The sequence below is a fragment of the Streptococcus cameli genome (genome assembly GCF_053207365.1).
This window is the reverse complement of record NZ_JBRUIM010000001.1, coordinates 1-57,671: the sequence shown is the minus strand read 5'-3', so window position 1 is coordinate 57,671 and position 57,671 is coordinate 1. Positions and strand designations below refer to the sequence as shown.

The 57,671-nt window shown below is 41.6% G+C and carries 52 protein-coding genes, 1 tRNA gene and 2 other RNA genes (1 of these 55 running past the window's edge); 6 read left to right on the top strand and 49 right to left on the bottom strand.

From position 1 onward, the window contains the following. The 18 genes from ACVR1I_RS00275 to troA all read right to left on the bottom strand — a co-directional run. Nucleotides 1-369, bottom strand: the beginning of a protein-coding gene (locus tag ACVR1I_RS00275; RefSeq protein ID WP_447442056.1) for a glucose-6-phosphate isomerase. The gene continues 981 nt to the left of window position 1, outside the view; only the first 369 of its 1,350 coding nucleotides appear in the window; its start codon is at nucleotides 367-369; the stop codon falls past the left edge of the window. Between the two features lie 145 nt (nucleotides 370-514). Next, nucleotides 515-1,381, bottom strand: a complete 867-nt coding sequence (locus tag ACVR1I_RS00270; RefSeq protein WP_447442984.1) for a glycosyltransferase family 2 protein — start codon at nucleotides 1,379-1,381, stop codon at nucleotides 515-517. Nucleotides 1,382-1,437: 56 nt separating this feature from the next. Next, nucleotides 1,438-1,535, bottom strand: an RNA gene (gene ffs, locus ACVR1I_RS00265) — signal recognition particle sRNA small type. Nucleotides 1,536-1,573: 38 nt separating this feature from the next. Beyond that, nucleotides 1,574-2,047 carry a tRNA adenosine(34) deaminase TadA gene (gene tadA, locus ACVR1I_RS00260; protein WP_447442055.1) on the bottom strand — a complete coding sequence of 158 codons (474 nt, stop codon included), beginning with the start codon at nucleotides 2,045-2,047 and terminating at the stop codon, nucleotides 1,574-1,576. A 70-nt stretch (nucleotides 2,048-2,117) separates the two neighbouring features. Then, nucleotides 2,118-3,251 (bottom strand): ABC transporter ATP-binding protein, encoded by a 1,134-nt coding sequence (locus tag ACVR1I_RS00255; protein WP_447442054.1) that lies wholly within the window; start codon nucleotides 3,249-3,251, stop codon nucleotides 2,118-2,120. Between the two features lie 130 nt (nucleotides 3,252-3,381). Further along, complete coding sequence (locus tag ACVR1I_RS00250; RefSeq protein ID WP_447442053.1) at nucleotides 3,382-4,224, bottom strand: helix-turn-helix domain-containing protein; 843 nt, start codon at nucleotides 4,222-4,224, stop codon at nucleotides 3,382-3,384. Between the two features lie 264 nt (nucleotides 4,225-4,488). Then, nucleotides 4,489-5,970 (bottom strand): glycoside hydrolase family 32 protein, encoded by a 1,482-nt coding sequence (locus ACVR1I_RS00245; RefSeq protein ID WP_447442052.1) that lies wholly within the window; start codon nucleotides 5,968-5,970, stop codon nucleotides 4,489-4,491. 5 nt (nucleotides 5,971-5,975) lie between these two features. Then, the gene (locus ACVR1I_RS00240; protein WP_447442051.1) at nucleotides 5,976-7,595 is read right to left on the bottom strand and encodes an ABC transporter substrate-binding protein; all 1,620 of its coding nucleotides are present in this window, start codon (nucleotides 7,593-7,595) and stop codon (nucleotides 5,976-5,978) included. A gap of 46 nt (nucleotides 7,596-7,641) precedes the next feature. Further along, nucleotides 7,642-8,529, bottom strand: a complete 888-nt coding sequence (locus ACVR1I_RS00235; RefSeq protein ID WP_447442050.1) for a carbohydrate ABC transporter permease — start codon at nucleotides 8,527-8,529, stop codon at nucleotides 7,642-7,644. 3 nt (nucleotides 8,530-8,532) lie between these two features. Next, nucleotides 8,533-9,447 (bottom strand): ABC transporter permease, encoded by a 915-nt coding sequence (locus tag ACVR1I_RS00230; protein ID WP_447442049.1) that lies wholly within the window; start codon nucleotides 9,445-9,447, stop codon nucleotides 8,533-8,535. 147 nt (nucleotides 9,448-9,594) lie between these two features. Further along, nucleotides 9,595-10,578 (bottom strand): LacI family DNA-binding transcriptional regulator, encoded by a 984-nt coding sequence (locus ACVR1I_RS00225; RefSeq protein ID WP_447442983.1) that lies wholly within the window; start codon nucleotides 10,576-10,578, stop codon nucleotides 9,595-9,597. A gap of 347 nt (nucleotides 10,579-10,925) precedes the next feature. Beyond that, nucleotides 10,926-13,427, bottom strand: a complete 2,502-nt coding sequence (gene leuS, locus ACVR1I_RS00220) for a leucine--tRNA ligase (protein WP_447442048.1) — start codon at nucleotides 13,425-13,427, stop codon at nucleotides 10,926-10,928. A 115-nt stretch (nucleotides 13,428-13,542) separates the two neighbouring features. Beyond that, complete coding sequence (locus ACVR1I_RS00215) at nucleotides 13,543-14,433, bottom strand: diacylglycerol/lipid kinase family protein (protein WP_447442047.1); 891 nt, start codon at nucleotides 14,431-14,433, stop codon at nucleotides 13,543-13,545. 26 nt (nucleotides 14,434-14,459) lie between these two features. Continuing rightward, nucleotides 14,460-16,355: a M13 family metallopeptidase gene (locus ACVR1I_RS00210; protein ID WP_447442046.1), complete on the bottom strand. Its 1,896-nt coding sequence runs from the start codon at nucleotides 16,353-16,355 to the stop codon at nucleotides 14,460-14,462. Nucleotides 16,356-16,448: 93 nt separating this feature from the next. Beyond that, entirely contained in the window at nucleotides 16,449-17,288 is an 840-nt protein-coding gene (troD, locus tag ACVR1I_RS00205) for an Mn uptake ABC transporter permease TroD (RefSeq protein WP_447442045.1), read from the bottom strand. After that, nucleotides 17,281-18,141, bottom strand: a complete 861-nt coding sequence (troC, locus tag ACVR1I_RS00200; protein ID WP_447442044.1) for an Mn uptake ABC transporter permease TroC — start codon at nucleotides 18,139-18,141, stop codon at nucleotides 17,281-17,283. The genes troD and troC overlap by 8 nt, the downstream gene beginning before the upstream one ends. Nucleotides 18,142-18,150: 9 nt before the next feature. After that, nucleotides 18,151-18,897 (bottom strand): Mn uptake ABC transporter ATP-binding protein TroB, encoded by a 747-nt coding sequence (gene troB, locus ACVR1I_RS00195; protein WP_447442043.1) that lies wholly within the window; start codon nucleotides 18,895-18,897, stop codon nucleotides 18,151-18,153. Between the two features lie 18 nt (nucleotides 18,898-18,915). Then, nucleotides 18,916-19,848, bottom strand: a complete 933-nt coding sequence (gene troA / locus ACVR1I_RS00190; protein ID WP_447442042.1) for an Mn uptake ABC transporter substrate-binding protein TroA — start codon at nucleotides 19,846-19,848, stop codon at nucleotides 18,916-18,918. Between the two features lie 135 nt (nucleotides 19,849-19,983). Here troA and ACVR1I_RS00185 point away from each other — a divergent pair, with 135 nt between their 5' ends. After that, nucleotides 19,984-20,637 (top strand): metal-dependent transcriptional regulator, encoded by a 654-nt coding sequence (locus tag ACVR1I_RS00185; protein ID WP_447442041.1) that lies wholly within the window; start codon nucleotides 19,984-19,986, stop codon nucleotides 20,635-20,637. 30 nt (nucleotides 20,638-20,667) lie between these two features. Here the strand turns inward: ACVR1I_RS00185 and dtd are convergent, their stop codons facing one another. From dtd to ACVR1I_RS00145, 8 genes are all read right to left on the bottom strand, one after another. Then, nucleotides 20,668-21,111: a D-aminoacyl-tRNA deacylase gene (gene dtd, locus ACVR1I_RS00180; RefSeq protein WP_447442040.1), complete on the bottom strand. Its 444-nt coding sequence runs from the start codon at nucleotides 21,109-21,111 to the stop codon at nucleotides 20,668-20,670. Between the two features lie 151 nt (nucleotides 21,112-21,262). Then, nucleotides 21,263-23,464, bottom strand: a complete 2,202-nt coding sequence (locus tag ACVR1I_RS00175; RefSeq protein ID WP_447442039.1) for a RelA/SpoT family protein — start codon at nucleotides 23,462-23,464, stop codon at nucleotides 21,263-21,265. A gap of 397 nt (nucleotides 23,465-23,861) precedes the next feature. Further along, nucleotides 23,862-24,602 carry a 16S rRNA (uracil(1498)-N(3))-methyltransferase gene (locus tag ACVR1I_RS00170; RefSeq protein ID WP_447442038.1) on the bottom strand — a complete coding sequence of 247 codons (741 nt, stop codon included), beginning with the start codon at nucleotides 24,600-24,602 and terminating at the stop codon, nucleotides 23,862-23,864. 81 nt (nucleotides 24,603-24,683) lie between these two features. Beyond that, nucleotides 24,684-25,892 (bottom strand): glycosyltransferase family 8 protein, encoded by a 1,209-nt coding sequence (locus tag ACVR1I_RS00165; RefSeq protein WP_447442037.1) that lies wholly within the window; start codon nucleotides 25,890-25,892, stop codon nucleotides 24,684-24,686. A gap of 83 nt (nucleotides 25,893-25,975) precedes the next feature. Further along, a complete protein-coding gene (gene prmA, locus ACVR1I_RS00160) occupies nucleotides 25,976-26,929 on the bottom strand; it encodes a 50S ribosomal protein L11 methyltransferase (RefSeq protein WP_447442036.1) in 954 nt (317 codons plus the stop codon). A gap of 24 nt (nucleotides 26,930-26,953) precedes the next feature. Continuing rightward, nucleotides 26,954-28,714 carry an ATP-binding protein gene (locus ACVR1I_RS00155; protein ID WP_447442035.1) on the bottom strand — a complete coding sequence of 587 codons (1,761 nt, stop codon included), beginning with the start codon at nucleotides 28,712-28,714 and terminating at the stop codon, nucleotides 26,954-26,956. Between the two features lie 11 nt (nucleotides 28,715-28,725). After that, nucleotides 28,726-29,940, bottom strand: coding sequence for a hypothetical protein (locus tag ACVR1I_RS00150; protein ID WP_447442034.1), 1,215 nt, complete (start codon nucleotides 29,938-29,940; stop codon nucleotides 28,726-28,728). Between the two features lie 23 nt (nucleotides 29,941-29,963). Next, nucleotides 29,964-30,434 (bottom strand): DUF3013 family protein, encoded by a 471-nt coding sequence (locus tag ACVR1I_RS00145; protein WP_447442033.1) that lies wholly within the window; start codon nucleotides 30,432-30,434, stop codon nucleotides 29,964-29,966. 144 nt (nucleotides 30,435-30,578) lie between these two features. Here ACVR1I_RS00145 and ACVR1I_RS00140 point away from each other — a divergent pair, with 144 nt between their 5' ends. The 4 genes from ACVR1I_RS00140 (at nucleotide 30,579) to ACVR1I_RS00125 (ending at nucleotide 33,076) form a co-directional block, all read left to right on the top strand. Continuing rightward, complete coding sequence (locus tag ACVR1I_RS00140; RefSeq protein WP_447442032.1) at nucleotides 30,579-31,361, top strand: polysaccharide deacetylase family protein; 783 nt, start codon at nucleotides 30,579-30,581, stop codon at nucleotides 31,359-31,361. Between the two features lie 69 nt (nucleotides 31,362-31,430). Continuing rightward, entirely contained in the window at nucleotides 31,431-32,708 is a 1,278-nt protein-coding gene (locus ACVR1I_RS00135; RefSeq protein WP_447442031.1) for a replication-associated recombination protein A, read from the top strand. Between the two features lie 94 nt (nucleotides 32,709-32,802). Then, a non-coding RNA gene (ssrS, locus tag ACVR1I_RS00130) (6S RNA) lies at nucleotides 32,803-32,996 on the top strand. A gap of 7 nt (nucleotides 32,997-33,003) precedes the next feature. Next, nucleotides 33,004-33,076: transfer RNA gene (locus tag ACVR1I_RS00125), tRNA-Lys, on the top strand. A 123-nt stretch (nucleotides 33,077-33,199) separates the two neighbouring features. Here ACVR1I_RS00125 and ACVR1I_RS00120 read toward each other — a convergent pair. Genes ACVR1I_RS00120 through ACVR1I_RS00095 form a run of 6 tightly spaced genes read right to left on the bottom strand, consistent with a single transcriptional unit; the run spans nucleotide 33,200 to nucleotide 39,196 of the window. Continuing rightward, nucleotides 33,200-34,369, bottom strand: a complete 1,170-nt coding sequence (locus tag ACVR1I_RS00120) for a sialidase family protein (RefSeq protein WP_447442030.1) — start codon at nucleotides 34,367-34,369, stop codon at nucleotides 33,200-33,202. Between the two features lie 16 nt (nucleotides 34,370-34,385). After that, complete coding sequence (locus ACVR1I_RS00115) at nucleotides 34,386-34,832, bottom strand: NanQ anomerase/TabA/YiaL family protein (RefSeq protein ID WP_447442029.1); 447 nt, start codon at nucleotides 34,830-34,832, stop codon at nucleotides 34,386-34,388. 14 nt (nucleotides 34,833-34,846) lie between these two features. Further along, nucleotides 34,847-35,875: a 4-hydroxythreonine-4-phosphate dehydrogenase PdxA gene (pdxA, locus tag ACVR1I_RS00110; protein WP_447442028.1), complete on the bottom strand. Its 1,029-nt coding sequence runs from the start codon at nucleotides 35,873-35,875 to the stop codon at nucleotides 34,847-34,849. A 10-nt stretch (nucleotides 35,876-35,885) separates the two neighbouring features. Next, nucleotides 35,886-36,782: a 4-hydroxy-tetrahydrodipicolinate synthase gene (gene dapA / locus ACVR1I_RS00105; protein WP_447442027.1), complete on the bottom strand. Its 897-nt coding sequence runs from the start codon at nucleotides 36,780-36,782 to the stop codon at nucleotides 35,886-35,888. A 12-nt stretch (nucleotides 36,783-36,794) separates the two neighbouring features. Beyond that, nucleotides 36,795-37,952, bottom strand: coding sequence for an iron-containing alcohol dehydrogenase (locus tag ACVR1I_RS00100; protein WP_447442026.1), 1,158 nt, complete (start codon nucleotides 37,950-37,952; stop codon nucleotides 36,795-36,797). Continuing rightward, a complete protein-coding gene (locus tag ACVR1I_RS00095) occupies nucleotides 37,946-39,196 on the bottom strand; it encodes a four-carbon acid sugar kinase family protein (RefSeq protein ID WP_447442025.1) in 1,251 nt (416 codons plus the stop codon). The genes ACVR1I_RS00100 and ACVR1I_RS00095 overlap by 7 nt, the downstream gene beginning before the upstream one ends. A 167-nt stretch (nucleotides 39,197-39,363) precedes the next feature. On the opposite strand from ACVR1I_RS00095, the gene ACVR1I_RS00090 reads away from it, so the two are divergent. Next, on the top strand, nucleotides 39,364-41,154 hold the full coding sequence (locus ACVR1I_RS00090; RefSeq protein ID WP_447442024.1) for a PrpR N-terminal domain-containing protein: 1,791 nt from the start codon (nucleotides 39,364-39,366) through the stop codon (nucleotides 41,152-41,154). A 25-nt stretch (nucleotides 41,155-41,179) separates the two neighbouring features. Here the strand turns inward: ACVR1I_RS00090 and ACVR1I_RS00085 are convergent, their stop codons facing one another. The 17 genes from ACVR1I_RS00085 to ACVR1I_RS00005 all read right to left on the bottom strand — a co-directional run bounded on the left by ACVR1I_RS00085 (nucleotide 41,180) and on the right by ACVR1I_RS00005 (nucleotide 57,039). Further along, nucleotides 41,180-42,151 (bottom strand): alpha/beta hydrolase fold domain-containing protein, encoded by a 972-nt coding sequence (locus tag ACVR1I_RS00085; protein ID WP_447442023.1) that lies wholly within the window; start codon nucleotides 42,149-42,151, stop codon nucleotides 41,180-41,182. Nucleotides 42,152-42,212: 61 nt separating this feature from the next. Further along, nucleotides 42,213-43,499: an SLC13 family permease gene (locus ACVR1I_RS00080; RefSeq protein WP_447442022.1), complete on the bottom strand. Its 1,287-nt coding sequence runs from the start codon at nucleotides 43,497-43,499 to the stop codon at nucleotides 42,213-42,215. A 229-nt stretch (nucleotides 43,500-43,728) separates the two neighbouring features. Continuing rightward, nucleotides 43,729-44,829 carry a UDP-galactopyranose mutase gene (gene glf / locus ACVR1I_RS00075; protein WP_447442021.1) on the bottom strand — a complete coding sequence of 367 codons (1,101 nt, stop codon included), beginning with the start codon at nucleotides 44,827-44,829 and terminating at the stop codon, nucleotides 43,729-43,731. A gap of 268 nt (nucleotides 44,830-45,097) precedes the next feature. Beyond that, a complete protein-coding gene (gene nrdG, locus ACVR1I_RS00070) occupies nucleotides 45,098-45,691 on the bottom strand; it encodes an anaerobic ribonucleoside-triphosphate reductase activating protein (RefSeq protein ID WP_447442020.1) in 594 nt (197 codons plus the stop codon). Between the two features lie 18 nt (nucleotides 45,692-45,709). Continuing rightward, nucleotides 45,710-46,213, bottom strand: coding sequence for a GNAT family N-acetyltransferase (locus ACVR1I_RS00065; protein ID WP_447442019.1), 504 nt, complete (start codon nucleotides 46,211-46,213; stop codon nucleotides 45,710-45,712). 1 nt (nucleotide 46,214) lies between these two features. Beyond that, complete coding sequence (locus ACVR1I_RS00060; RefSeq protein ID WP_447442018.1) at nucleotides 46,215-46,718, bottom strand: GNAT family N-acetyltransferase; 504 nt, start codon at nucleotides 46,716-46,718, stop codon at nucleotides 46,215-46,217. 10 nt (nucleotides 46,719-46,728) lie between these two features. Further along, entirely contained in the window at nucleotides 46,729-47,661 is a 933-nt protein-coding gene (locus ACVR1I_RS00055) for a Gfo/Idh/MocA family protein (RefSeq protein WP_447442017.1), read from the bottom strand. Between the two features lie 19 nt (nucleotides 47,662-47,680). Beyond that, a complete protein-coding gene (locus ACVR1I_RS00050; RefSeq protein ID WP_447442016.1) occupies nucleotides 47,681-47,818 on the bottom strand; it encodes a hypothetical protein in 138 nt (45 codons plus the stop codon). Between the two features lie 61 nt (nucleotides 47,819-47,879). Continuing rightward, nucleotides 47,880-50,042 (bottom strand): anaerobic ribonucleoside-triphosphate reductase, encoded by a 2,163-nt coding sequence (gene nrdD, locus ACVR1I_RS00045; RefSeq protein ID WP_447442015.1) that lies wholly within the window; start codon nucleotides 50,040-50,042, stop codon nucleotides 47,880-47,882. Nucleotides 50,043-50,221: 179 nt separating this feature from the next. Further along, nucleotides 50,222-51,790: an SRPBCC family protein gene (locus ACVR1I_RS00040; RefSeq protein ID WP_447442014.1), complete on the bottom strand. Its 1,569-nt coding sequence runs from the start codon at nucleotides 51,788-51,790 to the stop codon at nucleotides 50,222-50,224. Nucleotides 51,791-52,101: 311 nt separating this feature from the next. Further along, the gene (locus ACVR1I_RS00035; protein ID WP_447442013.1) at nucleotides 52,102-52,410 is read right to left on the bottom strand and encodes a DUF1292 domain-containing protein; all 309 of its coding nucleotides are present in this window, start codon (nucleotides 52,408-52,410) and stop codon (nucleotides 52,102-52,104) included. Between the two features lie 45 nt (nucleotides 52,411-52,455). Beyond that, complete coding sequence (ruvX, locus tag ACVR1I_RS00030; protein WP_447442012.1) at nucleotides 52,456-52,875, bottom strand: Holliday junction resolvase RuvX; 420 nt, start codon at nucleotides 52,873-52,875, stop codon at nucleotides 52,456-52,458. Continuing rightward, on the bottom strand, nucleotides 52,875-53,141 hold the full coding sequence (locus tag ACVR1I_RS00025) for an IreB family regulatory phosphoprotein (protein ID WP_447442011.1): 267 nt from the start codon (nucleotides 53,139-53,141) through the stop codon (nucleotides 52,875-52,877). Before ACVR1I_RS00025 ends, ruvX begins: the two co-directional genes overlap by 1 nt. A gap of 84 nt (nucleotides 53,142-53,225) precedes the next feature. Next, nucleotides 53,226-53,822 carry an SP0191 family lipoprotein gene (locus ACVR1I_RS00020; protein ID WP_447442010.1) on the bottom strand — a complete coding sequence of 199 codons (597 nt, stop codon included), beginning with the start codon at nucleotides 53,820-53,822 and terminating at the stop codon, nucleotides 53,226-53,228. A gap of 109 nt (nucleotides 53,823-53,931) precedes the next feature. Next, nucleotides 53,932-54,330 carry a transcriptional regulator Spx gene (spx, locus tag ACVR1I_RS00015; RefSeq protein ID WP_447442009.1) on the bottom strand — a complete coding sequence of 133 codons (399 nt, stop codon included), beginning with the start codon at nucleotides 54,328-54,330 and terminating at the stop codon, nucleotides 53,932-53,934. Between the two features lie 344 nt (nucleotides 54,331-54,674). Beyond that, nucleotides 54,675-55,817, bottom strand: a complete 1,143-nt coding sequence (recA, locus tag ACVR1I_RS00010) for a recombinase RecA (RefSeq protein ID WP_447442008.1) — start codon at nucleotides 55,815-55,817, stop codon at nucleotides 54,675-54,677. Between the two features lie 55 nt (nucleotides 55,818-55,872). Continuing rightward, the gene (locus ACVR1I_RS00005; RefSeq protein ID WP_447442007.1) at nucleotides 55,873-57,039 is read right to left on the bottom strand and encodes a competence/damage-inducible protein A; all 1,167 of its coding nucleotides are present in this window, start codon (nucleotides 57,037-57,039) and stop codon (nucleotides 55,873-55,875) included. Nucleotides 57,040-57,671: the final 632 nt, after the last annotated feature.

The window sequence follows — 57,671 nt, the reverse complement described above, 5'->3', positions numbered from 1 at the left end:
TGAAGAAATAGAATTTCCTGCATACAAGATTTGTGGGGCCTTGCGTTCTTCTTTAGTTTGCAAGTTTACAAATGAAGAATTTAAAAAGTCAATGGCTGCTTTAGCACCCAGGTAAGAGCCACCGATACCAATCACCACCAAGACATCACTGTCTGATTGGATTTTTGCTGCAGCTTCTTTGATACGAGCAAATTCTTCCTTGTCGTAGTCTTGTGGCAAATCAAGCCAGCCCAGCATTTCCGCACCTGCACCTGTACGGTTGCGAAGGTCTGCATCAACGGCAGTGATTTGGCTTTGCATGTAGTCCAACTCATGTGGTTGGATATAAGTTTCTAGTAATTTTGAATAATCAAATTGAATATGTGCCATAAGGTTCTATCCCTTCTTAATTTCGTTTCCTTATTATGATACCCTTTTCTTGGAATTTTTTCAAATCATTTTAGATATTTTATGAATATTTTCACAAACCTGTTTTAGTAAAGTAAAATTTTTCCTCAACAAAGTAAAACAAAGCTTATCTAACAAATTGATCCATGAGTTCCATTTTAACAAGTAATCCCTTATAAATTGAGGTATGAGTTAGGTCTGATTCTTCCAGCTGGCGTTTGCAAATAGTACAAACAGCTTTATAAGATGTTAACATAATCTCTCTGCTTACTTGATCTGCAATCAACATATCAAGGATAAATTGCTCTGTCAAATATAGGTTATCCTCAATCTGCTTCAACGAGCGTTTCCGATTGGTAATACTTCCAGATCGTTTCCGGTAACAATACAGAGCTTCCTCTATATACATCACCTTTTTGCTCTTCATAAATAAACGTGGGACAGCCACAGCATCTTCATGGATGCGTTGATAGGGAAAATGGATTCCTGTATGTCCTTGAAACAAACTGGAATGATAAAGTTTCCCCCAAGCAGAAAAAAGCATCGCCCGTTGTCCGGTACAACGCTGAAAGAGATAGTCCTTCAACGAAACAACACCGTTTGCAAATAGAGGTGAATAATAAAGAAAGGCACTCCTTTCCTCAACAAAATCATATTGATCACAAAAAACAAGGTCTGCATCGTGCTTCTGTGCTTCCGCTAACAAGCGTTCTACAAAGGTAGGGCTAATTTTATCATCACTGTCGACAAAGGTCAAATACTCTCCCGAAGCATTTGCAATTCCAATATTTCGTGCGTCTGACAAGCCAGTATTTTGGCTTTTTTGGACAAATTGAATCCGATTGTCTTTTTCAGCATATTCCATACAAATAGCAGCTGATCTATCTGTTGATCGATCATCAACAACAAGAATCTCTATCTCTGTATATGTCTGCTGCAAGACACTGTCCAAACATTCTCTAATATAGGGTGCAACATTATAAACAGGAACAATAATACTAACAAGTACCTGACTTTGATTGACATACTTTGATTCCTAATTTTCTAATAAATACCAAAACAAAAAGAGCACACATCTGACTTCGCTTAGGGCTGCTGGATTCCTCCCCTGACCCGCTTCACGCACAAATGTTGCTCCAAAGACTATTATAGCATATTTTATGAAATCTGCAAGCCTCGGTTAACCCTACTTCTTCTCTAGCCTTCTCTTTCGGAAAAATTCTTGCATCACAGAAGCACATTCCTCTTGTAAAATTCCTGTCTCTACTGCGACACGGTGATTAAGGCGGACATCCGTCAAGATGTCATAAAGACTGCCTGCCCCTCCAAACTTCTGATTACTGGCCCCATAAACAACGCTCGGAATGCGGGCAAGGCCAATGGCTCCACTGCACATGACACAGGGTTCAATGGTCACAAAGAGGGTCGTATCCAAGAGACGCCAATTGCCCTCTGCCTGGTTAGCTTCTTGAATAGCCATGATTTCCGCATGTAGAATGGCTTGCTGGCGCTCTTCTCTAGCATTGTGTCCGCGACCGATAATGGTCCCGTTTTTGACAATGACACAACCAATTGGAATCTCGTCTTTTTCAAGGGACTTTCTAGCTTCTGCCAAAGCCTCCCGCATAAAGTATTCTTTTTCTTCTTGTGTATAGTCCATGCTCTTATTATAGCACAGCTTTTCCAAAAGAAAAAACCACCGAATCCGTTGATCCAGTGGTTGAGTCTTCTTAGCGAATCGCTTTTTCTGTTTCTTTGTCGAAGAAGTGTCCTTTGCCAACATTGAAAGTTAATTTCACTTGTGAACCTGGTTCATGGTAGTCACGCGCATCAACACGTGATACGAATTCTGTTGAACCGGTCTTCACATAGAGCATGGTTTCAGAACCGAGAAGCTCAGATACCAAGACTTCCGCACTCACACTTGCGTTTGGATAAGTATCATGAACGATTTGGGCACTTGAAATGTCTTCTGGACGGATACCAAATGTCACTTCTTTGCCAACATATCCATTTGCTTCAAGGATTTTAGCTTGACCTTCTGGAAGGGCAATTTCAAAACCATCCAAGCTCACCAAACGATCTTTTTCAACTGTTACAGTGAAGAAGTTCATAGCTGGGCTTCCGATAAAGCCAGCAACAAATTTGTTAGCTGGTGTGTTGTACAATTCTTGCGGTGTACCAATTTGCTCAATACGTCCGATTGTCCCAGATCCATCTGGGTTTTTCGTTGAACTCATGATAACAATACGGTCAGCAAGAGTCATCGCCTCTGTTTGGTCATGGGTTACGTAAATGGTTGTTGATCCGATACGGCGGTGGATTTTGGCGATCTCAGTACGCATGGATACACGCAATTTGGCATCCAAGTTTGACAATGGCTCATCCATCAAGAATACTTTTGCATCACGGACAATCGCACGTCCCATGGCAACACGCTGGCGTTGTCCACCAGAAAGGTCTGCTGGTTTGCGTTTCAAGAATTCTGTCAATCCAAGGATTTGTGCCGCTTCGTTAACGCGTTTGTCAATCTCATCTTTTGAGTATTTCCGCAATTTCAAACCAAAGGCCATGTTGTCATAAACTGTCATATGTGGGTACAAGGCATAGTTTTGGAAAACCATGGCAATGTCACGGTCTTTTGGTGCCTTGTCATTGACAACTTCACCATCGATTTTCAATTCACCTTCAGTGATGTCTTCAAGTCCAGCCACCATCCGAAGCGTTGTGGATTTACCACATCCTGAAGGACCAACGAAGACGATAAATTCTTTGTCCTTGATGTCCAAGTTGAAATCTTCAACAGCATAGTGAGTGGCATTTGGGTATTTTTTAAAAATATGGTTTAGGTTTAATTCGACCATTTGTCTTCTCCATTTTCTTTTGGTATTTGTTACATTTAGTATACCAAAGAAAGCGATTTCATATAATGGTCACCTGCTCCAATTTTTTTGGGCAATTTGCACAAAAGAAAAAACCAGCCTGAAGCTGGTCTCATTCTTTCAATAATAATAGATAACAAAGGGCTAAATCGTCTAGGTTTTTCAGGTTCAAACCACTGAGATTGGTGAATTTTTCCAATTTGTATTGGAGAGAATTCCGGTGCATAAAGAGCAATTGGGCTGTTTGCACCAAATTCCCATGGGTTTCCCACATGGCACTAACAATCTCCCGCATCTCCTTGCTGTCATCCATCCATTGTAAGACTTTTTGAGAGAGCCCAGATAGGTCTATCTGATGTGCCAACCCCCATAAAACCAAACGGGAAAAGGTCATGATGCTAGTGCTCCGCTTTTCCTTTAAATAAGATGAAAAGAGTTGGTTTTCTTGTTGGAAATAGGTCGCTAAGTCTCCCTCTTGTAGCCTCGACCAACTGTTGCCAAAGAACACTGTCATCCGAATACCAAAATCGCTTTCAATGGCTGGAAGAGTGTCTTTCATTACTTCAATAGCGTCGATATTTTTCTCTTGGTTCAATACTAAAACAGTCCGATGTTGTGCTACCCGAGCGATCGCTAGACAGTTGGGCAATAAATTACGGTACAATTCCAGCAAATCATCAGATAAGGTCATTGTGTGGTCAATGTAGACTAACTGGGCCGATTCAATTTTTTGAGGTATCGGAGCCAGCCCCGTGAAATAACGAGACCAATCATCCTCTGGGAGACCATCTTCGATTTGGAATTGCAACAGTTGCAAGAGCACTTCTTCTCTCTCAGTTAATCCCGCAACTGGAATATGGATAAAATCATTTTCTTGCTCTATACTAATCCAATCCGATCCCATATTTGACTGGTGATTTCTTATGGCATTTGGGAAAAAATCCTGTACATTCATCTCTTTCGTTTCCTTTTCTTTCTCCATTATAGCACAAGTCCAGGCTCTCGCAAAATAGCTCCCCAAACGAAAAGACCGGCCCATCTTGAACCAGTCTTTTCTAGGAGATTTATATGAAAAAGAAATTTTTTGTAGTAGCTTCAACTACTATGCTAGTAGTATAATCCTCTAGCCTTAAAGAAAGCTAAAGAATTTCTTAAGAGTTTCTAAAAGAAAAAGGAGAAAATCTTCTCCTTTTGTACTTCACTATACAAATTCTGTTCTTTAATCTTTCCAGTCAGAAATACTAAATTCGTGAACAAGTAGGTCTCCTTTGCTATCCAAACGTAGGTGGGCAGACTCTTCTCGACTATAGAAGGTCATGCTCATCGTATAGGCTTGATTCACCAACACTTCAAGCGAAGAGGTATCGCGAACCAGTTCCAATTGAAGCGGACTCTCCTTGGAAACGGTGAGGCTACGGCTTTCGACTTGTGGTGTTTCTTTTCCAGCAATGGTGTAGCCATAGCCTTTTCGGCTCAAAGTCAGTAAGGACTCCGTCGCATCATAGGATAGGGTGATGGCTGTTTTTTGGTCTTGGGCCATTGGATAAGACAGGGTCCAAGATGTGTCTGTTTCAAGGGACAATTGCAACAATTGTTGGTTTTTAACGACATTTTCTAAGACCAACGGTTCGTCACTAGAAATGCTTCCTTGGAAGTTTTCTGTTTCTTCAAAGGCATCATAAAGACCACTTGGGTTAGATTGCAACAGTTGCAGATTTTCAACCCGCACCTTGCGGGCCAAGGTCATAAGACCTGCCCAGTTGTGATTGAGGTCATCTGTCGGGATATTGCGTTGCCACATCTGCATCCAAGCAATCATATAACGATCGCCTTTATCATCGATACAGGTTTGCGGAGCGTAATAGTCATGCCCTCCGTCGATTTCATGCTCGTTTTCCACCTTGAATTTTCCTGTTTCCCAATCCATGTCACCGATAAAGGCAAGGGTTGAGTTGATATTATGGTAGGCATGGCCTTGGCGCTTCATCTCAATCGGTGAAAGGATCAAGACCCATTTGCCATCTAGGTAAAAGAGGTCTGGGCATTCCCACATGATTCCTTGATCCGGTGTCCCTTCTAACAGAACGGATTTGAATTGCCAAGTTTGCGTTTCATCATGGGACTCAAACAAGAGAACTTGTCCTCTGCTATCCGCCGTTTTGGCTACTACAACTGAGTAGTAGACACCATCATGGTAGAGCATTTTGGGATCCCGGAAATCCACCGTAGTCCCAATTCCCTCGATGTCTTTTTCGGCCAAAACAGGGTTATGCACGGACTTTTCAAAATGAATCCCGTCTGTCGAGTAGGCCATACACTGAATTTGATGGTCGGCACCATCTTTTCGCACACAACCGGTGTACATGAGGGCCAACTTCCCATCGACCACCAAGGCGCTTCCTGAGAAGCAACCATCCTTGTCGTATTCCTCGCTAGGAGCAAGGGCCACCGGAAGTTCTTCCCAGTGGATCAAATCTTTGGATTTGACATGTCCCCAGTGCATCGGTCCCCACTGACTTGAATAGGGATGGAATTGGTAAAACAAGTGGTATTCCCCTTGGAAAAAGACAAAGCCATTTGGGTCATTTAACCAACCAACGGGCGTTGCCACATGAAAGCCAGGGCGAAAGGTGGAATCCACCTTTTGCCGGTTCGCTTTGATGTAACTTTCTGCTTTTTGTAATACACTGTTTTGAATCATAAAGACTACTCCTGGTTTTTAAGATAGTCATCAAAGTAGTTTTGTTTGATTTTCACTAACTCAGAAACGCCATATTTTTCAAGATCAGCTTTGTAAGCATCCCACTCTGAATCAATGTTTCCTTTTGTAATCCACTCTGAACGCTTGCGGTATACAAAGTCATTCAAATCCGCCTCAATTTGTGCAATTCTGTCTAAGTCTTCTTCTTGCATAAAGACGCGTGGATAAATGTACTCGTTGTTCATGTGTGGAACATAATGTTCTTTCAATAGATCCAAACGCCATTTTGCATCGTCTGGCATCGTTGTAACTGTGCCATAGTACTCATCCAAGATAGCCAATGGACCACCTACTTCTGTCTTTTGGCGTAGCTCAGCTGGAGCAGTACCATCCAATGGTAAATGTTTCAACATTTGATTCGCTTCGTCAAATTCGAAAATATTTTGCTGCTCTTTATCACCATAGGTTCCCCAGTTGTTTTGAACAGATTGGAGCGGTGCATATTGCGCATCAATCCACTTAGCTGTTAACTCTAAATTTTGGTTGGCACTTGTGATAACCATTCGGTCACGAGAAAAGCCAATTCCATTTGTACGTGCGATATGTTTTTGGCCACTTGGTCCAGACAATGCTGGGAGGACAACATAGTTCTCCGCTCCAGTTACGTTGTTTGCATCCCAGGTGAAATAAACACCATAGATTTCATCGGCACCTTTGGAGATATACGTATTCCAGTCTTGCTCAAAGGCTTCTGAATCAAGCAACCCTTTTTCGTAAAGAGAGTGCATGTATTTGACACCTTCTTTATAGCCATCGTTGTCGGCTGTAAAGTCAACTTTTTTATCATTTCCTACGACAATATGGTCATCATTGTCACCTTCGCCAAAGGCACCGAACAAGATTTTGAAATCTTCGTTTCCAGCTCCATTGATAAAGGACATTGGGATTTCATCTGCTTTGCCGTTTCCATTTGGATCTTTGGTCTTAAAGGCTTCTAAGACGGTTACCAATTCATCTGTAGTCTGTGGAACTTCCAAGCCAAGCTTATCTAACCAAGCCTTATTGATCCAAGCCATGTCGTTCACACTATGAATGGACTCTTTCCCATCTCCCAACTCCTCAATCCATGGGAAAGAATAGATATGGCCATCTGGTGCTGTAATCATTGCCTTATATTCTGGATTTTCATCCAAAATTTTCTTGAGGTTTGGCATATGTTCTTCGATCAGTTCTTCAACCGGAACAATCACGCCTTGTTTTGCCCAAGACATCAATTCAACATCTGATGCATTATCATTATGAATAGCATCCGGTAAATCACCACTTGAAATATCCAAGTTCCGCTTTTCTCCAAAATCAGACTGGTAGTTTGTCCAAGCAATTTTAACATTGGTTTCTTCTTCTAAGCGACTGAAAATCAATTTTTCATTTGGATCTTTAGGTGCTAGTGGTGAGCTGGCTGTCATAAATTTTAAAGTAACGGTTTCTTCCAAAGGAAATTGGACATTTTTTAATTCATAATCAGGACTAGCTGTTCCTTCTTTCGATCCACAAGCAGCTAAGAGCACTGATGTCGCTAGTAACGCAACCATACCAGCTGATTTCCATTTGTTCATTTTTTTCATTTTGAAACTCCTTTTATATTTTAATTGTAATGAATGAAAAACAAAATTATCCTTTAAGTGATCCTGCCATAATTCCTTTGTCAAAGTATTTTTGGAAGAATGGATACATCACAATAAGAGGGAGACTTGAAATGATAATCGTAGCATATTTTATCATTTCCGCAAGACGTTTCATCTCGTTCATCGCTGCTTGGGCCCCAATCATATCTTGACCAGGCTCGTTTTGAATTAGGATTTTTCGAAGAACGAGCTGCAATGGTTCCAAATCTGGATCCTTGATATAAATCATCGCATCAAAGTACGAATTCCACTGTCCAACAAAGGCGTAAAGGAACAATACAAACATGATTGGCTTTGCTAATGGCAACATGATTTTGATAAAGATTTGAAAATCGTTGGCACCATCAATAACTGCTGCTTCTGTCAATTCTTCTGGAATCCCTTGAAAATAAGTTCGAGCCAAAATAATATTCCACACATTGACAGCACCAGGAATGATAATAGCCCACACTGTATTCAACATTCCCAAGTCTTTAATTAAAAGATAGGTTGGAACCAATCCTCCACCAAAAAACATGGTGAAGATGAGAAATACATTGATCCATTTTCGCCCAACTAAATTTTTGCGTGATAAGGGGTAAGCTGTTAAGACTGAGATAGCTACTGTTAAGACTGCAAAACTAGTAGAATAAAATAAAGAATTTATGAAACCTCTTAAAATTGAGCTGTCTCCTAGAACCTTTTCATACCCCTGAAAAGTCCAATCGTCTGGATTAAAACTAATTCCACGTGTCGCTAAGACTTGGGGATCAACTATTGAAGCCAATAGAATATAAAGCATGGGTACCAGGGTAATTAGCACAAGAAATCCTACTAAAATCCGATTGACAATTAAGATTCGTCTGTCAAAATCTGTATATAATTTCGTATTCATAAACTAAATCCCTTCTCCATCGTTTAATTTTTCAACGATTTTATTGACAGAGAACAATAAAATCATATTGATCACTGAGTTAAAGAGGCCAACTGCTGTTGAGTATGAATAATCGCCAGATACCAAACCAACTTTATATACATAGGTTGAAATAATCTCAGATGCAGTTAAATTCAATGAGGTTTGCATCAAGAAAGCTTTTTCGTATCCGACGTTCATGATATTCCCTGCAGCCAAAATAAATTGAATGACCATAATTGGTTTTAAGGCTGGTAAATCAATATGGCGAATTCGTTGGAAAATATTTGCTCCATCCAATTGAGCTGCTTCAATCAACGATGTATCAACATTGACCAAGGTAGCCGTATACAAGGTTGAAGCCCAACCCATTCCTTGCCAGATTCCACTGAAAATATACAGAGGTCTAAAAAAATCGGGATTGGTCATGAAATTTACCTTCATTCCAAATATGGATAAAATGGAATTGACAGGCCCTTCCATTGAAAAGAATAAAAATATCATCCCGACAATTACAATAACTGAAATAAAGTTAGGAGCGTATAAAATCAATTGAATTCTTTTCTTAGCTTTCTCACTCAATAACTGATTCAGCATAATGGATAAGATTATGGGTGGGAAAAATCCTAGCACTAATCCATATACACTCAATTTCAAGGTATTTCCTAATAGGTTTAAAAAATTAGGAGAACTCAAAAACTTTTGAAATTCTTCAAATCCAATCCACTCACTGCCCATTACTCCTCGCAAAGGGTTAAAATCTTTAAAGGCAATCAAGACACCATACATTGGAATGTACTTAAAAACAAATGTTAAGAGCAATCCCGGAACCAACATCGCTAACAAAAACCGCTGTTCCCTCAACTTTTCAAAAAAACTAAATCGACTAGTTTTTTGCATAAGATTCTCCTTTTTGGAAACGTTTCAAATTTTGGTCAAAACACAATCCCTTGGGAGGGATCAGTCTTTTTTGGAAACGTTTCAAGTTTATTTGATTATATTGTAAGCGATTTCTATTCTTTTGTCAAGTATTTTTATAAAAAATTTTTATTTTGTAGTTCCGGCCGCTACGAAAGTGACCGGCAAGACCGTACGGGGACTTGGCTCTTCTCCACTTAAGAGGGTCAATAACGTCTCTACAGATGTTTTGGCCAACAGTTCCAAAGGCTGGCGGATTGTCGATAGGAAATAGTCTTGGTCAATCGCAGGCTTCAAACCATCAAAACCAACCACTTGGATATCTTCCGGTACTTTTTTCCCCATCTCTTTCAAGACACGGATAATCCGCATAGCCATAAAATCATTGACCGCAAAAATGCCATCAATCTGAGCATGTTCCAAAAGAAAATCCTGAATTTTGTCCTCTAAATTCTCAATCGGCTCCAAGAGGTCCAACTTATACAGTGGTTTTTTTGCTTCTTCTACCACTTGGTAAAATCCCTTTTTACGCAAATCTGTTTCATTTTCGTAGATATTTTTTCCGCCGATGTAAGCAAAATGGCTGACGCCACGGGCCAGTAATTCTTTAGCAGCCAACTGGCCACCACCGAAATTGTCTGATGATACATAGGGAACATCCTCTGAAAAGTGACGGTCAATACTCACGAAGGGCAGGTTTGAAGACACATACTGATCGATATCGGAATAGGTAATCCCGATAATCCCGTCGACCTTGTTGTTTTTCACCATTTCTAGGTATTCAATTTCGGTTGACACATCAGACTCAATATTGCAGATAAACATCTTGTAGTTTCGATCACTCAAATTCTTTTCCACATAATAGGCAAATTCAGAGAAAAAAGGGTGCCAGATACTTGGAATAATCAGGGCAATAGTATGGCTCCGATTGGTTTTTAATCCTCTAGCATACTCATCTGGCTGGTAGTTGAGCTCCTCAATGGCTGCTTGCACCTTTTCCAGCGTGCTCTCTTTTACTTTGATGCCATTGACAACACGAGACACTGTCCCAACCCCAACACCGGCTAGGCGAGCCACATCTTTCATGGTAATGGTTTTTTCTACATCTCTCATCATTTTGTCTCTTTTCCAGTATGATTTGCCCCTATTGTAACACTTTTTGAAATCGTTTTCTAGTTTTCATTTCTTTTTTCTTTATTTTTTCCTTTGCACTATCTCTTTGGCAAACGAAAAGACCGGCTCGTTTTGAACCAGTCTTTTCTAGGAGATTTATATGAAAAAGAAATTTTTGTAGTAGCTTCAACTACTATGCTAGTAGTATAATCCTCTGACCTTAAAAAAGCTAAAGGATTTCTTAAGCGTTTCTAAAAGAAAAAGGAGAATCGTTTCTCCTTTTTGCTTTATTTGGCTCAAACGCTCCTATGGAGGTTTCGAGGTTGGAAATAAGCCAATCAATTGGGTTACTTAATAACAATATTGACCAATTTATTTGGGACTGCAATCACTTTAACAATCTCTTTGCCATCAAGCTCTGCCTTGACCTTGTCGTCTGCCATGGCAATGGCTTCTAACTCGTCACGGCTAGCGTCTTTTGGTACCATGAGTTTAGCCTTGACCTTGCCCTTAATTTGGACAACAATCTCAATCTCGTCTTCGACCAGCTTGCTGTCATCATAGATTGGCCATGCGACGTGAGAGAGCGATTGACCGGACTGGGTCAGGATTTGCCAGAGTTCTTCACCCAAGTGCGGTGCAAACGGCGCAATCAGTTGAACAAAGCCTTTGGCATGCTCGCTATAAAGAGCATCTGCCTTGTTGGCGGCATTGACAAAAATCATGAGTTGGGCAATGGCTGTATTGAACTTGAGCTGCTCGATTTGCTCGGTCACGCTCTTCACTGTTTCATGATAAACCTTGTCTAGCTTACCGTCGTTTTCAGCAACGATAGCCTTGGTCGTGATCAAGCGGTAAACCCGGTCTAGGAACTTGCGTGAGCCTTCCAAACCTTCTTCAGACCAGGCGATAGAAGCATCCAGTGGTCCCATGAACATTTCATAAACCCGCAAGGTATCGGCACCATACTGGTCCACCACATCATCTGGGTTGATAACATTTTTAAGGGACTTGGACATCTTGGCAGGTCCTTGCTCCAAGGCTTCACCGGTTTCGATGTGGAAGTATCCACCGTCACGCTTTTCAACCTTGTCAGAAGCTACCAAGGCACCGCGGCTGTCGCGGTAGCTTGTACCCAAAATCATCCCTTGGTTAAAGAGTTTTTGGAACGGTTCCTTGGTCGGCACCACACCGATGTCATAGAGGAATTTGTGCCAGAAACGGGCATAGAGCAAGTGAAGCACGGCATGCTCAGCACCACCGATATAGATATCCACTGGCAACCATTGCTTGAGCAGGTCTTCATCAGCTAATTTTTCTGTGTTTTTAGGGTCAATGTAGCGGAGGTAATACCAGCTTGAACCTGCCCATTGTGGCATGGTATTGGTCTCACGACGGCCTTTGACCCCATCTTCACGGGTCACTTCCAGCCAGTCGGTAATGTTAGCGAGCGGTGACTCGCCTGTTCCTGACGGGCGGATGTCCTTGGTCACTGGCAAGACCAGTGGCAAGTCGCTTTCTGGCACTGCTGTTGAAGTCCCGTCTTCCCAATGGATAATTGGGATTGGCTCACCCCAATAGCGTTGGCGACTAAAGAGCCAGTCGCGCAAGCGGTAGGTCACTTTTTCATTGCCGACACCTTCTGCTTCCAACCAAGCGACCATTTTGGCAATCGCGTCAGCCTTGTTGAGGCCATCTAAGAAGTCCGAATTGATGTGAAGACCGTCTTCGGTGTAAGCTGCGTCAGCCACATTTCCCCCTTCAAGAACAGGGAGAATCTCAAGGTCAAACTGCTTGGCAAACTCCCAGTCACGCTCGTCGTGGGCAGGCACGGCCATGATGGCACCTGTCCCGTAACTAGCAAGGACATAGTCCGCAATCCAGATCGGCATTTCCTTGCCGTTGGCTGGATTGATAGCATATGCGCCTGTCCAAACGCCTGTCTTTTCCTTGGCGAGATCCGTACGGGCCAAATCAGACTTGAGGCTGGCTTGGCGTTTATAGTCCGCAACCGCATCTGCTTGGTCAGCTGTCGTGATGGCATCAACCAGGGCATGCTCCGGCGCAAGGACGGCATAGGTCGCTCCAAAAAGGGTATCCGGACGGGTTGTAAAGACAGTGAAATCCTTGTCTGTATCTTTGATCTTGAAAGTCACGTTCGCCCCTGTGGACTTGCCAATCCAGTTGCGCTGCATGTCTTTGATGGACTCTGGCCAGTCCACTTCCTCGAGGTCTTCTAGGAGGCGTTCTGCATAGGCTGTGATTTTGAGCATCCATTGGCGCATGGGTTTGCGGACCACAGGATAGCCACCACGCTCAGACGTTCCATCTGGCAAGACTTCTTCGTTGGCGATGGCTGTTCCCAATTCTTCGACCCAGTTAACTGGTACTTCGGCTTCATAGGCCAGGCCTTTTTCGTAGAGTTTGGTGAAAATCCACTGGGTCCACTTGTAGTAGTCTGGATCAGTCGTGTTGATCTCCCGGTCCCAGTCGTAAGAAAAGCCGAGGGCATTGATCTGGCGTTTGAAGTTGGCAATGTTTTCGGCCGTGAATTCGGCAGGGTCATTGCCCGTATCCATGGCATATTGCTCCGCAGGCAAACCAAAGGCATCCCAACCCATTGGGTGGAGGACATTGTAGCCTTGAGCCCGTTTGAAACGGCTAAGGATATCGGTTGCTGTGTAGCCTTCTGGGTGACCAACGTGGAGGCCCGCACCAGACGGGTAAGGGAACATATCTAGGGCATAAAACTTAGGTTTTGAGGCGTCAGTGCCTGTCTTAAAGGTATGATTGTCCGCCCAGTGTTTCTGCCACTTGGGCTCGATGTCTTTGTGATTGTAAGTTACCATAAGGTTCTCCAGTATTCTCAAAATATAATATCGTTTCTATTATATCATTTTTTAAGAAAGAATAGGCTACATCTTAGGCTACAAAACAGAAAAAAACTATCTTTTCAGATAGTTTTCAGCGTGCGTAGACTTCCAAATGCGATGGTAAGATTTCTACTGAAATCGGCAAGGTATCGCCTTCATCTCCATCAACATTGATGGCTAAGTTGACTTGTTTGTCGATCAGTTCAATTGAGCCTTTTATAAAGGTTTGGTAGACAAGATTCTCTGTTGATTGGCTCACCCCTGCAACCAAATCAGGCACTGCTTTTACTGTATCAAAAAGAGACTGATCCTTCACATACACTAAATGAAGTAGGCCGTCATCGACCTTGGCATTGGGTAAGATGGTTTCGAATCCACCAATTGAGTTGGTTAAGCCAATTAAAATGGTACTCGTTTTGATATCTGAGAGTTGCCCATCAAGTGACAAGTGATAATCATGAAAATCCGTCGTCAGCAACTCCCTTACACCAGATAGAAAATAGGCTGCTTTCCCCCATTTGGTTTTCTCTTCAGGGTTGACATTGTTTATGGACTCTGGAATAGTGCCAATCGCAATAATGTTCATGAAATAACGGTTATTGACTTTCCCAATATCCAGGGGTCGAACAACTTCCAAGTCTAAATTTATAATTGCTTCTTCGGGGTCCAAAGGCAATCCCAAACTCCGGGCTAAGTCATTGACCGTTCCAAGCGGGAAAAAGCCAAATTTGGGACGATAGTCCATTTCTGCGATTCCACTAATCCCCTCATTGACCGTTCCATCACCGCCCATCACAAAAATACTGTGGTAATTTTGTTGTGCAGCTTCTTTTGCAAACCGAGTCGCATCTCCTGCTTTTTCTGTATGCTTGACCAGCACTTCATCAAAATAAGACGCTAACTTGTCTATCGCTAGCTCTTCATAGGCTGGCGCTTTTTCGCCCCCTGAGCTAGGGTTCACAACCAATAACACTTTTTTCATGCCTATCCTCCTGTTTGAGCATTTCCTTACCAAATCACAACACGTTCCTCAGGTGAGCGCCACATTGGGTCTCCTTCTTGCACCTCAAATTCTGTATGGAATTCTTCAAAGTTGGTCAAGGTAACGTTGGTCCGGCATTTTCCTGGTGCATGTACATCGATCGCAATCAACATTTGCATGAATTCTTCACGCGCCTTCATCCGCCAAATACGGGCAAAGTTGATAAAGAAATCCCGAGCAGAGAAATCTACTTCTTTCTTAGCAGCTTCCAGTGCACAGGCCACACCACCCAAATCCGCAACATTTTCAGACACAGTGAGTTTGCCGTTTACCTTGGCACCATGCAATTCAATGCCGTCAAACTGGTCGATCACTTGATCAGTCCGTGTCTTGAAGGCCGCATAGTCTTCATCTGTCCACCAATTGTTTAGGCTACCGTGTTCGTCAAAAGATGCACCGTTTGTGTCAAAGGCATGGGAAATTTCATGAGCAATCACAGCTCCGATTCCGCCATAGTTGGCCGATGAACTTTGCTCCATGGCATAAAATGGTGCTTGCAAAATGGCCGCAGGAAAGACGATTTTATTTTGTTGCGGGCTGTAATAAGCATTGACCATGTGAGCTGGCATGCCCCACTCTGTCGTATCAACCGGCTTGTTCCACTTGCTCCAGGTATGAGCAACCGAAATCTTAGCCAAATTGCGGGCATTTTCCACTAAAGAGAGGGATTCATCAATGATTTTTTTCTCATAGGTAGCTGGTAATTTTTCAGGATACCCGATATGAGGGGTGATGACATTGAGTTTGGTGATGGCTTTTTCACGGGTCTCTGCCGCCAACCAATCAGCCGTTTCAAGGCGTGACTTGTATACCCCAATCATGGTTGCCACCTTTTCTTCTACATCGGCCTTGGCCTCAGGAGAAAATCGTTTGTCGGCATACCAAAGTCCAAGTGCTTGGTTATACGGTCCTTCTGCCAGATAATAAGCTGCTTTTCTTGCATTGGCCGCTTGCGGTGTCCCAGATAAAGCCCGGTTATAGGTACCAGATAGAATCCGGATTTCATCGGTTAAGTAGCCGTTCCAAGCCGTTGCTGCATCAACCACCAAACGGGCCTTGAGGTAGTCCCAATTGGCTTGTGAATAATAGGTGCCAGCGTATTCTTTCCAGAAGCGTTCTTCTGGTACAATGACTTTTTCAGGTACTTGGCCTAAAATCTCTGTGAAGATTTGGTCCAAAGGCAATTCTGGAGCAAGGGCTGTGAAGTCATTCCATTCATAGGGGTGGTAGAGTTCTACATATTTGGCCCCTTCTTCTCGTGACAAAACATACTTTGCCACTTCCTTGTCAGAAGCAATAATCTTGTCCAGCAAATCCTTGATTTCTTCTGTTGAAAAACCAAATTTTGGCAAGAGTTCTTCTTGTTCTTTGCGCCAGACAGCTAACAATTCTGCTGCTTTTTCGTGGCCTTCCTCGTAGTAGGTCGTGTCTGGCAGGATAATGTTTGGAGCATAGGCCCAGAGCACATTGAGCTTGGCATTCATAAAATCTGGCGACACACCAAACGGCATCTCATTGGGTTTGACATCCATTTCAAAAGCTGCAATCTTAGACGCAAAATCAGCAAAAGAAGACAGGTTCTTATATTCTTCAATTTGTGGCAGAACAGGTTCCACACCAACTGCTTCTCTCTTGGCATAATCAGCTGTCATTTTGTGAAATTTGACAAAGTTTGCCAAAATAGGATCGGTCGGCAGGTCTTTTCCGTCCAACCACTTGTCTGTGGTGATCAGCATCAGTTCTTCAATCTCATCGGCTAAGTCAGAAAATCCCCCAGTCCGTGGTTTGTCATCGGGAATAACGGCTGTCTTGGCCCATTCACCATTGACAGCTTCGTAAAAATCATCTTGAAAACGTGTCATTTTTCTTCCTCTTTCTTTCATTCAATCCCTCTAAGACAAATCCAACTGATTTATCTTGGGATACCTTTATAGTACCAAAAAAGTCTAACAATATCACTTGTTAGACCAATTTTCGCGACCTTTTTTTAGAACCAATTGGAGGCAGTAAGTCAAGAGACTGACCACTGCACAAGTTCCTGACATGGTGAGATCAAATTGCCAAGCCAACTGGTAGCCGATAAACACATTGATAGCACCGATTATTTGGGCATAAAGGAGAAAGTCCCAAAAATGGCGAGACCACAAGAGGGCTCCCATACTCGGCGCAACCAGAAATACGATGACTGTCATCGATCCGATTGCATCAAAAGAGAAAACAGTAGTCATCGACACCAATAATAGCGTCACAAAAGAGATGAGCCGATACGATTTCCCAGATAAACGCAATTGCGTCTCATCAAAGAGATAGAGTTTGAGGCGGTGGTAAACTAGACTAAAAAACACCACATTGATCACAAGCATCACGGCTGATTTAACCATGGAAATAGGAAGCGAAAAACCTCCTATATCCATACGGTTTAAGGGTGCAAAGAGAACTTCCCCCATTAAAACCATATCCAAATCCAAATGCACATTACGGGCAAATACAGAGATCAGGATGACCGCTACCGAAAAGAGAAAAGAGTAGACGATTCCTGTTGCTGCGTCATGTTGCACCTTACTGGTATGCAAAAAATCAATTAACCAAACGGTCAACACCCCAAACAGGGCTGCCCCAACCATCAAAAAGGGAGAATCCAGGCTATGGCTGATAAAAAAACCAAGAACAATCCCTAATAAAACCGAATGAGACAAGGCATCGGCAATCATCGCTTGATCTTTCAAGACAAGAACTGAGCCAATTAGACTACAGGAGGCCGAGACCAGTAGCAAAATAATTAGAACTTCAAGCACGGCTATTCTCCTTTCGAACATAGGTCACATACAGAAAGGCCAAAAGGGTAAAGAAAGTCATAAAGACGATAATACTTGGCCCTGTTGACATTCCAGATACAACCGAACTAATCCATGTCCCAAGAAAGGCAGATAGCAAAGAGACAAGGCTAGATAGGACAAGGGTCTTCTGATAGGATTTCCCAAGAAGCAAGCCCAAAACAGCTGGGGTAATGAGAAAACTACTCATCAAGACAGCTCCAACCACTTTTAAACCGACCGAAATCAAACAAATCATCAAAAACATGGTCAACTGTTTCAAAAAGCGGACTGGAACACCAACCGTTACCGCAAATGTCTCATCAAATAAATAAAGCTTGAAGGATTGGTAACAAAGAAAAAACAAACACAGGCAAAGAAGTGAAACAAGGCTAATCAGGACAATATCCTCTTTATGGATAAAAGCTGCCTGACCAAATAAATAGGTCTTAAGCCCTGCTTGACTGGCATTTTGGTATTGGGCATTTCCTTGAACATATTGCTTTAGGACCATTCCCAAACCAAAAAAGGAAGATGCTACCATGGCCAAAATATTGACCAAACTTTGTCCGCTATTTTTACGAATCCACAAGACCAGACCATAGGAACAATAGCCTGCAAATACCGCACCAAGCATGAGCAAAAACGGATTGCGTGATTGAAAGAGCATGTAGGAGAAAATGACTCCAGGATAGGAGGCATGGCCCAAACTATCACCAATCAAGCTTTGCTTGGTCAGAACACTAATGGTTCCAATCATACTCGTTGCCAGGGCTAAAAAAGCGGTCCCCAAGGCTACTGTCCAGAAGGAATACTCCCTTAACACATCAAACATAAGCCCCTCCTATTCTTTTTCTCGGAAGGTCTGTGCTTGCAAACCATAAGTTTTTTGGTAATTCTCATCTGTCAGTACCTGTGACATGGCACCTGCAGCTACAACTGTCTTATTCAACCAGACCATATAATCAAAATAGGTCTCTAGACTAGACAAATCATGGTGAATCACAATCGATGTCTTTCCTTGGTCTTGAAATTCTTTGAGTGTATCCATAATAATCTGCTCCGTCAGCTGGTCAATCCCAGCCAAGGGTTCATCCATCAGGTACAACTCCGCTTCTTGAGCCAAAGAACGTGCAATAAAAACCCGTTGTCGTTGGCCACCTGATAACTGGTCAATCTGACGATTGCGGACTTCTTGCAAATTCATCTTCTCAAGAGCTGCTTCAACAATTTCTTTGTCCCTACGACTCGGACGTTTTAAAAAGTGAGAGATATGAGAATACCGCCCCATCAGCACAATTTCAAACACCGTCGCTGGAAAATTCCAATTCACTCGGCTAGACTGGGGAATATAGGCCACTTTCTTGCGAATAACCTCCTCAATATTCCCAGTCTCACCAAGCAACTCAATCCGACCGCTCGTTACTTTTTCAAGACCTAAAATAGCCTTCATCAAACTGGATTTTCCAGCCCCATTGGGGCCAACAATGGCTGTTCGTGTCTGGGTTGGAATGGTCAAATTGACCTGTTCCAAGGCAGAAACTGACCCGTAGGACAAATCCACTTGTGCAAGTTTTAGAGCTGTTTTCATGAGTTTTCCTTTGTTATCTTATTTTAGATATGTCACCATCAACTCTGTGTTGTGTTTGTACATATCGATGTAGGTTTCTCCGTCTTCGCCCTCAGGAGCAAGAGAATCAGAGAACAATTCTTTCCCATGACCAGTGACCACTTCAACATTTCCACCTTTTGCTGCAACTGCTTCTTGCAATTTCTTCATGCGTTCAGGGTTAGTTGTTGATTCTGTAAAGATTGCTTTTACGTTGTGTTCAATAATCAGGTTTACGGTTTCAATCATATCACTGTTTGCCACTTCAGAGTCTGTGCTGACACCTTGAGGGGCGTAAAGTGTAAAGCCATAGCTACGAGCAAAGTAGTTAAAGGCATCATGTGGCGTTACCAAGTAACGGCTATTTTCAGGAATTGCTGCCAATTGTTCTTTGTTCCAAGCGTCCAATTCATCCAATTCAGCAAGATAGGTACTTGTGTTTTCCTTGATTTTATCTGCCTTCTTTGGTAAAACACGTTGCAATTCTTCAGAAGCAACTTCTACTGCAGATTTGTACAAAGCAATGTCAAACCAGAAATGAGGGTCGATGACAGATTCACCATCTTCTTCCATTTTACCAATTTCTGACTCTTTAAAGTCTTTTGAAACTGCTACACCTGATTTTTCTAATGCATCAACCATTTTTCCTTCAAAATGAAGCCCATGGTATAAAACAAGATCTGCTTCTTGTAGTTTTTTCAAATCACTTGATTTTGCTTCGTACAAGTGTGGATCCTCACCGGCAGGAATGATTAATTCGCGTTGAATGTCATCGCCTGCTAATTGATGAACCATATCATACAAGAAAGATGTTGTTACGGTTACAACTGGTTTTTCAGTCGCAGAAGCATCCTTGGAAGGCTGATTTTGACAAGCCCCCAAGAGAACAATAGAGAGGATTAAGGACAATCCTGCTAAACATTTTTTAAACATAGAAACCTCCATATGTTTTATTAATTAGAAAGTTAGGTTTGCCTAACTACCGTTTTAATATATATTAAATAATCATTTTTGTCAACCTTTTTCAGTTTTTTTGATATAATAAAAACAGTAGAAAGTGAGAAGACTATGACTCCTAATAAAGAAGACTATTTGAAGTGTATCCATGAATTGGGACTTAAAGAAGAAAAAATTTCGAATAAGATGATTGCTGAGAAAATGCAGTTTTCAGCACCTGCAGTCTCTGAAATGATGAAAAAGCTAATCGCTGAACAATTGATTTCAAAAGATAGCAAACTCGGATACACCCTGAGCCAAACGGGGTTAGATATGGTGGCCGACTTGTACCGCAAACACCGTCTCATCGAAGTTTTTTTAATCAACCATTTGGGTTATTCTGCCAAAGAAATCCATGAAGAAGCTGAGGTCTTAGAACACACGGTCTCAGATAATTTTATCAATCGTTTAGAGAAATTTCTAGATTTTCCAGCCATTTGTCCTCATGGGGGAACCATTCCTGCACAAGGGCAACCATTGGTCGAACAGTACCAAACATCCCTTGATACCATTACAGAATCTGACACTTATCAATTGGTAAGAGTTCATGATCATTTTCAATTGTTACACTACTTAGAAACACACGGTCTTGCTATATCCGACACTTTCCAAGTAAACCAAATCGATCATTTTGCCCAAACAATTACTATTTCCTTAGATGGCAAAGAATTGGCTGTTCCACTCTCCATCGCTAAACAACTATACGTAGAAAAACCAGAGGTCTAAGCTCTGGTTTTTTGAACCAGAACGATTCATCTATTTTTGTTTTGTGTCAAGTATGATTGTAACTGGACCATCATTGACCAAAGAGACCTGCATATCTGCCCCAAATTCTCCTGTCTCAACAGGGACAAAGATAGATAATTTCTCATTAAATACTTCGTAGAGATGGCGAGCCAAATCTGGTTTGGCTGCACCCGTAAAGGCTGGCCGATTCCCTTTTTTAGTTTCTGCAAAGAGCGTAAACTGGGAAATGGACAAGATCTGTCCCCCGATATCCTGAACAGACAAGTTCATCTTGCCTGCTTCATCTGAAAAAATCCGCATCTGGCTGATCTTTCGGACCGCATAGTCTACATCTTCTACCGTATCATCGGGGCCCACTCCTACTAAGAGGAGAAGGCCTTTTTGAATCGCTCCGACGGTATTCTCATCAATACGAACATAGGCTTCGGACACCCGTTGAATAATTACTTTCACATTTTCCTCATTTCCTGTCTAAAAAACCACTGAACCTTATTGGAGAACAGAGCACCTTTCCTTATTTCCCGATTAAAAAGGTCACCCGGACCTTGTTGAGGAAAGAAACTCCTTTCCCCATTTCCCGATTAAAAAGGTCCCCCGGACCTTTTTAACCATTCGTTCGTTTAACGGAATAGACCTCTGGTACAGATTTGATTTTATCTACTACTGTTGTGAGGCTGGCGAGGTTTTCGATTCCGAAGGAAACGTGGATGGTCGCAAACTTCATGTCTTTGGTCGGTTGGGCATTAACAGTTGAAATGTTCTTGCTGGAATTGGTCAAAACTTTCAAAACATCGTTCAAAAGACCAGAGCGATTGAGGCCATAAATATCAATATTGGCCATATATTCCTTGGAGCTATTTTCAGCTTCCCAATCCACATCAATCAACCGCGCTTCGTAATTGTCTTGGCTCTTGAGGTTCATGCAGTCCACCCGATGGACAGCCACTCCACGTCCCTTGGTAATGTAGCCTGCAATGGTATCACCCGGAACTGGGTTACAACACTTGGCGATTCGGATAAGAAGACCAGATGCCCCTTCAATTACCACGCCACCTTCGTGACGGATTTTCAAGCTATCTTTGTTATCTTGTTTAACTTCACCACCGTTAACTAACTCATCCGCAACCGCTTTTGCCTTAGCCCGTTCGGCTTCCCGGCGTTCTTTTTCCGTCAAGCGATTGAAAATCGAAGTAGCGGAAACTTCACCAAAACCAACTGCCGCAAAAAGAGCATCGTCTGTTTTGTAGCTAGTTTTTTGCAAAACTTCGTCCATGTGCTTGCGGTCAAAATATTGATTGGCCACATAACCATTTTCCTGCAAGAGGGCTTGAACCAATTCGCGTCCTTTGGAAATCGAGAGTTCCTTGTCTTGGTTTTTAAAGAATTGCTTGATTTTATTGCGGGCCTTGTGGGTCTTCACCAAGTTAATCCAGTCCCGGCTCGGTCCAAAGGAATTGGTGTTGGTCACGATTTCTACCTGGTCACCCGTTTTTAGCTTGGTTGTCAACGGCACCATGCGGCCATTGACCTTGGCGCCTGTAGCTTTTTCTCCAACCTTTGTGTGAATCTCATAGGCAAAGTCAATCGGAACAGAATCCTTGGGCAATTCACGGACAGAGCCGTCTGGTGTAAAGACATAAATGCGTTCTGTGAAAATATCTTCCTTAACCGAATCCACAAAGGATTTGGCGTCCCCAGAATCGGCCTGCAATTCAATCAAATTGTTGATCCAACGTAGCTCGCTTTGTTTAGCAGTCGCATTGCCGCCACGCTTATAGGCCCAGTGGGCCGCAACCCCGTATTCAGCAACCTGGTGCATTTCCCGGGTCCGAATCTGGAATTCAATCGGGCCTTTTGGTCCATACACAGTCGTATGAATGGACTGGTAACCATTGGCTTTGGGATTGGCAATATAGTCCTTGAACCGGCCTGGCATGGGACGCCACAATTCATGGATATAGCCCAGCATGGCGTAGACATCACTAGCCGTTTCCATAATGCAACGAATGGCAATCAAGTCGTAGAGTTGGTCAAAGCGTTTTTTCTTATCATGCATCTTCCGATAAATGGAATAGATGTGCTTGGGACGACCATTGACTTTTCCTTCAAGATGGCGCTCTCCTGCGTATTCCTTTATTTTATCAACGACTTCAGCCACCAGTTGCTCCCGCTCCTGACGTTTTTCAGACATCATGTGGGTGATTTTGTAAAATTCAACTTCATTGAGATAGCGGAAGGACATGTCTTCCAGCTCCCACTTAATAGAAGAAATCCCCAAACGGTGAGCAAGTGGAGCATAAATCTCCATGGTTTCTCGGGAAATCCGCTCCTGCTTGTCCTTGCGGAGGTGTTTGAGGGTCCGCATGTTGTGCAGGCGGTCGGCTAATTTCACCAAGATGACCCGCATGTCCTTGGACATGGCAATCAACATTTTCCGGTGGTTCTCCGCTAGTTGTTCTTCGTGCGACTTGTATTCCACTTTACCAAGCTTAGTTACCCCATCGACAATCATCCGTACTTCAGGACCAAAAGCGGCTTCCATATCGTCTAGAGTGACTTCTGTATCTTCCACCACATCGTGCAAAAAACCACAGGCAACTGTGACGGCATCTAGTTTTAGGGTCGCTAAAATACCCGCTACTTGAATCGGATGAATGATATAGGGCTCGCCAGACTTACGGTACTGTTCTTTGTGGGCATCGACCGCGTAGTCCAGTGCCTTTTGAACAAAGTCTCCATCCTCCTTGGGCATATATTGACGGGAGAGAGCAACGACTTCTTCTCCTGTCATGTTTATTTCTTTCATATTTACAGAATCCTTCTTTCGTGATTAGTATCATTTTAACACTTTTTACCCGAAAGAAAAAGGCGGAAAACCGCCTGATTGTGCTATAAGAAGAGAAAATAAACTTTTAGTAAGTAAAAAAGGAAATCCAGTACAAAATCCTTGGAATCATATCCAAAATGTCGACCTCAAAACGATGACCGATCAAGAATATTTGTCCATGATCCTTTTTGACAATCAACCCTATCTGAGCAAACTCAGTCCTTTCCAACGCATGCTCTGCAAAGTCAATCTTAAAATGGCATCCCTCTCGGCAATAGTAACTTCATTACTGGCCAATAAGAGACCTATCAAGAAATCAAAGTCCGCTTCAGCGACAAATGGAAACACTAGAAAAAACCTTGCGGTGCAAGGTTTTTTAATTCATCTCCAAAGCATAACTCACTGCCGACAGGGCATAAAGCGGAGCCGTTTCTGTTCGCATTATCCGAGGGCCAAGGCCCACTTTGATGCCACCAGAAGCCTCAAAGGCATCGATTTCCTGCGGTGAAATTCCACCTTCTGGGCCAAAGACAAAGAGGAGTTTTTGGCCCGGTGTGACCAAGGCTAATTCCTGAGCCAGCGCAGAGAGTTCTCCTGCCTTAGCGGTTTCCTCATAGGCGATAAAAATTTTGTCAAAATCAGCAAGGCGATCTAGTAAGTCTTTCTTGCTGTCAAAGAGTTTGACTTCTGGCACACGGTTACGTTTGGACTGCTCTGCAGCGCCTAAGACAATCTTGGCCAGCTTGTCCTCTTTCTTGGCCAACTTCTTGCCGTCCCACTTGACCACAGACCAGTCAGCAGGATAGGCCCAGATAGCCGACGCGCCCAGTTCGGTCGCTTTTTGACTAATGAGCTCTAGCTTGTCGCCTTTTGGAAAACCTGAAGCGATGGTCACCTCAACAGGCATCTCTACAGTTTCTGCTAACTCTTCCACCAGTTCAAACTGCTGGTCTTGGCTGGAGAGGACGCGTGCCAGGCGTTTCACCCCATCATCAAAAACCAAGACCACCTCATCACCTGTTGCCAAGCGCATGACCGAAAACATGTGCTTCGCTGTTTCCTTATCAGTGATGGTCACTGGATTTTCTGCTTTTCCTTTTACAAAATACTGTTGCATCGAGCCTCCTCTTTCGTTTCCATCTTTTCTCTGCCAAAATTTTTATGGTGGATTGTTTTGCTTATCGTAACAATAGCGATATTAGCAATTATTTTTAAGCCAGTCAATCATATCTGCAACATTTTCTCTAGCAAATAGGGTACTTCCCCCAGAAGCATCTTTGCTTAGGAAGTCAAATGCCACAATTGGCTTTTCAAGGGCATGAATTTTGGAAATAATGCCTCCAACCTCTGAACCATAGCAAATATCTAAATAAGCGTCACACTCTTTCATTAAATCTTCTAAGATAAAATCTAAAACAACTGGATGTATCTTTATGTTTGGATACTTTGTCAGAGCAACAACATTCGGAGAAAATTTAGTATGAGCTGCAATATGGAATTCATGCTCTGGCAAAGATTTAGCCAGTGTTTCTAGTTGTTCGATATCTCCACTATTGGTTAAGGTCAAGTATTTCTTTTTAGGACGGACAGATAGGGGTCTTGTTCCCATCGCAATCTCATGCCATTCTAAATCATAGTAATACCACCACAATTCTTTTTGTTGCATCCAGCAATAACTAGACCACGGCTTGTCCACAGAACAGTAATGTAAAATAGTTGGCAATTCAGTAATCTTACCAAAATTATGCCCCCTTCTTTCCCAAGTATTATTTAAATTTGCGACTAATAAACAATTATAATTCACACCTAAATTCAACCAACTATCTTTGAATACAATATTTAAGACACTTTGGTCCCCAAGACTAATCTTCTCTTTGACTTCATGGAAAGTATCCATCAATTGTTGGGAGATATTTTCTTGTCGGCAAAGGCGATTATTAAACAAGATAACACCCGAATTGAAGGTATCCTCAATCCCAAAAAACCACAAATCTGTCTGCTCATCACAGTCATTGACTGCAGCGATTTTATTTCCTTGAAAATCAATCGAAAACAAATGCGTGATATCCCCTGTGACAATAATATCACTGTCTAAATAAAGGACAACATCCTCTTCTACAACATCTGAGACTAAAAATTTAGAATAGGCTGCATTTGAAATATGTCCGTGCGTATGCCCCTCCCATTCGATTGGTGTAACTTTTGCATCAACAATCTCACAATCAAGTGCAGCAAGTTTCCGACGAACGGATAAAAACCAACCTTGGGGATAATCATTATTCAAAATATAAAAGCGAATGTTGCGATTATGGGCACAAATAGACTTCATTGTGGTTAAAACCTTATCAGCATATTGAAAATCTACACAAAATGCAACGGCATACTTCATTTGTTGTTCTACTACCATTTTTCCCTCTCAATGTTCCTTAAAGTCATCTTTTATTAGTAAAAGTATCATTTAAATGAATTACTTACAAAATCCTGTTGCATCTAGCCTCCAATCACACCAGAACGATCATCCGTCTTCTTAAAGACGCAGCAATTCCACTCACCTTGCACCATATGGGTTTCAAGGAAAAAGCCTGCGCTTTCAGCTGAATCTCGGACCATGTCCCATTTTTCAGAGATGATACCAGACATAATCAGGTAACCTTCGTCCTTGACCAAACGGTAGGCATCTTCTGTCAGGTGAATGAGAATGTCTGCCAAAATATTAGCCACGATGACATCCGCCTCATGGTCCACACCTTTTAGAAGGTCGCCTGCTGCCACATGGACATTGTCCATATTGGGATTGAGCTCGATATTTTCTTGAGCCACACGCACCGCCACATCATCCAAGTCATAAGCATAAATCTCTTTTGCCCCTAGGAGTGAACTAGCAATAGAAAGGACACCCGAACCAGTCCCCACATCAATCACGGTCTCCCCACCGCGAAGGACTTGTGACAGGGCAAAAAGGCTCATCTTGGTGGTCGGGTGGGTCCCTGTCCCAAAGGCCATGCCTGGGTCTAGCTTGATGATGTTTTCACCCGCTCCCGCTTCATAGTCTGTCCAGCTTGGCACAATGGTCAAATCGTGGGTAATGCGAGCAGGCTCGTAGTATTTCTTCCAGTTGTCTGCCCAGTCTTCCTCGGCTAATTCTTGGCTAGAAATCTGAATGTCTCCAGCATCCACCCCAAAATCCGCTAACGCTGCAAGACCTGTCTCCAGCTCTGCTTTGACAGCATCTAAATCCACTGTATAAGGATAGTAGGCGGTCACCGCAATTCGGTCGGACTGTGCCACTTCCGGTACAATCTCTCCGAACAAATCTTCCTTGTCGAGGTAGTCTGCCGTGTCGCTAATGGCCACACCCTGACTTCCCGTCTCAATCAATAAGTTGCTCACCATCTCCTCTGCCTCACGGTTGATGGTGATGGTTAATTCTTGCCAGTTGTTCATATGAGTCTCGTTTCCAATTCTGTCTTAAAGTAATTCATCAAAGGTTATATCTTTCCATTCTTCTTTCCATAAAGTAAAGAATTTCACATCATCTGATTTAGGTGTTGGGGCAGCATCTTTTATTTTACAAATAGTTGGTGTTGTAAAGGCATCACCAACCAGCAGGGCTTCTCTCTGTTCTAATGACGACAATTCATCTCCAAAATTCATAGAAGCTTCGGGAAGAAGTCGTTTGACATAAGATTGATCATCTGGATTTGTTAGTCTCATAATAATAAAATTTGTGCATTGTGAAAAGACAGTACTAGATAATTCTGACGGTCTTTGGCTAACAATCATTGCAGACAAACCATATTTTCGCCCCTCTTTTGCGATACGTTCTACCGCTAATCTTGTATTTCTATATCTAGTTTCGTTATTTCTAGGTATGTATTTATGAGCCTCTTCATACACTACCATAAAAGGAGTATCATTATCACCAGATTTCTTAGTTTTTGCATATGAAAAGTCAAATAGCATACGTGAAACAATTGATACTACAATTGATACAATTTCAAACGGAATGGAGCTTAAATCAATAATAGTGATATTACTTTCGTTTTCAGGAGTATAGCCAATAATATTTTGAAGATGTTCTATGAAAAGTTGCTTTGATGTTTTTTCTTTTTCCATTTTTGCATGTAAAAGAAATTTTAGCCTCTTATCTTTTAACTTTGTCTCCATCCTAGAAATAAAGCGCTCAAATTCTCCATTGAAACCTCCAGCCTTTGTAATCTTTGCTCCAAATACAGTTTTTGTAACTTGACCGGAAGAAGGTGCAAAATCAATACTATCCCACCATAAACTATCAAACTCCTCTAGCGATTTAGGACCACCTTCTGTACCTATGATGGCTAAAAACTCTTCACCATCTTTACTAAAGTGTGTCTGGGCATTTTTATTTTTGATATAATTTAGTACTTCGTTGATATCAAAGTACACTGGTGTATCGTAAGTAATATTTTCAAGGTTAGGATTATGATGCTTCTTATTTTCAGTAACAGCAAACTTAAACTGCGAAACTTGGTTATAAGAATTTAAATCAGAGCTCTCAATAAACAGATCTTCTAACTCTTCGGAGTTCATTAACCAGTATGGAATCGTCAGAGTATTATCCTCAATAGATAGATAGTGTGAATTCGGAAAAGCACTTCTATATTCTCCATGAATGTCAAACAGTAGGAGGTGAGTATTATTCTTTTCTTCATTTTCTACCTTTAATTCCTGTATAACTTTTGCTACAGTGCACGATTTCCCAGACCCTGTTGAACCAACCACTGCTAAATGTTTAGAGAATAACTTATCACCATCAGAAACAATATTGATATCGTCATTTATTCGATGTTTTGCAAAATCCAATGCAGCACCTGTCTGCATAGAGTAAATTAATTTTAGCTCTTCATCTGTTGCAATACTGATTCCATTAGGTGGAATACTGATGTCATGAATACCTTTTTTAAATACATCACCTTGTATTCTGCCAATTGGTTGAGTATTTAGTAAGAACTTACCTTGATATGAATTAATTTCTACTGCACTATTCTCAGGGTGTTTTTCAACCATCTTAAAACTTTTAACCTGACATAAAATATTATTATTATCGCCATCTTCAATTTTTAAAATTGAACCTAATTTTATTTCAGAAGATGTATTTTGTTGTTTCCACTTATCGAAATCAACGATTTCTATCTGAACTAAATTAGGTTCAAAACTTATAACTCTTAACTGATCATCTTTCGCAGTCATATTTACACCTCTTAATTATTAAAAATTGATAAAATACTGTTATTCTCTAATCCATTTAATAAAAATACTTTAGAAGAATTTTCCACTTCTATAGTCTCTCTAATGAAGAAATAGGCAGGATTTTTTAGTTCTATCTTTTTTTCCAGGTAGGTTTGTTTGGAAATTATCTTAAAATTATAATTTGTCTTTAAAATTTTTGGATTACCTGTGACGATGTACTCCCTATTAAAAACAGACTGGTCAAAACCATAATCTTCAAAACCATCATTAAAAACTAAAGCTAGATTCTCAGTTCGACTGATGGTTACAATTTCTTTCTTCAAATTAGACATATTCTCCACAATAAATAGTGGAACTCTTATATCATTTTTATTTTCTCTATAAGTAAACTTTTTAACTAAATTAGTTATCAACTGTGCAGTGTCATGACTATCATGATTATTGATAACAAAAACATGGTCAACTGAATTTTTCTTAACATTTTTGTTTTTTAATTCTTCTTTTATTTTTTTAACAACAATTTTTTCTCCATACAGGCGTTTCATTAACGAAAAATCATTTTGCTTTTTAGTAGAGCATAATTCATTAATAAATTCGACTTTAGTAGTCCACCTATTGGATTTTTCTTTTTGTCGTGACTTCTCATTAACCCACTTATAAGCAAATGGATAAACTTGACACTCACTCTCTTTGTCTGAAATATTCAAAGTATCTCTAATTAATGCAATCACTTCTTTTTCAAGAGCTTCAAAATCAGGAACTTCTTGCAGTTCAAATTTAGAAATGAACGAATTAATTTTACAACTATCTTGATAATCCTCATCAGGGACAATCTTACCTTCATCATTTTTTGTTGTAATCTGATGCTCTTTAGAAGCTTTTATTTTAAACATTTTTTGAAAGTTACTTACATTTATTTCAAAATTATTATTTTTCCCTTTGATAAATAATCGGTATTTATAAGAACTATTTTCATGTTGCAAAAAATGATTATACATCAATGTAATCGGCTTTGCCACCAAGCTATTACTTAAATTTTTCTCTTCATGATATTTATACTGAATTAAATCAATTTCGTCCGATTTGATAACATCTAAATCTTCTATACCTTCTAATAAAAATTTTTCTTCCTCACCACCACTTAACATGTCTTTTATTGTGTGCAAAAATTGATAGCTATAACCTAAAATAGCTGAATTTGCTTGTCTATCTTGCCTACCTGACATTTACTATACCTCCATAAAACCTCCTAATACCTTGGATATCCGTAATACTCCGTCTCAAGGATCTCTGCTCTGCCTTTTTCAAAGGCTTGGGCATCCCATTTCAAGCCAAAATCAACCGCGGTCTCGTCCGCCAAGAAATCCATGAGGTCACTCAAGCCATCGGTCGCCGTATCATTTAAGAACTGGGCAAAGTAAGCCAAAAACTCGCGCGACAAGCCCTTTTTCGGCTCATAAGGAATAGTCACCAAGTAATCATCCGTATCAAACTGCGATTTGGCAGGATTGTAAAAGAGGACATAGTCTTCAAACACGATGTCTTCTGTCGTTGCTTGTCCCTGATCGTCAATGGTTTCAACACCTTGGGTATTTTGGGCTTCTAGGACAAAGGTTACTTCCACTGCGTGGTTTTTCTTGTCCCAGTCCATGGCAAAATCATAATCCAACTGCTTGTCCAATTCTTCTTCTAAAATCGTTAAAAATCCAAATTTACTCATTTTTATCCCCTTTTCATTACTTCTATTATACCACTTTATAGGGCTTTCCATCTCAACTTTCCTAAAAAAACAAACCACAAGTCTAGCAAGCGTTTTTAAAGCTGCTTTGTTGTGGTAAAATAAGGATAGGAAGGAGGGATGATCATGAAAAAACGTTCTGTCTTTTTGATAACAATCGGTCTTTGTTTGGCCCTTACAGGCATTGGAATTTGGGGCATCCGAAAGGCGCAGCAAACACGCTTTAACGAACTCTTTCGTGTGCAGAATTTGGCTATTATTGAGGATACACCCATTGATGCCATTGGACACCTTGTTAGCAACCCTACCGAAACACAAGTGCACATCTTCACTCAAAAAGATGACAAAACTGCCATTAGCCAATACATCAAAACAGAAGTTGAGCAGACCCGCATCAAGAAGCAGAATCTGCTCTTTCAAGAATGGGTCATCGTATACCCACAAACCCTACCTAGCAATTTAAAAAATGTCACCGCCTACGAGGTCGTCAGTCAAACCTACCGAACAAAAGGCTTAGAGGTCTACTTGGCCAAGGAAAAGCGTCCAGAGACTTTTTACGCTACGGAAGCCGGTCAAGAAATTACGCTCCATGATCTCATTGCAGACAAAAAGCAATTTCAACAGACTTTGGCAAGTATTCTTCCAGCGACAAGCGAGCCGGAAGCCTTGGCTGCCCATGAGCTGCTCCTTCAGGAGTTTGAGCAAGGAGATTGGTCCAACATCAATTTTCGGATTGAAGAAGATACCTTGCTACTGGACAAGGCTACCATTTCTCTCTCCGTTTTCGTAGACAGCCTGAACACAGACTATTTCAGTGAGGAGACGCTAACAGTCTTTCGTTCCAATGAGAAAGCTCTACAAGAAATGCAGTCGTCTGATGAAACCGTCACCTTTTATTATGATAACTAACAAAACACAGCCCATTTGCTGTGTTTTTTGGTATAATAAAGCCACTGAAAACCTTGAGGAGGACCCAACATGCCAGACAATCTTGCCCTACGAATGCGGCCCAAAACCATTGACCAAGTTATCGGGCAAACCCACCTGGTCGGTGAAGGAAAAATAATCCGTCGTATGGTGGAAGCCAATATGCTGTCCTCCATGATTTTATACGGACCGCCCGGGATTGGGAAAACCTCCATCGCCTCAGCCATCGCAGGAACAACCCAGTTCGCCTTTCGGACCTTTAATGCTACCACCGATACCAAAAAGCGACTACAAGAAATCGCTGAAGAAGCCAAATTTTCGGGTGGCTTAGTTCTTATGCTCGACGAGATTCACCGGCTGGACAAGACCAAACAAGACTTTCTCCTGCCCTTGCTGGAAAATGGCTCCATTATCATGATTGGGGCCACGACCGAGAATCCCTTTTTCTCCGTGACACCAGCGATTCGAAGCCGGGTGCAAATTTTTGAGCTGGAACCCTTGTCCAATGAAGAGATCAAACGGGCTATTCAAACAGCCCTTACTGATAACGAACGTGGCTTTGACTTTGAGGTGACCATCGAAGACCAGGCGCTTGATTTCATTACCACCGCAACCAATGGGGATTTGCGCTCTGCCTTCAACTCCCTTGACTTGGCGGTTATGTCAACCAAGCCAAACCAAGACGGAAAGCGCCACATCAGCTTAGACACGGTTGAAAATAGCCTGCAACGCAGCTACATTACCATGGACAAGGACGGAGATGGTCATTACGATGTCCTTTCTGCCCTCCAAAAATCCATCCGTGGCTCGGATGTCGATGCTAGCCTCCACTATGCTGCCCGCTTAATTGAGGCTGGAGATCTACCCAGTCTGGCTAGACGGCTGACCGTCATTGCCTACGAAGACATTGGCCTGGCCAATCCAGAGGCCCAAATCCATACCGTTACAGCCTTAGATGCCGCCCAACGAATTGGCTTTCCTGAAGCCCGTATCTTAATTGCCAATGTGGTGGTCGACTTAGCCCTGTCACCCAAGTCCAATTCAGCCTACCAGGCCATGGATGCGGCCTTGGCTGATTTGCGGAAATCCGGTAGCCTTCCCATACCACGCCACCTTCGGGATGGCCACTATGCTGGTAGCAAGGAATTGGGCAATGCCATCGAATACAAATACCCACACGCCTATCCTGAAAAGTGGGTCGACCAACAATACCTACCAGATAAGCTCAAAAGCGCCAGCTATTTTACCCCAAATGATACTGGAAAATACGAGCGGGCACTAGGGATGACCTTGGAGAAAATAAAAGAATTAAAAGCTGGAAAACACTAAGAAAAAGAGGATTTTTTAGTAAGCGTTTTCTAAATTTTCGATTTTCTCTTGAATTTTTTTAAAAATGTGATACAATGAAAGCATAGAAATAGAAAAACTGCTGTGGTATACGAATTCATACCTATGTGTTGACCGACTATTTTTGTATTACTAGGGAAACAAGAGATTTCAAGCAGTATGCAAGCCGTCTCACACGGAAGCGACTAAGTTTGAAACGCGTTACCCACCTGCTATTTTTGCGCGGGATCAATACAAATCATGAATTACCGGTACCAATACAGCATTTTCTTTTTTTGCCTCCTTAGCTCAGTTGGTAGAGCAGTAGACTCTTAATCTATGGGTCGCAGGTTCGAGCCCTGCAGGGGGTATGTTGATATGTGGAAGAAGTCCGAGTACTGCCTCGGGCTTTTTTCGGTTTTTTGTCAAAAAAGAGAACACCTACCTAGCTAGCGTTCTCTTTTTTATACTCTCAATAATGATAGAACTGGTCTTTATTTTTCAACTCCAGCACCTGAAGTTGGATTGTAGAGGCCTTCGCTCTCACGTTTGGCGCCAAATAGGTCTTCCAGTGAGAAACGAACATATTTGACACACAATCTGTTTCTGTAAGCATATACTAAGTGGAGCAAACCATCTTTTGTTTGGTACAAGGTTGGATACTCGTATTGCTTGTTGTTGGTTCTATTTTCAGCTCCAATGTAGCCTTCCGCCTGTTCAAAGACACGACCAATTGGCCAGGTTTTGCCAAAGTCTTCTGTAATAGATACCGCAACTGGATTGCGTAATCCTGGCCAAGAGACTTTCCCGAACTCAGCGTTGCGACTGGCATTATCATTGTAAGCCAAGGCAATTTCTCCAGATTGCAATTTGATGGCTGAGATGCTGGCATTGTTGTTGTCTAAAACCGTTTTTTCAGGTACTGTCCAGCTATCGCCGAAATCATGTGATTCACTGATATAGACATTGTCTGCAAAGCGACTACGCATAAAGGCAACAAGGTGACCTGGCTCTACTTCAATTAAGTTAGCGTGAACACGTCCAGCACTATCTGGCATGCGGACTACTTTCCAGGTTTGACCTGCATCATCTGATACTCGGAATTCAGTTGGATCATTGGTCAATCCTTCTGGTGAATCTTCACAAATCCATGTTGCAAAAATCCAACGACCATTGCTCAAAATTTGGATGGCTTGTCTTGAGAAGGTTCCTTCTTCAGGGAAAAGAACTTCTGGTTCACTCCATGATTGGCCTTCATCGGATGATTTTTGCACCATGATAATTGATGTGAACTGCATGTTGTCCTTGCCTTCTTGACGGCTCAATTGTGATGTGTAAATCAACCAAATTTGCCCTTCTGGATGACGGAAGAAGGCTGGGTTTTGTTCTGAACGGTCTTCTCCTTTTGAAACAATAACAGCTTCAGACCAAACTTGGGTTTCTGGATCTAATTTGGATACCGCAATTGAGATATCCCCAGATCCTTCAAAGGATCCTGCAAACCATGCACATAGGAGCCCACCATCTTCTGTCTCAATCAAGGCAGGAGCATGGGCTGTCGCATTCCCACCGGTAGGAATAAGTCCGAAATCAATATTCAAAAACTCATCACGGTAGACAATACCATTTGGTTCTGAAACACGTACACTTGGAAGTTTAACCATTTTTTATACCTCTTTTTTATTTTTTTAATTTGATAACTGCTTTGGTGAAGGCTAAGGGCTCATCTACATGGAAGATGGCCTTGTGGATATCTGCCGGAAAGCAAATATAGCCCATGCCTGCTGATACCTTCATCATATGATGGGTCTCGCCTTCATATTTTTCAACATCTTTATGCTCATCATAAGGAATCGAGATAGCAACATGCTCTGGGCTACTTAAGCCCATGTATTCCTCGCCTTCTAATACCAACTGAACATCTATATATTGTCGATGAGCCTCAAATTGTGATTGAGAAAGTGGCTTGGTTTCGCCCTTTTGAAAGAAGACAAATCCACCCTCAAACGGATAGCGTTCTCCCTCCGTCCAATTGTCCTTGAGAGTTTCGACAGCTTCTAAAGCATGGCCTAGATTAGGAAGAAGTTCTTGATAAGCAAGTAAATTCTCAATGCGGTCAATAATCATAGCCTGTTCTCCTATTATGAGTTTTCTGCTAGCCGAATGGCGTAATCAATAGCATTTTCAAGGCTTAATTCACTAGCTGTGAAGTGTCCTGCTTGGTCAAAGGCTGTACCGTGGTCAACTGATGTGCGAATAATCGGAAGCCCCAATGTAATGTTGACCCCTTGCACTGCTTTCCATGATGTCGTTTCTTGATCATAGACAAACCCTAAGAGCTTCAAAGGAATATGCCCCTGATCATGGTACATGGCAACAACAATATCATACATGCCTCCATTAGCTTTTGAGAAAAGGGTGTCTGCTGGAAGAGAGCCAAAGGCGTTAATGCCTTCTGCTTTTGCGGCTTCAACGGCAGGATTGATGTGTTCAATCTCTTCTGTACCAAAGAGACCATTCTCTCCACAATGAGGATTCAAGCCAGCAACTGCAATGCGTGGATTTTCAATCCCCAAATTTTTACAAGCCTTATCTGCAATCCGAATGACATCCAATACACGGTCTTTGGTAGCACGGTCACAGGCTTCTCTAAGCGAAACGTGAGTGGAAACATGAACAACTCTCAAGTTACCATCTGCCAACATCATGGTGTATTTCTCGGTCCCGGTCAAATCAGCATAAATTTCTGTATGGCCCGCATAGTGATGGCCTCCTAAATTCATGGCTTCTTTATTCAGTGGATTAGTAACAGTCGCATCAATTTCTTTTGCTAGGGCTAACTCAATGACTTTTTTTACATATTGGAAAGCTGCATCTCCTCCGACTGCAGATACTTCCCCAATTGCAAAATGTGCCATATCAACCAAGCCTAAATCAATTAAATCAATCGTGCCATGTTCAAATTTTGCCTCGCTCGGTTTTTCGATAACATGAACTTCCAAACCAAGTTCAGGGTGTTTTTCCAAATAGTAAGATACTACCGATAAATCGCCAACTAATAGCGGTTTCGAACGATCATAGAGTTCTTTTTTAGCCAAGGCCTTAATGGAAATTTCTGGACCAATCCCAGCGGGATCTCCTAAGGTTATGCCTATGATTTTTTTTGTCATGGTACTTCTCCTATTTCATCCCTTTTTCTTTGTTATCTGCTAAAACTTGACGCAATGCTTCCAAACCTTCATCCGAAAGATGGTTGAACGGTGCACGCGCTTTTCCAACTGGATGACCAAGTTCAGCTACTCCATATTTGACAATGGTATTTGGATTACCATATTTAAATAGATTTCGGAAAGAACGAATGGAATCTTGATGTTCTCGTGAACGCTCCATATTTCCAGCAACAAATTCTTCATACACTTGTGACAAAGTGTATGGATAAACATTGGAACAAGCAGCAATGGCTCCAGTACCACCTGCTAACAGGGTCCAAAGAATCAAGGAGTCGTTTCCTGAAAGAACGACAAAATCTTCTGCATCTCGACTTTGCTCAATGTATTGCAAGATATTGTCAAAGTTCCCACTCGAATCCTTAACGCCCACAATATTTGGAATCTGACTCAACTTACCGACAGTAGCTGGGGCAATGGCATTTCCAGTACGAGCTGGAATATTATACAAGATAATTGGTAGGTCAACCGCTTCTGCTACCGTTTTAAAATGTGTGTAGAGTTCATCTTGTGAAGCCGCCGCAAAACCTGGTGTGATAATCGAAAGGGCGTCCACTCCTAATTTCTTTGCTTTTAAGGAAAAACGAATCGTATCTTTTGTACCATTTAAACCAGTTCCGGCATAAACTGGAACACGACCTGCGGTTTGCTCAACAGCAACTTTAATTACTTCTAATTTCTCATCTTCTGATAAGATGTAGCTCTCCCCATTTGTGCCAAAAACAAAGATACCATGGATACCACTTTCAATTAATCGGTCAACCTGGTTACGAAATTCATCTAAATTGATGGATTCATCCTCATTCATCGGGGTAATAATTGGGGCGATAATTCCTTTTACTGAGACCATTTCTTTCTCCTTTTACAAAACTTGTTGATAAATATTACGTGCATCGGCAGCTGTGATTTCACGCATGTTGTTCACAAGAAGACGGGTCACTTGCATTCCTGCTTCCACCAAACCTTCTAAATCTTCTTCTGGGACATCGAATTCTTTTAAGCTTGTTGGAATTTCAAGGACTTCTACAATTCGTCCCATCTCTGTCAAGATATACTTGGATTTTTCTTCTACTGATAGACTGCGATCCCCATCGTGGACAACACGATCATAGGCTTCTGCAAATAAGTCTTTGATAACTGGCTCATTGAAGGTCATAACTGGCATCAGCAAAATGGCATTGGAGACACCATGAGCAATGTGGTACTTCCCTCCAAGCGGATAAGATAAAGCATGGATCCCCGTCGTACCTGAAGCGGTAATGGCGACACCAGCATAAAACGATCCGAGTAACATCTTATTTTTGGCTTCAATCGCATCAGGATTTTGACAAGCTTCAATGATATTATTAAAAATCAGATCAAAGGCTTCCAGGGCAAATGTATTACTGAATGGATTGCGTTTGTTGGAAGTGAAACATTCAATGGCATGGCACATAGCATCAACACCGGTTGCTGCAGCAATTTTTAGCGGTAAATTTTTTATTAGCCGACCATCTAAAATAACATAATCTGCAATCATTTCTGGATTGACAATCCCGATTTTTAAGTCTTTTTCAGGAACTCCAACAATGGCATTTGGCGTCGCTTCTGCACCCGTTCCCGCTGTCGTTGGAATCATTAGGGTTGGAACCTGTTTTTTACCAAGTAGTGGCTCATCTAATAAATCTTTAACAGTATAAGCATCTGTTGCACCAATAGAGGCCAACTTGGCTACGTCCATCACGGAGCCTCCACCAACAGCAATGATGAAATCTGCTTTTTCGCCCTTGAATTGGTCCACAATGGCTTGGGCTTCATGGTAGGTTGGCTCAGCAGGAATATCCGATAAGACAGTTAATGCGAGACCTTTAGCAGTGACCAAGTCCTGAACTACATCCGTTAGTCCAAGTCCCAAGATACCTTTATCTGTAAATAGAACAACTTTTTTGATACCAGATGTTAAAATGGTTTCCAGTTGTTCTAGTGCATTCTCACCAGCAATCACTTGCTTGGGCATTTTTAAATTATAATCAATTAGCATGGGCTCTCCTTTTTAATTAAGTGCATGATATCCTCTATTAAGGACGGGTGGCCAAATCCACCTGATTTTGTTAAAACATATATAGTATTCCCTTCCCAATTAAAATGGGATAAAACTACACCAGGACTCACTTCACCAACCGGAAACAAATCGCTTATGCCAATCACTTGCATAGATTGATATAGGGTATCCCCACCTGTGAATAGAAAGGTTCGGTGAACATTTTTTTCAAGAAAGGATTGAAACAAGTTGCCAAAAGAAGTGCCAATTCGAAAACGAACTTCTTCTTTTTCCATACCAGACTTCTCTAAGTAGGATGTAATACTAGCAAGTGTCTCTGGACTAAAGGATTCAAAGACCGTACAGTCCGTTTCAGCAAAGCTCTCCAAGAATTGTTCGATGTCTTTCTGACCAGCAGAACTCTGCCAATAATCTTTCTCTAGCAATTGCTTTCCATCTAAGTTAAAGACCGCTACTCCTATTTCTTTCGCGTGAGCGACCTGTTCTTGGGTAATCGGATTGACCGAACCACAAATTACTGTCAGCGGGTGCTCTAGTCTTAGATGACTTTCAGCTTGTTCCCCAAATAAAAACTTGGCTAAGACTTTAGCAAAACCTGCACAACCAACTGTAACAGATAGTAGATTGGCATGTTGAAGATTTTCTCCAATAAGGTTCAATTCTTGATCGGTGCTTGCATCAAACAGATAGGCTTGTCCTGCTTCCAACAGACTTTCTGGGTTTGCAAGTTGAACAGATAGGTTCGCCTCGTTCTTTAATCGAATCATGAGATTGCTCTCAAGGACCGGTTCATAGGGATCCTGACCGAATACACTTTCAGCAACAGGCTTATCTTCGATATAGAGAACACCATTTTTCACTGTCCGATTGATAGCCGGAAAGGCTGGGATAATGGCTAATCCTTCTTCTTGATACACCTCTTGAATGGCTTTGATTTCACTACTAATATTTCCTCTTAGAGCCGAATCTACTTTTTTGTAAAGATAGGGAATCTTTAATTCTTTGACTTGTTGACCAAGGGTAAATAGTAAATGGTGGGAATCCTCAAAGGAAAGGTAGCGACTTTCAGTATCAATGACTAGAACATCGCAATCACTATCTAGGAAAGAGGAGTTAACATTTAAGTTTGTTGTTACATGAGTCTTCGCTCCAAATTTTGAAAATTGGACACCTGTATCTAAGGCTCCTGTAAAATCATCGGCCAAAACAACTAATTTTATCACAACCTAACCTCCTTCATCTGAATATATGACTAGTGTACAATTTTTATTTCCTATATCCCAGTAGCCAGCTATTAAATGTGTATTATTTTGAAACATCTTTAGTATTTTGTTGCTATTTTAATCATATTTTTATAAAATAGACTAAAAATGTAACACAGGAGATCGAGATGGAAACTATTCACTTACTAGGTATCGCACCTTATAATGAACTACAAAATTCCATGATGGAAGTGGCTCAAGAATTTAACAACATTCATTTAGATGTCTATACAGCCAATCTAGATGAAGGTCAACAACTCGCCATCGATATGGCTTCAAAAGGTTATGACGGCATTATCTCTAGGGGTGGCACTGCCCACTTAATCCAACAGGTTGTCGATATTCCTGTTATCGATATTTCCATTTCTATTTACGATATTCTTAGCAGTATTAAACTGGCACAAAATTATAGCCAGAATATTGCCATTGTCGGTTATGATAGCATTACCAAGAATGCCCATCTTATATGCAATGTCCTACAGTACCCTATCAAAATTTTTACCATTGAAAACGCAACAGATCCCAAAGATATTCTGCTTCAGTTGAAAGACGAAGGGTATGATTTAATGTTGTGTGATGCCATCACAAATCAAGTAGCTCTCAGCTTATCCATCAATACCATACTGATTACCTCTGGAATGGAAAGTATCCAAACTGCTTATCATCAAGCTGTATCTCAAGTTTCACACTTACAAATTGTGAAAAAGAAAAATCAGTTACTAGAAGCAACAATGCAACAACAGTCTTTAGAAGTCATTGTCTTTGACAAACTACTCACTCCTCTATTTTCAAATATCACTACCGAATTAGCCCACTCTATTACACGATTTTTAAAACGCAAGGAGCAAATCGAAACTCCAGCAAAATACTACCACAACTTTAGAAAGCAAACCTATCAACTCGCTATTCAAGAATTAGGAGAAAGCTCTGAATTTTTCCATTGTGAAGTCAAACTTGTGACACCTCCCATCATCCATCAACAAGCCGGTTTGTCCTATAATAATCGAGAGAGTATCCGGGATCATATCACAAAAAAACTGATGTTTACTTCTTTTATCCAAAAGAAGAATCTCAATTTACTTCCTCAACTATTAAAACACTACAACGCCATGATGATCTTTGGAGAAGAAGGAACGATTAAGACGAGTCTAGCCTATACTTCATTTCTGCATTTTAGAGACCATACTGAAAATTTAGTCACCATCAATTGCAAGCTGTTAGGGGATAAACTCTGGAAATACTTAACCAATTCTACTACTAGTCCTCTGTTAGACACCGACAATACTCTGCTATTTCAGCATTGTGAACAGCTTTCCCTCAAAGATGCACAAAAAATCATCCATATTATTAATGATTCTAGCTTACTACAGCGGCAAAACGTTATTTTTACTTACACTACGCACAAGTCAGATCCACAAAAATTAATTTTTCAAGAAATCATGAACAATCTAAATTGTGCTAGCCTCTATTCCGCCTCTCTAACCGAACGTCACGCAGAATTATCCAATATTATAACCTTACTGTTAAACAAGGTAAATATCGAATGCCATACACAAGTCATCGGCTTTGAACCAACAGCTTTCAAAACATTGCAAGAATTTAAGTGGACAAGTCATTTTTATCAATTAGAGCGTGTTCTTAAAAAGTTAGTCTTGTCTTCAACCTCACCCTACATTGCTGAGCATCAAGTTAGCGAAGTCCTTGCAGAAGAAAGAAAACACGAGAACCACTTACAAGCAGTAATATATGAACAGAACCCAGCAATTCTTCCAAAAATTATCGAAGAAAAAACGCTATTTGACTACAATCAAGATCTTGTCCAAATGGTACTGGAAGCCAACAATGGGAATCAAACTAAAACAGCAAAACAACTTGGCATCAGCCGGACAACTCTTTGGCGCTATCTCAAAATAGATTAAAGGTTTTGGCTCTTGCCAAAACCTTTTATAATCTGTCTTTTAAAAATTGATAAGCAAATTGATCAACAGCTGCTCCTAATGACGGGCCATGGCCTGCTCCTGAAACATTTATCAAGGTCGCATCTGCTCCACAAGCTACCAAAGCATCATAAAGTTTGCGACTTTGTGATGGATTGACAATCACATCCTGCCCACCATGCAACAATAGTATTGGCGGACAAGATGATTGCGCATAAGATATTGGGCTGCATTTTCTCAGCAATTCAATATAAGACCAATCTTTGTGTTGGCAATCTCCTGTCAATAGCACCCGATGTAAATCAGTTAAGGTCCGTCCCTCTCCTGTATACCCGACAATAATAGCTGGGATGAGGGCCGCCTGCTCATTTCCAATCGTTTCGATTTCTGTTCCAGCTAATTTCTGGGTTTTTAACGGACTTTGAGCACTATCTGCTAACGTGTCCAATAAATCAGATACGCCATAAAAAACAGTTGCAACTTTTACTGAACTCGATTGGTCTAAGTTCCCTCCAACTTCTCCTTCTAATTCTTCACAGTTCGAACTCAATGCTAACATGGCTGCAAGATGGCCGCCTGCTGAATTCCCTAAAACACCAATCCGTTCAGGATCGATCAAAAATTGAGGACCATTTGCTTTTAAAAAACGGATTAACCCTTTAACATCATGGATACAAGCTGGAAAAATCGATTGACTAGCTAAACGATAGTCTGCCGAAATAATTGTATATCCTTCTTTTGTCAATCGTACCAGATCCCTGCAATAAACAGCTTTTTGTGTTACCTGTTTATACTCACCCCATAAAAAACCACCTCCAAAAATATAAACAATTGTCGGCCCTGGTTCTGTTTGATTCGGATTCTGGTAAATATCCATTTTTAAGGTATAGGGTTCTCCATTATCGAGAAACACTTCTGCAAAAGGCACATCCTCATAACGAGGTTTTATCTCTGGTGGACACAATGGTTTGACTGTCATCTCATACCTTCTTTCTAACGCTTCTAAAAAAGGGAGCAAAGCTCCCTATACTTTCATTTCATTAAACTGGTGGGAACAAGAGCATTGCTCCAATGGTCAAAGCTAAAATCCGTACAAGATACATTGGAACAGAATAAGCCCAGAACTGAGGTAACTTGTATTTACCCATACCTAGAATCATTGCTGGCATTCCATCAACTGGCATGTAACCACCATTCCATCCTGAAATCACAACTGCAACTGCTGCTGCTTGAGGATTCCATCCCAAACTCAAACTCGTTGCTATTGCAACTGGAGCAAAGATGAAGACAGATCCCATGTTTGAACCTGTAAAGGTCGCACTTGAACTGGTCAAGAAAACAAAGAGTAAAATTAAGAAGAATGGACTAATATCAGTTCCTACCGCGTTGGCAACCCAGTCACCAACCATTTTTGTAAAACCAGAGTTGTTAAGAGCATCCGCAACACCAATAACACCAGCCATCATCAAGATAACAGGAGCTCCCATGTTGTCACGAACCGAACGGAAATCAAGAGCATTAATGAAAAGCAAGACTGCTGCACAGAGGCCTGGTACAACATAGGCTGCGTTTCCAAGCTGATTCATCATCATCATACCGATAACACTGACAATAAACATGGCGATGGTCACTTTTTCTTTCCATGGTGACATCATCGGAACAGCCAACTCTTGTTCTTTCATCGCTTCAACTTCTTCCTCATCCATCAATGGGTGATCAGGAAGCAAACGATACGCAACCAAACTCCATGTAAGGAAACCTAATGATAGCACTAAGTTCACAAGAGAGAATTTTACCATGGATACGCCATCCATAAAACCAGCTGTCTCAAGAACACTGACTGTCAACCCATAAGTCAAAGCAACGTTAATTGGAGCTAGCGGGTGATTGGTCGCAAACCCTAATGGCATCATCAATTTGGAAGTTGGTAATTTTTTATTATAAGGTATCGTGGATACAAGTGATAGAATCAGCACATAGTAGCCAGTAGAACCCATACCTGCAAGGCTGGCACCCAACATTACGACAATCAATAAGAGCCCATAACTCTTATAACCACCTTTTTCAACAAGGTTAATCATCGTCTCTTGCACTTTGGCAATAAAACTAGTCTTCATCAAAGCTGCCATAACAACCATAAAACCAGCAACCATGATAACACTCGGATTGATAAATCCAGCAAAGGCTTCTTGTGGTGTAGCTAGCCCTGTTGCGACTAACAAGAGACAGGCAAAAAGTGGCGGTGCACCAAAAGCAAACTTGTCAGACATAATCATGACAATCATCAAAATCAGTATGCCTAGGGCAAGAATCATTTCTAAAGTCATAGGATTCTCCTTTTTTCTCCTCTAATGAGGCTTGTTTTTCTTATAACCACTATATCAATTTCAAGGAAATCTGTTTATATAGTTTAAAATTAAAAGCGTTTACTTTCGAAACAAGTTTATTTTTATTTTTTCGAAAAATAAAAATAAAATAAAAATGTTCAATTTTGAAACCATTTTGTTCAAAAAATACCACAAAAAAACGTAAGAAACCCTCTTACGTTTTACTCTATTAGTCGAATTCTGCTTCAATCACTTCCAAGGCCCGTTCAATGACGACATGCATATCGTAATACTTGTAATCAGCTAAGCGGCCACAAAAAATGACCTTATCAGCTAATTTGTCCGCCTCTTTTCTATATTGAGCAAAGAGAGCATTATTGGCAGCATCATTAATTGGATAATAGGGTTCATCGCCTCGTTTCCAATCAACTGGGTATTCCTTTGTGATGACTGTCTTTTCTTGTTGCCCAAATTCAAAATGCTTGTGCTCAATGATGCGTGTATAAGGAATGTCTCGCTCGGTATAGTTAACGACCGCATTTCCTTGGTAATTATCTATATCCAGCACTTCATGTTCAAAATGCAAACCACGGTATTCGAGTTCCCCATATTGGTAGTCAAAATACTGGTCAATCATGCCTGTAAAGACCACCTTAGTGGCTGATTGTTCCCATTTTTCACGATTTAAAAAGAAATCCACTCCCAATTCAAGGTCAATGCCTTCCAGCATTTTTTCAACGATCACATTATAGCCACCAATTGGAATCCCTTGGTAACGATCTGAAAAATAATTGTTGTCATAGGTAAAGCGAACTGGCAAGCGTTTGATAATAAAGGGGGGCAAATCAGTCGCCGAACGTCCCCATTGTTTTTCAGTGTAGCCCTTAATCAGAGCTTCATAAATGTCCTGACCAATTAACTTAATCGCCTGCTCTTCTAGATTTTGTGGTTCTGTATCCTTCAAATGCTCAGTCTGAGAGGCAATCTTTTCCCGAACTTCTTGCGGTGTTTTAGTCCCCCACATGGCATAAAAAGTATTCATATTGAATGGAAGATTATAGAGTTTCCCTTTGTAATGAGCCAATGGAGAATTGATATACTGATTAAAGTCTGCAAACTGGTTGACATATTCCCATATCCGCTGGTTTGAGGTGTGGAAAATATGGGCGCCATACTTGTGCACATTGATTCCCTCAACCTCTTCACAATAGATATTGCCTCCGATATGGTTACGCTTGTCAATCACCTTGACCTTTTTCCCTCTTTTGTTCGCTTCATAGGCAAAGACGGCTCCTGACAAACCCGCTCCTACAATTAGATAATCGTACATTTGTTTCACGCTTTCGTTTCTTGATTCTCTCATTATACCACATTTGGAAAAAGGACTCTACGACTATGAACACCAGGGCACCTGCGCTTTTATCTCACGGCATGAAAAAGCAATTCCATACTCTTTTTTAAAAAAGAAAAAACGAACACTAGATTCAAAAAGTTTGTGCCAATCTGTTAGAGGTGCCTTTATCTTTTATACTAAAAATTCCAAACAGCGCCTCGGAATTTTTTCAGCGCTTAAAAAACCTGAGTTCCTACTCAGGTTTTCAACTTTCTCGATTCACAGGGTTGTAGGTTTGTTGGCCATCCTTAAGTTTGTCCCAGATCACGACTTGCCCAGTCGCCAAGGATTTGGGGACATCGATGATGCGCTGGTTGGACGAACCCCGAAATTGGAGCATGAGGTTTTTCTTGGTCCGATCAAAGCGACCATCAACAAGAATATCAATCAGCCCCAGCAATTCCAGCTTGTCCTCTGTTTCCAGCATCATCTCTTCCCAGGTATAACCCGTCCAAGACCAGATGTCCTTGTCAGGCAATTCTCTTCGAATCCGTTTAACCAAGGGCAGCAAAATCCCTGTGTTCAAAAAGGGTTCCCCGCCCAAAAGGGTCAACCCTTGGACATAGGGCTGGGCCAAATCCATCATGATTTGCTCCTCCAGCTCTGCTGTGTAAGGGATTCCTGCCTTGAAGTTCCAAGTCGCTACATTGTAGCACCCCTCGCAGTGAAAGAGACATCCGCTGACATAGAGGCTGCAACGGACACCCTCGCCATCCACAAAGTTAAAGGCCTTGTAATCGATAATCCGTCCCTGGCTGAGTTCCTCAGCCTTCCATTCCTGAGGTTTTGGATGGTTCATACAAGCCTCCTCTCGCCATCACTCGACATTAATCCAGTAAAAATCATCGGTATCAGTTGTTTTTTCATACTGGCCACCATTGGCTAAAATCGTCCTCCTGCTTGCCTCATTTTCCTGATGACAAGTTAGAAGAAGCCATTTTATGCCGAATTGTTTTGCTTCTAGTAATCCCAAACGTAGTTGCTCTTTAGACAGACCCTTGCCTCGCTGACTAGGTCGAATACAGTAGCCGATATGCCCGTATTCCCTTAGAATGGATGGAGTTGTCGTTGTCCGGAGAGCAAGTAAACCGACCAACTGCTTCTCTTCCCAAGTCAAAAATAGGCGAAACGGCCCCAGTCCACTAGCAATAATATCCTGATTTTCTTGCTGCTTCAACAAATTTATAAAATGCTTAAAATCGCCCTTGGCAGCCGACCAAACAGCAATTGCACCGCTCATTCGACAACCAAATCTCTCGAATTCCCTAGCCATCTCTAAAAAAGCTTGCTCATCTCTTGCTTGGGGCTGTCGTAAGTACATACTAGTTCTCCACTTCTACCCAATACCTCTCTGTTCCTTCTCGGACATCTTCTAGCACACCGCCGTTGGCCACAATGGTGGCTCGGCTGGCTGGATTGGTCTCCGAGCAGGTAATCAGGGCTTTTTGAATATTCTTCTTAGGGCATTCTAAGAGCCCTAAGCGCAATTGCTCTTTGGCGTAGCCCTTACCCCGCTCGCTGGGTCTAACGGAATAGCCGATATGTCCACCTTTTTGGAGTAGAAAGTCATTGAGCCGCAGGCGGAGGTGAAGAAAGCCTAGCGCCCGTCCCTCCTCATCAAAGGAGACAAATTGGACAGCTGGGACAAACTCCTCTGGAATATTGAGGCCCATCTCCGCATCCGCATTGTACTGGAGCCAGTCATCGTAGTCAAAGTTTTCAGGATTCCAAAAACCACCGTCTGTGGCAGAACCTGTCTCGATAAATTCAGCCATCATCTCCTCGATAGCTGCTCGGTCGTCTTTTCTTGGTCGTCGTAGTTGCATATCCTTCTCCCTATGCTGGTAGAGTGACCTCAAGTTGGCCACTTGTCGTTTCGGAACGATTGATTTGGTCACAAATCCAGTGACTCAATAAACTAGATGTCGGGCTGACCGGATTGACCTTGGTTTCAACAGCCTCCAAAAAGCTCAAAATCGCTGATTCAAAGCCACGTTTGTAAAGGGTTGTATCCCAAGACCCAAAGCCGTCTTTCAGGGTTTGAGTCCCTTGGCAAATACTGAGTTCATCCAGATTTTCCAGGTGATAGGTCGCTTCTGGCGTCTGCACTTCCATAATTTCCCGACGGCTACCGGATTGTAAGTTCATGCTGGCCACAATGGTGCTGTTCGCCGTCTCAAGGGTGACACTGACTTGGCTCAAGGCTTGCTGGTCAAGGTGGTAACGGAAGCTACCGGAAACCAACTCTTCGTCTGCCAAAAAGAGGGCCGTATCCAAGGGATGAATAAAGAAATCAAAGAGTTTGAATTGCAAATCCCCTGTACGGTTGACATCATTTTTCTCAGCTATAATCCGTCTTTTTTGGCCCTGCTCTGCCATTTTTTGCACCTTAGGGGCAAAGCGACGGTTAAAACCTGCCATGAGAAACGTTCCTTTTTCAGCTGCCAAGTCATACAAGGCCTTGCTGGTCGCAAAATCCTCTGTCAAAGGCTTGTCCATGTAGACTGGAATGCCTCGGTTAAGAAAGAGCTGGGCAGTTTCTGCATGGGCTAGGGTTGCCGTATGGATAAAGACGCCATCCAAGTCTGCAGCCGCTAAGGCTGCAGCACTCTCATAGCTAGTCACCGCGCTAAATAAGGAGGCAACTTCCTGCAATACTTCCTGATTGCGGGTAAAAATATGCCAGTGGATGCCTGTTAATTGGCGCATAAAAGGGAGATAAGCTTTCTGCGAAATCCCTCCCAATCCAATGATTCCAATGTGCTTCATGCTTTCTCCCTCTACTCTTCTATTTTTTCTTGTCACGCGCTTGTTTCAACAAGGCTTGCACCCGTGATTTCTTGTCCTGGTTGCCGCCTGTTGAATGTTTTTCATGAAACTTTTCGACTTGTTTCATGCCTTTGTAATCTAATTGGTATTTTCCCATTTTTCCTTACTTGAGCTCTTGCTCAACCTTTCCTTGGTCTATGAGATACTATTCTACCATATTATTGACCAGCTGTCTTGATGGTAGAGCCGTTCATGTGTTTGACACGCGCAGCAATTTCCTTATGTCGTCCATTGACCATTGGTCTGGCCTGAGGGTTGCCCAAATAGCCACATGTCCGTTTGACCACATCGACTGTCTTTGGATCCGTATTGCCACAAGATGGGCACTTGAAGCCACGCTCGGTCGGCTCAAAATCCCCCTCAAAGTCACAAGCATAGCAACGATCAATTGGCGTGTTGGTCCCCAGATAGCCCACCCGATCATAGGCATAATCCCAGACAGCCTCTAAGGCCTTTGGATTTTGCTGAAGGACAGGGTACTCGCAGTAGTGGATAAAGCCTCCGCTGGCACCTGCTTCTGGATAGATTTTCTCAAAATCCAACTTTTCAAATGGGGTTGGATTCTTTCTGACATCATAGTGGAAGGAATTGGTGTAGTACTGCTTATCCGTAATGTCTGTCACCAAACCAAATTTCTCCGTATCCAGACGGCAGAAACGGTCTGTCAAACTTTCAGAAGGGGTTGAGTAGACAGAAAAATGGTAGTCATACTCGTCAGACCAGTCCGCACACAATTCTTTCATGGCTTTGACAATGGACACCGTAAAGTCTTTGGCTTCTGGATTGCTCTCCCATTCTCCCCCGTAGAAAGCTGTCGCCACTTCGTACAAACCGATGTAACCAAGGGAGATCGTTGCCCGACGGTTCTTGAACAGGTCATCAACCGATCCATCCTTGGCCAGGCGTTGGCCAAAAGCCCCGTATTGGTACAAAATTGGAGCATTGGCAGGAGTTGCTTCCTTGACACGGTTAACACGGTAGACCAAAGCATCTTTGGCAATGGCCATCCGCGCTTGGAAAATCTGCCAGAATCGCTCTTGACTGCCTTCTGATTCCAAGGCAATACGGGGGAGATTAACCGTTACGACACCCAAATTCATCCGACCAGAATTGACTTCTTCGCCGTTTTCATTTTTCCAGCCCTGCAAGAAGGAACGGCAGCCCATTGGCACCTTGAAAGAGCCTGTCAACTCTACAATCTTGTCATAGGACAAGACATCTGGGTACATCCGCTTGGTAGCACATTCCAAGGCCAGCTCCTTGATATCATAGTTAGGCGATCCTTCCTCCAGATTGACCCCACGCTTGAGGGTGAAGATCAATTTTGGAAAAATAGCTGTCCGACCTTCACGGCCCAAGCCCTTGATGCGAATGTTGAGAATAGCTTTTTGAATTTCCCGCTCAAACCAGTCTGTTCCTAAGCCAAAACCAAGTGACGTAAAGGGCGTTTGACCATTGGAGGTAAAGAGGGTATTGATTTCATATTCCAAAGACTGCATAGCATCGTAGATGTCCTTTTTGGTCTTCTCCAGGGCATATTCTTCCCATTTATCTGCTATGACCCAGGTTTCGGCATCCTTGAGGTGCTTGTCAAAATTCAGCTTGGCATAGGGAGCCAAGACTTCATCAATTCGGTCTGCCGAACAACCACCGTATTGGCTAGAGGCCACGTTGGCAATGATTTGCGAAATCTGAGCAGTTGCTGTTTGAATGGATTTGGGGCTTTCCACATCCGCATTTCCAATCTTAAAGCCTTGGGCCAACATGCCCTTAAAATCAATCAAACAGCAGTTGGTCATCGGTGTATAAGGGCTGTAATCCAAATCATGGTAATGGATTTCTCCCTTTTGATGGGCGTTAGCTACGTGCGGTGGCAAGAGCTTGAGACCGATTGATTTGCCCACAATACCCGCTGTTAGGTCCCGCTGGGTATTGAAGACCTCACTGTCCTTATTGGCGTTCTCATTGACAACGGTTTGGTCTTTGGTCAGTAACTTGTTGATTTCAATGTTAATGTCCATGGCCTCATGCCGTTGAAAATCACGCTTTGTCCGGTATTGGATGTATTTTTCAGCCAAGGCATAATGGTGCGACCGAAGCAATTCCTGCTCCACAATATTTTGAATTTCATAGATTTGGATGTCCTTGTCAAAGCGGCGCTGAATTTCCTCTAAGACAAGGTCCAGAACCCGACTCAAGGCAGCATCCGTCAGCCATCTTTCAGGAGCCAATTCCTGATTCGCCCGCTCCAAGGCAGAAGCAATTTTCTTGCTGTCAAAAGGCACTGCACGGCCGTCTCGTTTCAACACCAACATTTCCATCTTTTCTATCCACACTCTTTCTATATTTGATTTGTCATTACCATATAGTCTATCACTTTATCAGATTCAATTCAAGAAAAAATTTACAATATATTGTGTTTTTTTACTTTTAATGAAAAACTAAAACACAATATATAGTTTTTTAAAAGAAAGAAAAACGACTGTTTTCACAGTCGTTTTCATTCGTTTAATTGATAGACCTGCAAGTGTGTCGTTCCCAAATCTAATTCAGTATAATGGTGATCAAGATTTATTTCCACAGATTCAAGCAAGGCAAGATCCTTATTGACAACAACAAATTTAGCCTTGTTTTTATTGATATCATATACCATACTGGTCTGATTTTCCTCGTTTGTCAAATAAGGCTCCGTGGCCAGCATTTTGACAGCAGAAAGACGTTTACTTTGTAGATAGAGTTGAGCACTGTTGTCCCAAGCGACCAGCTGATCTTCTTGTTGAGAATTCGATTGGATATAATGGGCAACCGTTAGTCGCTCTTGATGAAGCTCTCCTTCTTGTAGATAACTCAAAATAGGGATAAAAGGAATAGCCAGACAGATAACAAGCGGAAGAAACCATGAGGTTTTTAAATAGCTATAATCTGGTTTTAGTTCCTCAAATTCATCAAACCCATCTTCTGCCTCTGTATTACCATCAATTTGCAACGGTAGTACTGCCATTAAAAATCCATACGGCAACAAAATAATCAGTTGATGCAAATCAAAGGAAGCATTCCCAATAACAAAAACAAGCTGTACTAGAAAAGCAAGTAATACGACAATTTTAATATAACGACTAGATTGGGCTTTTAACGAAGCCATTGTACGAAACAGATTGACCAAAAATCCAGATAGAACAAGAAATAAGAAAACTGTTCCTAAGGTCCATAAAATAGATGCATCAGTAAATTCCAAGCTAAGTGTATATAGGAAGGTTTGCTGGATCGCCATGCCTAAAATCTGTTGCTCAAAAGCATAATAACCAACTGTATAGGTAATCAATAAAAAACCAAATACAGAAGCTAAAAACTGGTAAATACCTCTAGCTAAGCGTTTCTGTTGGGTATTATAGACAAATAAAACAAGACTTGCCACTACCCACAGTAGAATGCTCTTTGGATAAATCATGAACACTAAGGCCGCATCAATACCATACAAGATAAAGGCTTCGTCTCTTGCAGCATTTTCAAAATACCGAATCAAAAACCAAATACTGGTTAAAAGAAATGGCAGGGCAAACAGGCTGGCATGGATCCCTCCAAAACCAATGGCCATAATAAATAGATAGAACCATATCGTTATTTGATCAGCAACAGCTCTTTGTTTAGCAAAATAAACCACAATTTTATTGAGATAGATACCTGCAATAAAGAGTGCAATGAACTGGAAGCCTGCAATCACAACCGGAAATTTCAACAAATAACTTAAAAAAACGAGCAAATAGTATAGAACGCCATTTGTTCCAAAAAAATCTCCGTAAGGTTGTTGACCTGCATGCATGGCCCAACCAGCATACAAATTCTGAGATTGTATATTATCTGCCAAGCCCGTCAGTAAGGGATTCGCTACACTCAACAAAGAAACGATCAAACTCCATAAAAAAGAAGGAAGCACTGGCGTTTTGGGAATACCTTGCCAAAATTCCTCGTTCAATTCTATTTCATGTTCTTTTCTGCGGCGTCTTCTACCGCCAGAACGACCTTTTCTTGAAAAGTCATTTTTATCGATTGTATGATCTACATCTACCATGAAAAACTCCTTGCTATAATCTAGTCTATTATAACAAAAAGTCAATCCTCTGTCATTTTCAATCCTGTTTTGATCTCAAAATAGCATACCGCTCAATATCGCGAAAAGTATGATACAACTTTTTCCAAAAATCGTCTACAAATTCTTTTTCTTCTTGTGTCATACCTCTTTATTCGAAAAAAGCGACTGAAAAAAGGTCCACAGGACCTTGATTCGCTTTCACATTGCCAAGCTCATGATAAAAAGGTCCACAGGACCTTAATTCGCTTTCACATTGCCAAGCTCATGATAAAAAGGTCCACAGGACCTTTTTATTCCTCCATCATAAAGCTATTGAAGACTTCTTCAATCATATCCCACTCTGCTGTTGCATCTTCTGGGATTGGCTGCAAGTCACCTTCCGTGCCATTTTCATTTTCAGTATATGAGTAGGCTTGGATTTCAACTTCACCATTTTCATCTTCTTCCGCACTTGCTGGAATCAAGAGAACATAATTTTTGCCAAATTCTTCTTGACCATCAATCGTCAACAAGATTTCAAACAAGGTTTCTGTACCGTTGTCATCTACCAATGTAATAAATTCGCGTTCTTCATGATCGTGATTATGATCGTGTGCCATATTTTCTCCTTTTTAGCAGTAATAGTCTTTGAAAGATCTTTGCTCTTAAAATGTTTTATCTAAATAATTTTGTAAAATCAGCTGAGCAGCTAATTTGTCAATAACTTTCTTGCGTTTCCCACGGCTAATATCTGCCTGCTCAATGAGCATTCGCTCCGCAGCAACCGTGGTCAGCCGCTCGTCTTGGTAGTGAACAGGTAATTGATACCGCTCAATCAATAATTGACCAAAAGCTTGACTGGCTTCAACACGCGGACCACTGGTATTGTTCATGTTTTTAGGAAGTCCAACAACAAACTGGTCAACCTTATATTCCTTCACAAGCTCATCCAGACGCTCAAAACCGAATTGTTGCTTTTCCTCATCGATTGGAATAATCTCTAAACCTTGAGCTGTAAAGCCGAGAGGATCTGAAATCGCAACTCCAACTGTTTTTGATCCAACATCTAACCCCATTAATCTCATTATAGGTCAATTCCATTTTCTTTTAGATAAAAGCGAACCAATTCTTCAACGATTTCATCTCGTTCGTGTTTACGAATTTGATTACGAGCGTCATTGTAACGAGGAATATAAGCGGGATCTCCACTTAATACATAGCCTACAATTTGGTTTATTGGATTGTATCCTTTTTCGTCCAATGAGTGGTAAACATTGGTTAAGGTTTGGTTGATTTCTTGTTTGTTTGTATCATCCAAACGAAAACGAACCGTTTCTTCGGTAAATCCCATACTTACACCTTCCTTCTATTTCTATTTAGTATGATTATACCATAAATAGCCCTTATTTTCAATGAAACAAAGCCGTAAAAGGCTTTATGGTGTTACGGCTGTTGCTCCATTTAGTTTCAAACCAAGTATATATTCTGCTGGTGTTAATTCTGAAAGTTGTGTGAGATCAGCCCCCATACCTTCAACGGCAGATAGAGCTTGCAAGTCTACCGTTTTCATATCAATCTGCACATCCATAATGATATCGTATTCTGGCATGACCGCAGTCCCAACAGAAACACCAGGAACAGCTTTTAATTGCTGAATAGATGGTTGCTGATCCAAGTAAGCCAATAACTCTGTTTTGACCGTTTCAAAATCAACACCTGCAAATTTAGCCTTATCCTCTTCAGTAGCCTTATGCGTGATATGCAAGCCCATCTTCAGAAACTCATCACCTTTGTAAATAATGGTTTCTTTGATAATTTGTTTGCCACCCTCATCTTCTGTTTCATATTGATAAACTTCAGTTTTTTCAACCTCTTCTACCTTTTTCTTGCTAGAAGATGCCGTTTCTTTTTTAGTAGTTTGACTTGTTGATGTGGTTTCTAAATTTGCTTTTGTTTTTTTATCTGTATTTTGTGAGCCACAAGCAGTTAAAAATACAGCAAGTAACAAGATGATTATAAATTTCTTTTTCATGATTTCTCCTTCTGGTAGGAAGCTACCTTTTTCATTATATGATAGCGATTTTTCTTTGTCAAATCAAACACAAAAGACAGCTTTGGCTGTCTTTTTCTTTTATTTGTAATTATAAAGCTGCCCGCATACGAGCTTGTGCATTTTCCACATTCCGAACGGAACGTGGTAAAAACGCCCGGATATCGTCTTCCTTGTATCCTACCTGAAGTCGCTTTTCGTCAATCAAAATAGGACTTTTTAAAATCCGCGGATTTTCAGTAATTAATTCAATCACTTCGTTTACGCTCAAGTCTTCAATATCACAATCTAAGCTTTTAGCATAGCGATTTTTTGAGGAAACAATACTTGCGATTCCGTTTTCTGTTTTGGTTAAAATATTTAAAATTTCTTCTTTTGTAATAGCTTCTTTTCCAAGATTGTGTTCATTGTAAGATAGTTGATGGGCATTCAACCAGTTTTTAGCTTTTTTACAACTTGTACAACTTGACACAGTATAGATTTTTATCATGTAGGCTCTCCTTTGCTACATTTTCTAAACACATTATAGAGTATTATACCACAAAAAAACTCCGTCTTGGGACCTATTTTGGCTATTTTCAGACTTTTTTGAAGAGAAAACGGTGCATTTTTACAAAAATACACCGTTCCTTTCTGAAAATAACGCGATAAAAATCGGAATAAAACTCAAACAGTCATTGCAACTATTGAACTTTGTTTATAAATCTCCTCTATCGAGTTAACTTTATTGGTAGCTATCACTCGGAAAGTCACTGACCTTGGATTAAAAATGTCCCCCGGACGGCCGAGCTTTCTCATTGTTAGGCTCGGGTTAAAAATGTCCCCCGGACATTTTTAATCCTCCAGCTCGATGCCGCCGTCTAAGTCGAGGATGAGTTCGTCTGCTTCTGTTGCAGCAACAGTTTCTTCTGTTTCTGGTGTTGCATCACCCTCAATCAAGCCGAAATGAACACGGACCTTGCGATCAATTTCTTCAAAGACTGCTGGATTGTCCTTAAGGAATTTCTTGGCGTTTTCAGAACCTTGTCCAATTTTCTCATCGTTGTATGAGAACCAAGCTCCTGCTTTCTTGATAATACCGAGGTCGCTAGCGATTTTCACAAGCTCACCGGTTTGGGAAATCCCTTCTCCGTACATGATTTCCACAAAGGCCTCTTTAAAGGGAGGAGCCACCTTGTTTTTCACGACCTTAATCTTGGTTTCCTTACCAACGTTTTGGTCTTTTTGATCGCCAGTACCCTTGATTTGAGTTGATCCACGGACATCCAAACGAACAGATGCGTAGAATTTAAGGGCACGTCCACCTGGTGTTGTTTCAGGATTTCCAAACATAACGCCGACTTTTTCACGCAATTGGTTGATAAAGATAGCGATAGTCTTTGTTTTGTTAATGGAAGCTCCAAGTTTACGCATGGCTTGGCTCATCATACGGGCCTGCAAACCAACGTGGCTGTCACCGATGTCCCCATCGATTTCGGCACGTGGCACAAGGGCTGCAACTGAGTCGATAACTACGAGGTCAACCGCACCTGAGTCAATCAACTTCCCTGCGATTTCAAGACCTTGCTCCCCTGAATCAGGCTGAGACAAGAGCAACTCATCGATGTTAACACCCAATGCTTGGGCATAAAGTGGATCAAGGGCGTGCTCTGCGTCGATGAAGGCTGCGATTCCGCCTTCTTTTTGACATTGTGCAACGGCATGAAGGGCAACGGTTGTCTTACCAGATGATTCTGGTCCGTAGATTTCTACGATACGGCCTTTTGGATAACCACCTGCTCCAAGAGCGATGTCGAGCGCTAGCGAGCCTGAGCTCATGACCTGAACTTTTTGTTCTGCACGCTCGCCCAAACGCATGATAGCTCCTTTACCAAAGTCTTTTTCAATGGTCTTCAAGGCATCATCGAGAGCTTTTTTACGTTCATCACCAAATTTCTTCGTGATTTCGTCTAATTTTTTTCCTGGTTTTTTTGCCAAAATATGTCTCCTATTTTCTTATTCACTCGTTCTATTATAGCAAAAAGTTGCTATTTCACAAAATGTCAAGTATGCACTGATAAACGTTTAAACAGGCAATTTGACGCAGTTGCAGCATCCCGTAACCCCCCAGTGGAATGATCTGTTCAACCGTTTTATCCTGGGTAGCAATGGCCACATGTAATTCCACCTGTTTTTCACCTATTTCATTGGCAAAAACGGCCACTCCAATATCGGATCCAAATCCCTTACGCAAGGTTTCCGCATGCTCTTTGGCTTGATCTGCTCCGCCATTTTCAAGTGCAAAAACACGGCCTCCTTTAAAGAGTTGACGGTCTTGTAAATTAGCTGTCAACTCCGCTTGTAGGAGCCCGCCTGTATATTGTTCAAGGATGGCGATGGTCTCTTGGCTGTCAACCAATCGCTCTACCAAAACCTTGGACAAACTATTGTCTTCTCCGTATCCATAGAGATAATCTGCTAGGTGATCGTGGGCTACGATTTCCGCTTCAAAAGCGTCCAAGCGCTCCATGGCTTCTTGCTCTGTCTCAGCCTTGGTCGAAATCCGCAAAGTGACTTCTCCTGTTTTGGCATAGGGAGCCAGGGTCGGATCTGTCTGATGGGCAATCATCTCAGAAAGAATAGTCACCAACTGGCTTTCACCAATCCCAAAGAAGCGCAAGACTTTAGAGTAGAGCTGGGTACCTGATTGATTCAGTAAGGGCTGTAAAGATTGTGTAAACATGGGCTTTAATTCACTTGGTGGTCCTGGTAGGACAACATAAGTGACCCCATCTTGCTCAATCCAACCACCTACTGCTAGACCTGTTGGATTTTGAAGCGGTATGCTTCCTTCGACCAACTGGGCCTGACGCTCATTGTTAGCTGTCCGGACACGACCTGGTCGACTGGCAAAGAATTGATCCAGTTTGGCCATGGCTTGGTCATCAAAGACAAGCTTTCGCTTGAGGTACTTGGCCAAGGTCTGTTTGGTCAAATCATCTTCTGTCGGTCCTAAACCGCCGCAAAGAATAACCATATCACTGCGCTTGCTGGCGATGTCAATAACCGATAGGAGCCGCTCTTCGTTGTCACCAACAGCCGTTTGGAAATAGACATCAATACCCAACTCTGCACACTTTTCGGACAGAAACTGGGCATTGGTATTGACAATTTGCCCAGTCAAAATTTCTGTTCCAACTGCTATCATTTCAGCTTTCATAAAACCTCCTCAATAAAACTATTCGCAAATGCTTCACATTTTCTTTAGTCTACCACTTTTCGAGGATTTTGGGTACAAAAAAGAGAGTAGACTCAATCAGTAACCCAAAAGGTTGTATGAGTCCACTCTCTTTTAATATTTGTCATCGAAAAAGCAAGCTAATACATTCGCTCAAGTAGCCGTTGCATACTCTTTAGAATACCAATCATCTCCTATTCCAATAAACCAATGTTATGCTAATGAAGAGAGATACACAATGCATTATATAGACAATCGAGTATTCAGATGCGTAATTTTCTCCAAATACCTCCATCCACATACGAGCCAAATAAGGCACTAACAGATAGGATAGAATGAACGGAAATTCTTTTTTCCACCAATTCATCATGGTTCTCCTTAAAATCTTATTTTCTTTAGTCTACCACTTTTCGAGGATTTTGGGTACAAAAAAGAGAGTAGACTCAATCAGTAACCCAAAAGGTTGTATGAGTCCACTCTCTTTTAGTATTTGTCATCGAAAAAGCAAGCTAATACATTCGCTCAAGTAGCCGTTGCATACTCTTTAGAATACCAATCATCTCCTATTCCAATAAACCAATGTTATGCTAATGAAGAGAGATACACAATGCATT

What these genes read in the sequence shown, in the direction of transcription:
- ACVR1I_RS00035 (WP_447442013.1), bottom strand. Translation starts at nt 52,410, where the DNA reads ATGGCACACGATCATAATCACGATCATGAAGAACGCGAATTTATTACA.
- ACVR1I_RS00155 (WP_447442035.1), bottom strand. Translation starts at nt 28,714, where the DNA reads ATGACTGCGAAAGATGATCAGTTAAGAGTTATAAGTTTTGAACCTAAT.
- ACVR1I_RS00040 (WP_447442014.1), bottom strand. Translation starts at nt 51,790, where the DNA reads ATGGTAGATGTAGATCATACAATCGATAAAAATGACTTTTCAAGAAAA.
- ACVR1I_RS00060 (WP_447442018.1), bottom strand. Translation starts at nt 46,718, where the DNA reads ATGCAACTACGACGACCAAGAAAAGACGACCGAGCAGCTATCGAGGAG.
- nrdG (WP_447442020.1), bottom strand. Translation starts at nt 45,691, where the DNA reads ATGAACCATCCAAAACCTCAGGAATGGAAGGCTGAGGAACTCAGCCAG.
- ACVR1I_RS00115 (WP_447442029.1), bottom strand. Translation starts at nt 34,832, where the DNA reads ATGATTATTGACCGCATTGAGAATTTACTTGCTTATCAAGAACTTCTT.
- ACVR1I_RS00120 (WP_447442030.1), bottom strand. Translation starts at nt 34,369, where the DNA reads ATGGTTAAACTTCCAAGTGTACGTGTTTCAGAACCAAATGGTATTGTC.
- ACVR1I_RS00055 (WP_447442017.1), bottom strand. Translation starts at nt 47,661, where the DNA reads ATGAAGCACATTGGAATCATTGGATTGGGAGGGATTTCGCAGAAAGCT.
- tadA (WP_447442055.1), bottom strand. Translation starts at nt 2,047, where the DNA reads ATGGACTATACACAAGAAGAAAAAGAATACTTTATGCGGGAGGCTTTG.
- ACVR1I_RS00240 (WP_447442051.1), bottom strand. Translation starts at nt 7,595, where the DNA reads ATGAAAAAAATGAACAAATGGAAATCAGCTGGTATGGTTGCGTTACTA.
- ACVR1I_RS00230 (WP_447442049.1), bottom strand. Translation starts at nt 9,447, where the DNA reads ATGCAAAAAACTAGTCGATTTAGTTTTTTTGAAAAGTTGAGGGAACAG.
- ACVR1I_RS00135 (WP_447442031.1), top strand. Translation starts at nt 31,431, where the DNA reads ATGCCAGACAATCTTGCCCTACGAATGCGGCCCAAAACCATTGACCAA.
- ACVR1I_RS00185 (WP_447442041.1), top strand. Translation starts at nt 19,984, where the DNA reads ATGACTCCTAATAAAGAAGACTATTTGAAGTGTATCCATGAATTGGGA.
- ACVR1I_RS00140 (WP_447442032.1), top strand. Translation starts at nt 30,579, where the DNA reads ATGAAAAAACGTTCTGTCTTTTTGATAACAATCGGTCTTTGTTTGGCC.
- ACVR1I_RS00150 (WP_447442034.1), bottom strand. Translation starts at nt 29,940, where the DNA reads ATGTCAGGTAGGCAAGATAGACAAGCAAATTCAGCTATTTTAGGTTAT.
- ACVR1I_RS00020 (WP_447442010.1), bottom strand. Translation starts at nt 53,822, where the DNA reads ATGAAAAAGAAATTTATAATCATCTTGTTACTTGCTGTATTTTTAACT.
- pdxA (WP_447442028.1), bottom strand. Translation starts at nt 35,875, where the DNA reads ATGACAAAAAAAATCATAGGCATAACCTTAGGAGATCCCGCTGGGATT.
- ACVR1I_RS00050 (WP_447442016.1), bottom strand. Translation starts at nt 47,818, where the DNA reads ATGGGAAAATACCAATTAGATTACAAAGGCATGAAACAAGTCGAAAAG.
- ACVR1I_RS00165 (WP_447442037.1), bottom strand. Translation starts at nt 25,892, where the DNA reads ATGGTAGTAGAACAACAAATGAAGTATGCCGTTGCATTTTGTGTAGAT.
- ACVR1I_RS00080 (WP_447442022.1), bottom strand. Translation starts at nt 43,499, where the DNA reads ATGACTTTAGAAATGATTCTTGCCCTAGGCATACTGATTTTGATGATT.
- ACVR1I_RS00005 (WP_447442007.1), bottom strand. Translation starts at nt 57,039, where the DNA reads ATGAAAGCTGAAATGATAGCAGTTGGAACAGAAATTTTGACTGGGCAA.
- leuS (WP_447442048.1), bottom strand. Translation starts at nt 13,427, where the DNA reads ATGGTAACTTACAATCACAAAGACATCGAGCCCAAGTGGCAGAAACAC.
- ACVR1I_RS00215 (WP_447442047.1), bottom strand. Translation starts at nt 14,433, where the DNA reads ATGAAAAAAGTGTTATTGGTTGTGAACCCTAGCTCAGGGGGCGAAAAA.
- ACVR1I_RS00170 (WP_447442038.1), bottom strand. Translation starts at nt 24,602, where the DNA reads ATGCAACAGTATTTTGTAAAAGGAAAAGCAGAAAATCCAGTGACCATC.
- ACVR1I_RS00025 (WP_447442011.1), bottom strand. Translation starts at nt 53,141, where the DNA reads ATGGGATTTACCGAAGAAACGGTTCGTTTTCGTTTGGATGATACAAAC.
- ACVR1I_RS00255 (WP_447442054.1), bottom strand. Translation starts at nt 3,251, where the DNA reads ATGGTCGAATTAAACCTAAACCATATTTTTAAAAAATACCCAAATGCC.
- troC (WP_447442044.1), bottom strand. Translation starts at nt 18,141, where the DNA reads ATGTTTGATGTGTTAAGGGAGTATTCCTTCTGGACAGTAGCCTTGGGG.
- ACVR1I_RS00100 (WP_447442026.1), bottom strand. Translation starts at nt 37,952, where the DNA reads ATGCTAATTGATTATAATTTAAAAATGCCCAAGCAAGTGATTGCTGGT.
- ACVR1I_RS00235 (WP_447442050.1), bottom strand. Translation starts at nt 8,529, where the DNA reads ATGAATACGAAATTATATACAGATTTTGACAGACGAATCTTAATTGTC.
- ACVR1I_RS00250 (WP_447442053.1), bottom strand. Translation starts at nt 4,224, where the DNA reads ATGAATGTACAGGATTTTTTCCCAAATGCCATAAGAAATCACCAGTCA.
- spx (WP_447442009.1), bottom strand. Translation starts at nt 54,330, where the DNA reads ATGATAAAAATCTATACTGTGTCAAGTTGTACAAGTTGTAAAAAAGCT.
- ACVR1I_RS00065 (WP_447442019.1), bottom strand. Translation starts at nt 46,213, where the DNA reads ATGTACTTACGACAGCCCCAAGCAAGAGATGAGCAAGCTTTTTTAGAG.
- troB (WP_447442043.1), bottom strand. Translation starts at nt 18,897, where the DNA reads ATGAAAACAGCTCTAAAACTTGCACAAGTGGATTTGTCCTACGGGTCA.
- nrdD (WP_447442015.1), bottom strand. Translation starts at nt 50,042, where the DNA reads ATGGAAATGTTGGTGTTGAAACGAGACGGCCGTGCAGTGCCTTTTGAC.
- ACVR1I_RS00210 (WP_447442046.1), bottom strand. Translation starts at nt 16,355, where the DNA reads ATGACACGTTTTCAAGATGATTTTTACGAAGCTGTCAATGGTGAATGG.
- dapA (WP_447442027.1), bottom strand. Translation starts at nt 36,782, where the DNA reads ATGGTCTCAGTAAAAGGAATTATCGCCCCAATTATTACCCCGATGAAT.
- ACVR1I_RS00090 (WP_447442024.1), top strand. Translation starts at nt 39,364, where the DNA reads ATGGAAACTATTCACTTACTAGGTATCGCACCTTATAATGAACTACAA.
- ACVR1I_RS00145 (WP_447442033.1), bottom strand. Translation starts at nt 30,434, where the DNA reads ATGAGTAAATTTGGATTTTTAACGATTTTAGAAGAAGAATTGGACAAG.
- ACVR1I_RS00225 (WP_447442983.1), bottom strand. Translation starts at nt 10,578, where the DNA reads ATGAGAGATGTAGAAAAAACCATTACCATGAAAGATGTGGCTCGCCTA.
- troA (WP_447442042.1), bottom strand. Translation starts at nt 19,848, where the DNA reads ATGTTTAAAAAATGTTTAGCAGGATTGTCCTTAATCCTCTCTATTGTT.
- ruvX (WP_447442012.1), bottom strand. Translation starts at nt 52,875, where the DNA reads ATGAGATTAATGGGGTTAGATGTTGGATCAAAAACAGTTGGAGTTGCG.
- ACVR1I_RS00085 (WP_447442023.1), bottom strand. Translation starts at nt 42,151, where the DNA reads ATGACAGTCAAACCATTGTGTCCACCAGAGATAAAACCTCGTTATGAG.
- ACVR1I_RS00175 (WP_447442039.1), bottom strand. Translation starts at nt 23,464, where the DNA reads ATGAAAGAAATAAACATGACAGGAGAAGAAGTCGTTGCTCTCTCCCGT.
- ACVR1I_RS00245 (WP_447442052.1), bottom strand. Translation starts at nt 5,970, where the DNA reads ATGATTCAAAACAGTGTATTACAAAAAGCAGAAAGTTACATCAAAGCG.
- prmA (WP_447442036.1), bottom strand. Translation starts at nt 26,929, where the DNA reads ATGAACAACTGGCAAGAATTAACCATCACCATCAACCGTGAGGCAGAG.
- glf (WP_447442021.1), bottom strand. Translation starts at nt 44,829, where the DNA reads ATGTACGATTATCTAATTGTAGGAGCGGGTTTGTCAGGAGCCGTCTTT.